56 protein-coding genes (2 of these 56 cut by a window edge) are annotated in these 54,937 nt (G+C 73.5%); 33 read left to right on the top strand and 23 right to left on the bottom strand.

Translation table 11 applies throughout. The annotated features are described in order from the left end of the window. A protein-coding gene (locus K7G60_RS12155; protein ID WP_225800859.1) for a dihydrodipicolinate reductase crosses the window boundary here: on the top strand, positions 1–642 show its 3' portion. It extends 438 nt beyond the left edge of the window; only the last 642 of its 1,080 coding nucleotides appear in the window; its start codon lies beyond the left edge, outside the window; the stop codon is at positions 640–642. Further along, a complete protein-coding gene (locus tag K7G60_RS12150; protein WP_225800858.1) occupies positions 639–1,127 on the top strand; it encodes a carboxymuconolactone decarboxylase family protein in 489 nt (162 codons plus the stop codon). Before K7G60_RS12155 ends, K7G60_RS12150 begins: the two co-directional genes overlap by 4 nt. 58 nt (positions 1,128–1,185) lie before the next feature. Here the strand turns inward: K7G60_RS12150 and K7G60_RS12145 are convergent, their stop codons facing one another. From K7G60_RS12145 to K7G60_RS12130, 4 genes are all read right to left on the bottom strand, one after another. Next, on the bottom strand, positions 1,186–2,835 hold the full coding sequence (locus K7G60_RS12145) for a GMC oxidoreductase (protein WP_225800857.1): 1,650 nt from the start codon (positions 2,833–2,835) through the stop codon (positions 1,186–1,188). 82 nt (positions 2,836–2,917) lie between these two features. Next, the gene (locus K7G60_RS12140) at positions 2,918–3,685 is read right to left on the bottom strand and encodes an aminoglycoside adenylyltransferase family protein (protein ID WP_225800856.1); all 768 of its coding nucleotides are present in this window, start codon (positions 3,683–3,685) and stop codon (positions 2,918–2,920) included. Between the two features lie 69 nt (positions 3,686–3,754). Further along, the gene (locus K7G60_RS12135; RefSeq protein ID WP_225800855.1) at positions 3,755–5,236 is read right to left on the bottom strand and encodes an aspartate ammonia-lyase; all 1,482 of its coding nucleotides are present in this window, start codon (positions 5,234–5,236) and stop codon (positions 3,755–3,757) included. A gap of 270 nt (positions 5,237–5,506) precedes the next feature. Next, positions 5,507–6,622, bottom strand: a complete 1,116-nt coding sequence (locus tag K7G60_RS12130) for an asparaginase (protein ID WP_225800854.1) — start codon at positions 6,620–6,622, stop codon at positions 5,507–5,509. 118 nt (positions 6,623–6,740) lie between these two features. Here K7G60_RS12130 and K7G60_RS12125 point away from each other — a divergent pair, with 118 nt between their 5' ends. From K7G60_RS12125 to K7G60_RS12095, 7 genes are all read left to right on the top strand, one after another. Next, positions 6,741–7,205 carry an Lrp/AsnC family transcriptional regulator gene (locus tag K7G60_RS12125; RefSeq protein ID WP_225800853.1) on the top strand — a complete coding sequence of 155 codons (465 nt, stop codon included), beginning with the start codon at positions 6,741–6,743 and terminating at the stop codon, positions 7,203–7,205. Between the two features lie 197 nt (positions 7,206–7,402). After that, the gene (locus tag K7G60_RS12120; RefSeq protein WP_225800852.1) at positions 7,403–8,206 is read left to right on the top strand and encodes an endonuclease I family protein; all 804 of its coding nucleotides are present in this window, start codon (positions 7,403–7,405) and stop codon (positions 8,204–8,206) included. A 330-nt stretch (positions 8,207–8,536) separates the two neighbouring features. Next, a complete protein-coding gene (ectA, locus tag K7G60_RS12115; protein ID WP_225800851.1) occupies positions 8,537–9,067 on the top strand; it encodes a diaminobutyrate acetyltransferase in 531 nt (176 codons plus the stop codon). 71 nt (positions 9,068–9,138) lie between these two features. Continuing rightward, positions 9,139–10,404 carry a diaminobutyrate--2-oxoglutarate transaminase gene (gene ectB / locus K7G60_RS12110; RefSeq protein WP_263985813.1) on the top strand — a complete coding sequence of 422 codons (1,266 nt, stop codon included), beginning with the start codon at positions 9,139–9,141 and terminating at the stop codon, positions 10,402–10,404. 37 nt (positions 10,405–10,441) lie between these two features. After that, complete coding sequence (locus K7G60_RS12105) at positions 10,442–10,858, top strand: ectoine synthase (RefSeq protein WP_225800849.1); 417 nt, start codon at positions 10,442–10,444, stop codon at positions 10,856–10,858. A gap of 52 nt (positions 10,859–10,910) precedes the next feature. After that, positions 10,911–11,807: an ectoine hydroxylase gene (thpD, locus tag K7G60_RS12100; RefSeq protein WP_225800848.1), complete on the top strand. Its 897-nt coding sequence runs from the start codon at positions 10,911–10,913 to the stop codon at positions 11,805–11,807. Between the two features lie 423 nt (positions 11,808–12,230). Next, entirely contained in the window at positions 12,231–12,461 is a 231-nt protein-coding gene (locus tag K7G60_RS12095) for a hypothetical protein (RefSeq protein WP_225800847.1), read from the top strand. A 293-nt stretch (positions 12,462–12,754) separates the two neighbouring features. Here K7G60_RS12095 and K7G60_RS12090 read toward each other — a convergent pair whose 3' ends face one another. The 3 genes from K7G60_RS12090 to K7G60_RS12080 form a co-directional block, all read right to left on the bottom strand. Continuing rightward, the gene (locus K7G60_RS12090) at positions 12,755–13,627 is read right to left on the bottom strand and encodes an RNA polymerase sigma factor SigF (protein ID WP_225800846.1); all 873 of its coding nucleotides are present in this window, start codon (positions 13,625–13,627) and stop codon (positions 12,755–12,757) included. A 274-nt stretch (positions 13,628–13,901) separates the two neighbouring features. Further along, on the bottom strand, positions 13,902–15,395 hold the full coding sequence (locus tag K7G60_RS12085; RefSeq protein WP_225800845.1) for a SulP family inorganic anion transporter: 1,494 nt from the start codon (positions 15,393–15,395) through the stop codon (positions 13,902–13,904). Positions 15,396–15,693: 298 nt separating this feature from the next. After that, positions 15,694–16,257 carry an HPP family protein gene (locus K7G60_RS12080; protein WP_225800844.1) on the bottom strand — a complete coding sequence of 188 codons (564 nt, stop codon included), beginning with the start codon at positions 16,255–16,257 and terminating at the stop codon, positions 15,694–15,696. Positions 16,258–16,447: 190 nt separating this feature from the next. Between K7G60_RS12080 and K7G60_RS12075 the strand changes: the two genes are divergently transcribed. The 3 genes from K7G60_RS12075 (at position 16,448) to K7G60_RS12065 (ending at position 18,607) form a co-directional block, all read left to right on the top strand. Continuing rightward, positions 16,448–17,287, top strand: a complete 840-nt coding sequence (locus tag K7G60_RS12075) for an N-formylglutamate amidohydrolase (RefSeq protein ID WP_225800843.1) — start codon at positions 16,448–16,450, stop codon at positions 17,285–17,287. 29 nt (positions 17,288–17,316) lie between these two features. Continuing rightward, on the top strand, positions 17,317–17,580 hold the full coding sequence (locus K7G60_RS12070) for a DUF6296 family protein (protein WP_225800842.1): 264 nt from the start codon (positions 17,317–17,319) through the stop codon (positions 17,578–17,580). A gap of 310 nt (positions 17,581–17,890) precedes the next feature. After that, a complete protein-coding gene (locus tag K7G60_RS12065) occupies positions 17,891–18,607 on the top strand; it encodes a flavodoxin family protein (RefSeq protein ID WP_225800841.1) in 717 nt (238 codons plus the stop codon). 56 nt (positions 18,608–18,663) lie between these two features. Here K7G60_RS12065 and K7G60_RS12060 read toward each other — a convergent pair whose 3' ends face one another. Then, positions 18,664–19,656, bottom strand: coding sequence for a YafY family protein (locus K7G60_RS12060; RefSeq protein ID WP_225800840.1), 993 nt, complete (start codon positions 19,654–19,656; stop codon positions 18,664–18,666). A gap of 62 nt (positions 19,657–19,718) precedes the next feature. Here K7G60_RS12060 and K7G60_RS12055 point away from each other — a divergent pair, with 62 nt between their 5' ends. Next, positions 19,719–20,333, top strand: coding sequence for a TIGR03086 family metal-binding protein (locus K7G60_RS12055; RefSeq protein WP_225800839.1), 615 nt, complete (start codon positions 19,719–19,721; stop codon positions 20,331–20,333). Positions 20,334–20,539: 206 nt separating this feature from the next. Here K7G60_RS12055 and K7G60_RS12050 read toward each other — a convergent pair whose 3' ends face one another. Continuing rightward, positions 20,540–21,487 (bottom strand): LysR family transcriptional regulator, encoded by a 948-nt coding sequence (locus K7G60_RS12050; protein ID WP_225800838.1) that lies wholly within the window; start codon positions 21,485–21,487, stop codon positions 20,540–20,542. Between the two features lie 50 nt (positions 21,488–21,537). On the opposite strand from K7G60_RS12050, the gene K7G60_RS12045 reads away from it, so the two are divergent. After that, positions 21,538–22,485 carry a nitrilase-related carbon-nitrogen hydrolase gene (locus K7G60_RS12045; RefSeq protein WP_225800837.1) on the top strand — a complete coding sequence of 316 codons (948 nt, stop codon included), beginning with the start codon at positions 21,538–21,540 and terminating at the stop codon, positions 22,483–22,485. A 33-nt stretch (positions 22,486–22,518) separates the two neighbouring features. On the opposite strand, the gene K7G60_RS12040 is transcribed toward K7G60_RS12045, so the two are convergent. Further along, on the bottom strand, positions 22,519–22,800 hold the full coding sequence (locus tag K7G60_RS12040; RefSeq protein WP_225800836.1) for a hypothetical protein: 282 nt from the start codon (positions 22,798–22,800) through the stop codon (positions 22,519–22,521). Positions 22,801–23,620: 820 nt separating this feature from the next. Between K7G60_RS12040 and K7G60_RS12035 the strand changes: the two genes are divergently transcribed. The 6 genes from K7G60_RS12035 to K7G60_RS12010 all read left to right on the top strand — a co-directional run bounded on the left by K7G60_RS12035 (position 23,621) and on the right by K7G60_RS12010 (position 28,825). Then, entirely contained in the window at positions 23,621–24,742 is a 1,122-nt protein-coding gene (locus K7G60_RS12035; RefSeq protein WP_225800835.1) for an NUDIX hydrolase, read from the top strand. Between the two features lie 151 nt (positions 24,743–24,893). Then, positions 24,894–25,277 (top strand): MazG nucleotide pyrophosphohydrolase domain-containing protein, encoded by a 384-nt coding sequence (locus tag K7G60_RS12030; protein WP_225800834.1) that lies wholly within the window; start codon positions 24,894–24,896, stop codon positions 25,275–25,277. Between the two features lie 6 nt (positions 25,278–25,283). Then, positions 25,284–25,799 carry an NUDIX domain-containing protein gene (locus K7G60_RS12025; protein ID WP_225800833.1) on the top strand — a complete coding sequence of 172 codons (516 nt, stop codon included), beginning with the start codon at positions 25,284–25,286 and terminating at the stop codon, positions 25,797–25,799. Between the two features lie 317 nt (positions 25,800–26,116). Further along, entirely contained in the window at positions 26,117–26,671 is a 555-nt protein-coding gene (locus tag K7G60_RS12020) for a hypothetical protein (protein ID WP_225800832.1), read from the top strand. A 52-nt stretch (positions 26,672–26,723) separates the two neighbouring features. Continuing rightward, positions 26,724–27,998, top strand: coding sequence for a VWA domain-containing protein (locus K7G60_RS12015; protein WP_225800831.1), 1,275 nt, complete (start codon positions 26,724–26,726; stop codon positions 27,996–27,998). Beyond that, positions 27,998–28,825 carry a hypothetical protein gene (locus K7G60_RS12010; protein ID WP_225800830.1) on the top strand — a complete coding sequence of 276 codons (828 nt, stop codon included), beginning with the start codon at positions 27,998–28,000 and terminating at the stop codon, positions 28,823–28,825. Before K7G60_RS12015 ends, K7G60_RS12010 begins: the two co-directional genes overlap by 1 nt. 79 nt (positions 28,826–28,904) lie before the next feature. On the opposite strand, the gene K7G60_RS12005 is transcribed toward K7G60_RS12010, so the two are convergent. Further along, complete coding sequence (locus K7G60_RS12005) at positions 28,905–30,125, bottom strand: MFS transporter (protein WP_225800829.1); 1,221 nt, start codon at positions 30,123–30,125, stop codon at positions 28,905–28,907. Positions 30,126–30,188: 63 nt separating this feature from the next. Between K7G60_RS12005 and K7G60_RS12000 the strand changes: the two genes are divergently transcribed. Both K7G60_RS12000 and K7G60_RS11995 read left to right on the top strand, forming a co-directional pair. Then, on the top strand, positions 30,189–30,569 hold the full coding sequence (locus K7G60_RS12000; RefSeq protein ID WP_225800828.1) for a MerR family transcriptional regulator: 381 nt from the start codon (positions 30,189–30,191) through the stop codon (positions 30,567–30,569). 201 nt (positions 30,570–30,770) lie between these two features. Next, positions 30,771–31,628 carry an MBL fold metallo-hydrolase gene (locus K7G60_RS11995; RefSeq protein WP_225800827.1) on the top strand — a complete coding sequence of 286 codons (858 nt, stop codon included), beginning with the start codon at positions 30,771–30,773 and terminating at the stop codon, positions 31,626–31,628. A gap of 181 nt (positions 31,629–31,809) precedes the next feature. On the opposite strand, the gene K7G60_RS11990 is transcribed toward K7G60_RS11995, so the two are convergent. Then, the gene (locus K7G60_RS11990) at positions 31,810–32,484 is read right to left on the bottom strand and encodes a TetR/AcrR family transcriptional regulator (protein ID WP_225800826.1); all 675 of its coding nucleotides are present in this window, start codon (positions 32,482–32,484) and stop codon (positions 31,810–31,812) included. Between the two features lie 184 nt (positions 32,485–32,668). On the opposite strand from K7G60_RS11990, the gene K7G60_RS11985 reads away from it, so the two are divergent. Together K7G60_RS11985 and K7G60_RS11980 are read left to right on the top strand one after the other, a co-directional pair. Continuing rightward, positions 32,669–33,799 carry a serine hydrolase gene (locus K7G60_RS11985; protein ID WP_225800825.1) on the top strand — a complete coding sequence of 377 codons (1,131 nt, stop codon included), beginning with the start codon at positions 32,669–32,671 and terminating at the stop codon, positions 33,797–33,799. A gap of 55 nt (positions 33,800–33,854) precedes the next feature. Continuing rightward, positions 33,855–34,244, top strand: coding sequence for a cupin domain-containing protein (locus K7G60_RS11980; protein ID WP_225800824.1), 390 nt, complete (start codon positions 33,855–33,857; stop codon positions 34,242–34,244). 141 nt (positions 34,245–34,385) lie between these two features. On the opposite strand, the gene K7G60_RS11975 is transcribed toward K7G60_RS11980, so the two are convergent. Genes K7G60_RS11975 through K7G60_RS11965 form a run of 3 tightly spaced genes read right to left on the bottom strand, consistent with a single transcriptional unit; the run spans position 34,386 to position 37,750 of the window. Next, positions 34,386–34,817 (bottom strand): MarR family winged helix-turn-helix transcriptional regulator, encoded by a 432-nt coding sequence (locus K7G60_RS11975; protein ID WP_225800864.1) that lies wholly within the window; start codon positions 34,815–34,817, stop codon positions 34,386–34,388. A gap of 57 nt (positions 34,818–34,874) precedes the next feature. Next, complete coding sequence (locus K7G60_RS11970; protein ID WP_093877632.1) at positions 34,875–35,354, bottom strand: (2Fe-2S)-binding protein; 480 nt, start codon at positions 35,352–35,354, stop codon at positions 34,875–34,877. 14 nt (positions 35,355–35,368) lie between these two features. Beyond that, positions 35,369–37,750: a molybdopterin cofactor-binding domain-containing protein gene (locus K7G60_RS11965; RefSeq protein ID WP_225800823.1), complete on the bottom strand. Its 2,382-nt coding sequence runs from the start codon at positions 37,748–37,750 to the stop codon at positions 35,369–35,371. Between the two features lie 165 nt (positions 37,751–37,915). On the opposite strand from K7G60_RS11965, the gene K7G60_RS11960 reads away from it, so the two are divergent. The 3 genes from K7G60_RS11960 to K7G60_RS11950 all read left to right on the top strand — a co-directional run bounded on the left by K7G60_RS11960 (position 37,916) and on the right by K7G60_RS11950 (position 40,379). Beyond that, positions 37,916–38,569, top strand: a complete 654-nt coding sequence (locus K7G60_RS11960; RefSeq protein ID WP_225800822.1) for a class I SAM-dependent methyltransferase — start codon at positions 37,916–37,918, stop codon at positions 38,567–38,569. A 519-nt stretch (positions 38,570–39,088) separates the two neighbouring features. After that, positions 39,089–39,922 (top strand): type 1 glutamine amidotransferase, encoded by an 834-nt coding sequence (locus tag K7G60_RS11955; RefSeq protein WP_308080819.1) that lies wholly within the window; start codon positions 39,089–39,091, stop codon positions 39,920–39,922. A 19-nt stretch (positions 39,923–39,941) separates the two neighbouring features. Then, entirely contained in the window at positions 39,942–40,379 is a 438-nt protein-coding gene (locus K7G60_RS11950; RefSeq protein WP_030689015.1) for an OsmC family protein, read from the top strand. A 16-nt stretch (positions 40,380–40,395) separates the two neighbouring features. Here K7G60_RS11950 and K7G60_RS11945 read toward each other — a convergent pair whose 3' ends face one another. Then, positions 40,396–41,088: an RraA family protein gene (locus K7G60_RS11945; RefSeq protein ID WP_225800821.1), complete on the bottom strand. Its 693-nt coding sequence runs from the start codon at positions 41,086–41,088 to the stop codon at positions 40,396–40,398. 792 nt (positions 41,089–41,880) lie between these two features. Beyond that, a complete protein-coding gene (locus tag K7G60_RS11935) occupies positions 41,881–43,347 on the bottom strand; it encodes a carboxylesterase/lipase family protein (protein WP_225800820.1) in 1,467 nt (488 codons plus the stop codon). Positions 43,348–43,600: 253 nt separating this feature from the next. Here K7G60_RS11935 and K7G60_RS11930 point away from each other — a divergent pair, with 253 nt between their 5' ends. Continuing rightward, positions 43,601–43,966, top strand: coding sequence for a hypothetical protein (locus K7G60_RS11930; protein ID WP_225800819.1), 366 nt, complete (start codon positions 43,601–43,603; stop codon positions 43,964–43,966). A gap of 612 nt (positions 43,967–44,578) precedes the next feature. Here K7G60_RS11930 and K7G60_RS11925 read toward each other — a convergent pair. Beyond that, positions 44,579–44,950 (bottom strand): cupin domain-containing protein, encoded by a 372-nt coding sequence (locus K7G60_RS11925; protein WP_225800818.1) that lies wholly within the window; start codon positions 44,948–44,950, stop codon positions 44,579–44,581. Between the two features lie 380 nt (positions 44,951–45,330). Between K7G60_RS11925 and K7G60_RS11920 the strand changes: the two genes are divergently transcribed. The 3 genes from K7G60_RS11920 to K7G60_RS11910 all read left to right on the top strand — a co-directional run bounded on the left by K7G60_RS11920 (position 45,331) and on the right by K7G60_RS11910 (position 47,735). After that, positions 45,331–45,690, top strand: coding sequence for an SPW repeat protein (locus K7G60_RS11920; protein WP_225800817.1), 360 nt, complete (start codon positions 45,331–45,333; stop codon positions 45,688–45,690). Positions 45,691–45,905: 215 nt separating this feature from the next. Then, positions 45,906–46,262, top strand: a complete 357-nt coding sequence (locus tag K7G60_RS11915; protein WP_225800816.1) for a DUF805 domain-containing protein — start codon at positions 45,906–45,908, stop codon at positions 46,260–46,262. A gap of 192 nt (positions 46,263–46,454) precedes the next feature. Then, complete coding sequence (locus K7G60_RS11910) at positions 46,455–47,735, top strand: ATP-binding protein (RefSeq protein WP_225800815.1); 1,281 nt, start codon at positions 46,455–46,457, stop codon at positions 47,733–47,735. On the opposite strand, the gene K7G60_RS11905 is transcribed toward K7G60_RS11910, so the two are convergent. After that, on the bottom strand, positions 47,713–48,651 hold the full coding sequence (locus K7G60_RS11905; protein WP_225800814.1) for a carbohydrate kinase: 939 nt from the start codon (positions 48,649–48,651) through the stop codon (positions 47,713–47,715). The genes K7G60_RS11910 and K7G60_RS11905 overlap by 23 nt on opposite strands. A gap of 110 nt (positions 48,652–48,761) precedes the next feature. Continuing rightward, positions 48,762–49,292 (bottom strand): GNAT family N-acetyltransferase, encoded by a 531-nt coding sequence (locus tag K7G60_RS11900; RefSeq protein ID WP_225800813.1) that lies wholly within the window; start codon positions 49,290–49,292, stop codon positions 48,762–48,764. Between the two features lie 173 nt (positions 49,293–49,465). Between K7G60_RS11900 and K7G60_RS11895 the strand changes: the two genes are divergently transcribed. Next, positions 49,466–50,134, top strand: a complete 669-nt coding sequence (locus K7G60_RS11895; RefSeq protein WP_225800812.1) for an NADPH-dependent F420 reductase — start codon at positions 49,466–49,468, stop codon at positions 50,132–50,134. A gap of 16 nt (positions 50,135–50,150) precedes the next feature. Here K7G60_RS11895 and K7G60_RS11890 read toward each other — a convergent pair whose 3' ends face one another. Beyond that, complete coding sequence (locus K7G60_RS11890) at positions 50,151–51,362, bottom strand: pyridoxal-phosphate dependent enzyme (RefSeq protein WP_225800811.1); 1,212 nt, start codon at positions 51,360–51,362, stop codon at positions 50,151–50,153. Positions 51,363–51,447: 85 nt separating this feature from the next. Then, positions 51,448–52,707 carry a hypothetical protein gene (locus tag K7G60_RS11885; RefSeq protein WP_225800863.1) on the bottom strand — a complete coding sequence of 420 codons (1,260 nt, stop codon included), beginning with the start codon at positions 52,705–52,707 and terminating at the stop codon, positions 51,448–51,450. 398 nt (positions 52,708–53,105) lie between these two features. Between K7G60_RS11885 and K7G60_RS11880 the strand changes: the two genes are divergently transcribed. After that, complete coding sequence (locus K7G60_RS11880; protein ID WP_225800810.1) at positions 53,106–54,593, top strand: PP2C family protein-serine/threonine phosphatase; 1,488 nt, start codon at positions 53,106–53,108, stop codon at positions 54,591–54,593. 280 nt (positions 54,594–54,873) lie between these two features. Here K7G60_RS11880 and K7G60_RS11875 read toward each other — a convergent pair whose 3' ends face one another. Next, positions 54,874–54,937 carry the final stretch of a hypothetical protein gene (locus K7G60_RS11875; protein ID WP_225800809.1) on the bottom strand. It continues 1,427 nt past the right edge of the window, so only the last 64 of its 1,491 coding nucleotides appear in the window; the start codon falls outside the window, past its right edge; it ends in the stop codon at positions 54,874–54,876.

Genomic DNA, 54,937 nt, shown 5'->3' with positions numbered 1-54,937 from the left:
CCGCTCCTGGTGAGCGGGCTCGCCGCCGCGGTGGACGTGATCCGCTGCCAGGAGATCTTCGACTACTCGACCTACGACCAGGAGGAGTCGGTCCGCGAGCTGGTGGGGATGGGCCGGCCGATGGAGTACGAGCCGCCCATGCTGTGGCCCTCGGTGCCCACCATGATCTGGGGCGGACAGGTGCGGCTGATGGCCCGCGCCCTCGGCGCCGAGCTGGACGGGATACGCGAGGCGACGGAGCGCCGCCCGCTGGAGTCCACCGTGAGGACGCGGACGATGGGCGTGTTCGAGGCCGGGACGCAGGGTGCGATCCGCTTCGAGGTGCAGGGGATCGTCGGCGGGGAGCCCCGCATCGTGATCGAGCACGTGACCCGGATCCACCCCTCGTGCGCGCCGGACTGGCCGGTGCCGCCGGACGGCGCCGGCGCGCACCGGGTGATCGTCGAGGGGAGTCCTCGGATCGAGGTGACGGTGGCGGCGACCGACGAGGGCGGGAACCGGTCGGCGGGCGGGAACGCCACGGCGGTGGGACGGCTCGTCGGGGCGATCGACTGGCTGGTGGCGGCGGAGCCGGGACTGTACGACGCGCTGGACGTGCCGCTGCGGCCGGCGGCCGGGAAGCTGGGAAGGAGACCACGGTGATCATCGACATTCCCGAGGGCCAGGAGCCGATCGGGTACGTGTGGGGCGACATGGTCCCGGAGATCGGGACGGCGGCGGCGAACTTCTCGCTTTCCGTGTACGCCCATACGACCCTGGGGCTGCGCGAGTTCGAGGCGGCGCGGCTGCGGATCGCGCAGATCAACGGCTGCGGCTTCTGTCTGGACTGGCGCACCGACCGGGACGGGGTGAAGGTCGAGGAGGGGTTCGACGGGCTCGTCGCGGCGTGGCGCGAGACGGAGGTCTCGGAGGCCTTCGACGAGCGGACGCGGCTCGCGGCCGAGTACGCGGAGCGGTACGCGCTCGACCACCACGGCCTCGACGAGGAGTTCTGGGCGCGGATGACGGCGCGGTACAGCCAGGCGGAGATCGTGGAGCTGACGATGAGCCTGGGTTCGTGGCTGGCTTTCGGGCGGCTCAACCGGGTGCTCGGGCTCGACACGGTGTGCGTGCTGCCGACGCGCTGAGGGCCGCGGGGAGGGGCCGGCCGGGGTTCCGGCCGGCCCCTCTCCCCCGTACCGGCGGTCAGAAGTCCTCGGCGACGATCCGTTCGATGTTGCGTTCGGCGAGGGCCGTGATGGTGACGAACGGGTTGACGCTGGTGTTGCCGGGGATCAGGGACCCGTCGATGGCGTAGAGGCCGGGGTGGCCGTGGAGCCGGCCGTAGTTGTCGGTCGCCCTGCCCAGGACCGCGCCGCCGAGCGGGTGGTACGTGAGGTGGTCGCCCCAGATCTTGTACGCGCCGAAGAGGTCGGTGCGGTAGATCGTGCCCTCCTTGCTGTTGATCCTGTCGAAGATGGACCTGGCCATGTCGATGGACGTCTGCTTCCAGGCCCGGTCCCAGCTCAGGTCGACCCTGCCGGTGGCCGGGTTCCAGGAGAACTCGGCGCGGCGCGGGGTGCGGGTGATGGAGAGGTAGAAGGAGGCGTAGGTCTCGATGCCGGTGGGCAGCGGGGCGACCTCGGCGAAGGCGCCGCCGGCGTCCCAGTTGTCGATGCCCGCGGTGGGCATGGAGGACTGGAGCTTCCCGGTGGGGTCCCACATGTGGTTGGCGCGGCCGCACATGACGTTGCCGTTGTCGCCCCAGCCCTTGCCGATGTGCTCGTTGAGCGACGGCAGGGCGCCGGTCGCCTTGAGGCGGGTGAGGAGCTTGCTGGTGCCGACGCTGCCGGCGGCGAAGAAGACCCGGTCGGCGCGGACGGTCTTGGTGGCGAGGGTCGCGCCGGTGGTGTCGGTCTGGTCGATGACGACGGTGTAGCCGCCGGCGGCGGCCGGGCTGACGGAGGTCACCCGGTGGAGCGGGGAGACGCTCACCCGGCCGGTGGCCGCGGCCTGGGCGAGGTACGTCTTCTGGAGGCTCTTCTTGCCGGCGTTGTTGCCGTAGATGACCTCGCCCACCAGGGCGGACTTCTGGACGGACCCGGCGGCCTCCTGCTTCATGTAGTCCCAGTCGTAGACGTTGGGGACGAAGACGAAGGGGAAGCCGGAGCGCTGGGCGTGTCTGCGGCCGACGCGGGCGTACTGGTAGCAGTCCGCGTTCTCCCACCAGTTCACGTCCACCGGGGTGACGCCCAGGCCCGCGTTGGCGCGCGGGTAGTAGGTGGCGTACATCTCGGCCGGGTCGACGGTCGGGAGGATCTCCGGGAAGCGCTCCCGGAGCGGGGTGACGGCCATGCCGCCGTTGACGAGGGAGCCTCCGCCGACGCCGCGCCCCTGGTAGACGGTGATACCGGCGAAGTCCTCGGCGTCGAGGATGCCGGTGTGGACGGGCACGTCCTTGTCGAGCGGGAAGCCGAGGAACTGGCTCAGCGGCTGCTTGGTGCGGGTGCGCAGCCAGAAGGAGCGATAGTCCGGGGTGGTGGTGTTGGCGAAGATCTTGCCGTCGGGGCCCGGGGTGTCCCAGGCCATGCCCATCTCGATCATGTGGACGTCCACACCCGCGCGGGCGAGCCGCAGGGCGGCGACGGAGCCGCCGTAGCCGGTGCCGATGACGAGGACGCGCACCTGGGAGCCGTCGGTGACGGGGGTGCAGTTCAGGCCGGGGACCTCGGCGCGGGCGGGGGCCGTGATCGTGCCGGCGAGGGCGGCGGCGCCGAGAACAGAACCTGTTCCCGCGAGAAATCCGCGGCGGCTTACGCGGTGATTTCCCTGGGCGGACAAGGCGTGTTCACTCATGTGATCTTCCTCACTCGCGAGTGAATGGGAACACGTTCTACGACCGGCGGCCGAGGAAGTCACGAGAAACTGCCGGGTAACTTCAGGCCGAGGACGCCCTCTTGATCTCCTCTGCTATGTACGCGGCGTGGGACCGCGCCTCGGGCAGCAGCTCCGCCCAGTCCCCGTACTCCCCCGCCAGGTACTGCTCCCGCGCGACCGCCAGCACCGGCCGGTGCTCCTCGGGCAACTCGCCGAGCACCCACGCCGCCGCCCCGTCCTTCGACCGGATCCGGCCGGTGCGCAGGGTGGTGAGGATCCGGGCCAGGGTCAGCAGCACGTTGCGGGTGTCGCCGTCGAGGTCGGCGAGCAGCTCGGGCACGCCCGCGACGATCGCGGCGCGCAGATCGCGCTCCGGGACCGGGTCGAAGACCTCCGCCGGGGGCGGGCCGAAGAGCGGAGCGTTCCCGGCGAGCGCCATGGTGATCAGGGGGGCGAGGTCGGGGCAGGGCGCGGGAGCGGGTGTCGTGCCCGCCTCGAACGCGTCCCGGAGCCACTCCCCGTAGAGGAACTCGCAGACGGGCGGGTACCGCCAGGGGCGGATGTCGGCGTGGACGACGAGGCTCAGCTCGACGGGCCGGGCGGGCCCTTCGTACGCCCGCTCCCCGGAGACGGCGAGCAACGCGTCGACGAGGGCGCGCCGTTCGGCCCCGGTCGTGCGGCGGCGCAGGGTCACGAGGACGTCGGTGTCGCTGCCCGGCCGCAGCCCGCCGAGGACGGCCGAGCCGTGCAGGCAGGCGGCGAGGACGTCGGCGCCGAACACCTCGCGGACGAGGTGGACGACCTGCCGGGCCTGGTCCGTGGACGTCATGGGTCTGCTCCTCCGGAGGGGACGGGCGCGGGACCCGTCACCGTACCGGAGGAGCGGTGGAGCGGGCGGTCAGGCGGGGGACGGGCCCGGGACGCCCGCGAGGGCCGGACCGGGGACCGCGGTCAGGGCCGGGCCCGGGGTGCCGGTGAGGCGCTCGGGGGTGAGGAGTTCGGCGAGGCGGTGGGCGGGCAGCAGGCCCTTCTCCACGGTGAGCTCGACGACCCCCCGGCCGGTGGCGAGCGCCTCCTGGGCGATGGCCGTGGCGGCGGTGTAGCCGAGGTGCGGGTTGAGCGCCGTGGCGAGGCCGATGGAGTTCTCCACGGCCGCCCGGAGCGCCTCGGTGTTGGCGGTGATGCCGGTGACGCAGCGGTCGGCGAGGGTGAGGCAGGCGGCGCGCAGCGAGAGCAGGCTCTTCGAGAGGGCGTGGAAGATCACCGGTTCGAAGGCGTTGAGCTGGAGCTGTCCCGCCTCGGCCGCCATGGTGATGGTGATGTCGTTGCCGATCACCTCGAAGGCGACCTGGTTGACGACCTCGGGGATCACCGGGTTGACCTTGCCGGGCATGATGCTGGAACCGGCCTGCACCGGCGGCAGGTTGATCTCGCCGAGGCCCGCGCGGGGCCCCGAGGAGAGCAGCCGCAGGTCGTTGCAGGTCTTGGAGAGCTTGACCGCGATCCGCTTGAGGACCCCGGAGAGCTGGACGAAGGCGCCGCAGTCCTGGGTGGCCTCGATGAGGTTGGCGGAGGTCACGAGCGGCAGGCCGGTCAGTCCGGCGAGGTTGCGCCGGGCGGTCTCGGCGTAGCCGGGGGCGGCGTTGAGGCCGGTGCCGATGGCGGTGGCGCCGAGGTTGATCTCGTGGATGAGCTCGATCGCCTCGGCGAGCCGGCCGCGGTCCTCCTCCAGCATCACGGCGTACGTGGAGAACTCCTGGCCCAGCGTCATGGGCACCGCGTCCTGGAGCTGGGTGCGGCCCATCTTCACGACCTCGCGGAACTCCAGGGCCTTGGCGGCGAAGGCGTCCTGGAGGACCGCCATCGCCTTCAGGAGCTCGCGGGCGGCGCCGATCGCCGCGATGCGGATCGCGGTCGGGTAGACGTCGTTGGTGGACTGGCCGAGGTTGACGTCCTCGTTGGGGTGGAGCCGGTCGTAGTCGCCCTTGGCGTGGCCGAGGAGTTCCAGGGCCCGGTTGGCGACGACCTCGTTGGCGTTCATGTTGGTGGAGGTGCCGGCACCGCCCTGGACGACGTCCACGACGAACTGGTCGTGCAGGTGTCCCGTACGGATCTCCCGGCAGGCCCCGGCGATGGCGTCGGCCTTGTCGGAGGGCAGCAGGCCGAGCTCCTCGTTGGCGCGGGCGGCGGCCTCCTTGACGGCGGCGAGCGCGTCGATCAGCAGCGGGTAGGCCGAGATGGGCGTGCCGGTGATGGCGAAGTTCTCGGTGGCGCGCAGCGTGTGGACGCCCCAGTAGGCGTCGGCGGGGACGTCCCGGTCGCCGAGCAGGTCGTGCTCGCGGCGGACGGGAACGTCGTGCGGGGCCGGTGCGGGAACCATGAGGGGCCGTCCTTGGGGAGGGGAGGGAGTGGGTGCGGGTGTGCGCGGCGCCGGAAGGGCGCGTCCGGTCTCCACGCGTGCGCGTACGGCCCCGGCGGCCGTTTCCGGGCACGGCGAAGCCGCCGGGCGGGCCCGGCGGGCGCGGTGCGCCGGTGGGGGAGGTTGATTCCGGCTCGCGGGCGGGCGGGGGGATGCGCCGTCCGCGAGCCGGGGCTCGTGGGGTGCGCCTGTCGGGCTCCGGTACGGAGGAGACAGGGCCCGGGGCAGGGCCTAGACGCGGGCGGCGACCGCCGAGGCGGAGCGGGAGCCGCCGGTGGCGAGGGCCGGCTCGGCGCGGACCGGTCCTTCGAGGAGGCGGCGCAGGAGCGCGGTGCTGCGGGCGGGGTCGCCCGCGCCGTGGGTGCCTTCGGCGAGGAGCGTGGAGAGGAGGGCGATCCGTGCCTGGCCGGCCCGGAGGGTGCCGGTGAGGAGGGCGCCGGCGGCGACGAGGTCGACCGCACCGCCGCCGGTGTATATCTCGGCCAGCGGTCCCGCGGGGACGCGGGTGGTCACGGCGACGAGGACGCCCCGGGCGACCGCGTCCGCGACGGCGGCGGCGATCTCGGGCGTGGCGTTGCCCGCGCCGGTGGCGACGAGGACGATGCCCCGGGCGCCGGCGGAGACCGCGGCGTTCAGGAGGAACGGGTCGCCGTCGGAGTGGTGCGTGACGATGTCGACGCGGGGCAGCGGGACGGCGTCGGCGGCCCCGGGCGCCGCGGTCCGCGCGGCGGCCGGCAGGGGCAGCGGGGCGGGGCGCTCCGGCTGCCGCTCGATGTCGACGCGGGAGAACCCGACCCGGCCGAGGCGCTCGGCGGAGGGGTCGGAGAAGGCGTCGGCGGCGAGGGTCTGGGTCTTCACGGTGCCGCGCGCCGCGTGGACGCGTCCGTCGAAGACGACGAGGACGCCGAGGTCGCGGACGGAGGCGGCGACCTGGAGCGCGTCGTAGAGGTTGCCGGGGCCGTCGCCGTCGCCGGTGCCGAAGGGGCGCTGGGCGCCGGTGAGGACGACCGGGCGGGAGTCGGCGTGGTGGAGGTCCAGGAGGAAGGCCGTCTCCTCCAGGGTGTCGGTGCCGTGGGTGACGACGATGCCGTCGACGCCGGGGTCGGCGAAGGTCTCGTGGACGGTGCGCAGGAGGGCGAGCTGGTGGGCCGAGGTCATGCGGGAGCTGTTCACGTTGAACAGGTCGACGACCTCGACGGTGACGCCCTCGGGGAGGGGCGCGGTGGCCAGGACGTCGTCGCCGGAGGCGTCGGCCGCGTAGCCGGTGCCCTGCCAGCGGCTGGCGATCGTGCCGCCGGTGCTGATGACGACGATCCGGCGTGCTCCTCCGTCGTTCGTCCGCTTCATGCCTGCCGTCCTTACTCCGTACCCAGATCTGCTGCGTCCGCAACGATAGGTCAGGCGGCGCGCAAGACGATTGCGAAATCATCCGCCTGTTCGTTTCATCGTGGTGGATAATTGCGCCATGGACCGGATTGATCTCCACATCTTGCGCGAGCTCCAGAACGACGGCCGACTGAGCAACCAGGAGCTGGCCCAGCGGGTCGGCCTCAGCCCCTCCCCCTGCCTGCGCCGGGTGCGCCAGCTGGAGCAGGACGGGGTGATCCAGGGCTACCGGGCGATCATCGACCCGGAGGCGGTGGGGCGCGGCTTCGAGGTCCTCGTCTCGGTGGAGGTGAAGCGCGACCGGCAGACGGTGGAGGCCTTCGAGGAGGCGCTCCAGGACGTGCCGGACGTGATCGAGGCGTACCGGCTCTTCGGGAGTCCCGGCTGTCTGCTGCGGATCGCGGTGGCGGACCTCGCGGCGTACGAGCGGCTGTGGATCGAGCGGCTGACGACGCTTGCCGGGGTCACCGAGGTCAACTCGCAGATCATCATGAAGCGGATCAAGGAGCCGAAGGGGATGCCGGTGGACGTACGGGGCGCCTGAGGCCCCTGTTACTCCTTAAGGGCGCGCACGGCCGCGCCATATGCGAGAACGTCACGGAACAGCCTCCTCCTCGTTACATGACAGGTACCTGACGTGTGCCACTCTCCCGGTGACACGAAGTCAACACGCGTAGACAACGACGGCGTTGAGCCGACGCCCGTCGTCCCGCGCGTGCCGTCCCCGGGAAAGGGCCCCCCATGTCCGTTGTGCGGACCGGCAGCTGGAAGGTGTGGGCGACCGCCGTCGCCGCCACCCTCGTCGGCGTCACGCTCCCCACGGTCACCGCGACTCCCGCGAGCGCCACGACCACCGCGTACGACACCACGTACTACAAGAACGCGATCGGCAAGACCGGCACGAGCCTCAAGTCCTCGCTGCACACCATCATCAGCAGCCAGAGCAAGATCTCGTACGACGCCGTCTGGAACGCGCTGAAGACGACCGACCAGGACCCGAACAACACCGCCAACGTGATCCTGCTCTACAGCGGCGCCTCGCGCAGCAAGTCCCTCAGCGGGGGCGACGTCGGCGACTGGAACCGGGAGCACACCTGGGCCCAGTCCCACGGGAGCTTCGGCACCTCGGCCGGCCCCGGCACCGACCTGCACCACCTGCGCGCCTGTGACGTGCAGGTCAACAGCACCCGCGGCAACAAGGACTGGGACAACGGCGGCAGCGCGGTCAGCGGCGCGCCCGGAAGCTACACGGACGGCGACTCCTTCGAGCCGCGCGACGCCGACAAGGGCGACGTGGCCCGCATGATCCTCTACATGGCCGTGCGCTACGAGGGCGACGACGGCTGGCCGAACCTGGAGCCGAACGAGTCCTCCACGAACGGCAGCATCCCCTTCCACGGCCGCCTCTCGGTGCTGAAGCAGTGGAACGAGCAGGACCCGCCGAGCGCCTTCGAGGAGCGCCGCAACGACGTCATCTACAACACCTACCAGCACAACCGGAACCCGTTCATCGACCACCCCGAGTGGGTCGAGGCGATCTGGTAGCCCGAGCGCCACGGAAGTACGGAGCCGGGCCGGACGTGACGCGTCCGGCCCGGCTCCCCCCATGTCGACCCCTAAGCCTGACCGCTCCCGGTGCCTTCAAACGCGAAATCGCGGATCGTCTCACGTTTTCGAAGGAGCGACTCAGACAATCCGAAGGCGTTATCCAGCCGTTATAAACGGTGAGTTTGACCGTTTTTGATCGAATTTGCCATGCGCTCGGGAGTGGGTTCCCGGCACGGAGAGCGCCGGCGCACCTATCACGCCGACACCATCTCGAACAAGACCTCCGACCCAGGAAGTTCCGCGGTCCGCTCGGTAGCTTCGGCGCCCATGACCACTGCCCCCCTGACATCCCCGGTCGGCGGCCTCTCCGTCGGCCCGGCCGAGATCGCGGACGGCGCCGAACTCTGGCGGATCGCCCGCGGCTCGGGAGAACTCGACCTCAACTCGCCGTACAGCTACCTGCTGTGGTGCCGCGACTTCGCCGACACGACCGCCGTCGCCCGTGACGCCTCCGGACGACCGGTCGGCTTCGTCACCGGATACCTGCGGCCCGACGCACCCGGAACGCTCTTCGTCTGGCAGGTCGCCGTGGAGGGTTCGCACCGCGGAAGCGGGGTAGCCGGGACCCTGCTCGACGCTCTGTCCGCCCGAGTGGCGGCCGAGCACGGACTCGACCGGGTGGAGGCGACCGTCACACCGGGAAACCTGGCGTCCGACCGGCTCTTCCGGTCCTACGCCCGCCGGCACGGGGCGGACCTCACGCGCGAGGTCCTCTTCCCGTCCGCCTCCTTCCCCGTGGCGGGACACGAGGCCGAAGTGCTGTACCGCATCGGCCCCCTCGCGCCCCCGGCGCCCTGAGCCGACCCCGCGTCCCCGGCCGACTCCGCACCACATCCCGCACCACACCCTGGAGAAGAGACTCCGTGACCCTGACCGACATCGCCGCCCCCTCCGTCTTCGAGACCGTCGAATCGGAGGTCCGCAGCTACTGCCGTGCCTGGCCCGTCGTCTTCGAACGCGCCAGCGGGAGCCGGCTGTACGACGAGGACGGCCGTCCGTACCTCGACTTCTTCGCCGGAGCGGGCTCGCTCAACTACGGCCACAACAACCCGGTGCTCAAGCGCGCCCTCCTCGACTACCTCGCCGACGACGGCATCACCCACGGCCTCGACATGTCGACGACCGCCAAACGCACCTTCCTGGAGACCTTCCGCACGACGGTCCTCGAACCCCGCGCCCTGCCCTACAAGGTGATGTTCCCCGGCCCCACCGGCACCAACGCCGTGGAGGCCGCCCTCAAACTCGCCCGCAAGGTCACGGGACGCCAGACGGTCGTCTCCTTCACCAACGCCTTCCACGGCATGTCGCTCGGCTCGCTGGCCGTCACCGGCAACGCCGCCAAGCGCGCCGGCGCGGGCGTCCCGCTGCACCACGCCGCCCGGATGCCCTTCGACGACTACCTCGACGGGCAGGTCACCGACTTCCTCTGGTTCGAGCGGCTCCTGGACGACTCCGGCTCCGGCCTCGACCACCCGGCGGCCGTGATCGTCGAGACCGTCCAGGGCGAGGGCGGCATCAACGTCGCACGGGCCGAGTGGCTGCGCGGGCTGGCGGAGCTCTGCCGCCGGCACGAGATGCTCCTCATCGTCGACGACATCCAGATGGGCTGCGGACGCACCGGCGACTTCTTCTCCTTCGAGGAGGCGGGCATCACGCCCGACATCGTCACCCTGTCCAAGTCCATCAGCGGCTACGGCCTGCCCATGTCCCTCTGCCTCTTCCGGCCGGAGCTCGACCTGTGGGAGCCGGGCGAGCACAACGGCACCTTCCGCGGCAACAACCCCGCCTTCGTCACCGCCACGGCCGCCCTCGACGCCTACTGGCGCGACGGCACCCTGCGCGAGCGCACCCTGGCCCGGGCCGACCGGGTCGAGCGCGCCCTGCTCGACCTGTGCGGCGACGACGGCCGCGCGGGCCTGGCGGTGCGCGGGCGCGGCCTCGTGTGGGGCCTGGAGTTCGCCGACGGGGAGCGCGCCGCGGCCGTCTGCCGGCGGGCCTTCGAGATCGGTCTGCTCCTGGAGACGTCGGGGCCGCGCGGCGAGGTGGTCAAGCTGCTGCCGCCGCTGACCGCGACGGACGACGAACTCGACGAGGGCCTCGGCATGCTGGCCCGCTCCGTACGGCACTGCGCCTGAGACCGCCCCGACAGATCCACCCGAAAGGCCACCACCCATGATCGTCCGCACCTTCGACGAGCTGGAGAACACCGAGCGGCACGTCCGGGCCGCGTCCGGGACCTGGGAGAGCAAGCGCATCGTGCTGGCCCGCGAACGGGTCGGCTTCTCCCTCCACGAGACCGTGCTGTACGCCGGCACCGAGACCTCCATGTGGTACGCCCACCACGTCGAGGCCGTCGTCTGCACCGCCGGCGAGGCCGAGCTCACCGACCACGAGTCCGGGCGCACGTACACGATCCTGCCCGGAACGATGTACCTGCTCGACGGGCACGAGCGCCACACCCTCAAGGTCAAGCGGGACTTCCGCTGCCTGTGCGTCTTCAACCCGCCCGTCACCGGGCGCGAGGACCACGACGAGAACGGCGTCTACCCGCTCCTCACCGAACCGGAACCCGACCACGGCCAGGCCTGAGGCCGGCTCGTACCCCCGACGATCCCGCACGCGAAAGGAAGCATCCCGCCCCATGGCCTCCGCACCCACCCGTCCCGTCGACCTCTACCCCACCCGCGGCTCCCGGGAGGAGCTCATCGGCCGCAAGGACCCCGTCGTGTGGTCCGAGCCCGGCACGCCCGGCCCCTTCTGGGCCCGGGAGCTGGAGGAGTACGACCGCGACGGCTTCGTCACGGTGGAGGAGCTCGTCACCCCGGCCGAGGTCGAGGAGCTCCGCGCCGAGCTCGACCGGCTCGTCGCCGACCCCGCCCTCCGGGCGGACGAGCGGGCGATCGTCGAGCCCCGCTCCCAGGAGATCCGCTCCGTCTTCGAGGTGCACCGGATCAGCGAGGTCTTCCGCCGGCTGGCCGAGGACCCCCGGATCGTGGGGCGGGCCCGCCAGATCCTCGGCTCCGACGTGTACGTCCACCAGTCGCGGGTCAACGTCAAGCCCGGCTTCGGCGCCAGCGGCTTCTACTGGCACTCCGACTTCGAGACCTGGCACGCCGAGGACGGTCTGCCCCGGATGCGGACCGTCTCGGTCTCGATCGCGCTCACCCCGAACCACACCACCAACGGCAGCCTGATGATCATGCCGGGCTCACACCGCACCTTCCTCGGCTGCGCGGGCGAGACGCCCAAGGACAACTACAAGCAGTCGCTGCGGATGCAGGACGCCGGCACGCCGTCCCACGAGGCGCTCACCACCTTCGCCGACGCCTGCGGCATCCGGCACTTCACGGGCCCGGCGGGATCGGCCACCTGGTTCGACTGCAACGCCCTGCACGGCTCGGGCGACAACATCACCCCGTACCCCCGCAGCAATGTGTTCCTCGTCTTCAACAGCGTCGAGAACGCGCCCGAGGCCCCCTTCGCAGCCCCGGTCCGGCGCCCCTCCTTCATCGCCGCGCGTCCGGAGGAGCCGGCATGAGCGGAGCCGCGCCGCTCGGCCGCCGACGCTTCCTCACCACGGCGTCGCTCCTCGGCTGACTCGCCCTGACGGCCGGGCCGCTCACCGCGCGCCCCCGCACCCGGGCGGGGACGGGAGCACCCGCGGACGACGGGGAGCTCCTGGCGAAGCCGCGGGAACAGGGCTTCGTCCGGGTCGGGTTCGCCGGTGAGGCGCCGTACGGCTTCCAGGACGGCGACGCACTCGCCGGGGAGGCCCCGACGCTCCACCGGGAGGTATTCGGGGCCCTCGGCGTGTGCGAACCGCGGCCCGCGCTCACGGAGTTCGTCGCGCCGATCCCCGGACTGCCGGCCGGCCGGTTCGACGTGGTGAGCCCGGATCGACGCCTTCGCGCTGACCGCCGTCTTCCCTGCGCCGGCTCGCCCGGACGAACCGGGGGCGCCGGTGGAGGTGGGCGAGGCGTTCGTCCCGGTGGTCGGCGGGGTACGGCAGCTCGGCGCCGGCGGGGCCGTGTTCCGGCCCGGGGCGACCGGGCTGCGGGACGCCTTCGACCGGGAGTTCCTGAAGACCACCGGCTCCCCCGGCCGGTTCGTCGGGCTCGTGGGGCGGTACGGCTTCACGGCCCGCGAGGTGCCGCCCCGTTCGCTGCGGACCGCCGACCTGTGCGCGGGGTGAGGGGCGCCCGGCGTGACTGCCTTCCCTGCCGAGCTCCGGCGCGCGCTGCCCCGGCTCGCCGAGGGGCTCCTGGTGACGGCGGAGGCCACGGTGCTCGGCGCCGCGCCCGCCCTGCTCCTCGCCTACGTCCTCGGTCTCCTCTCCCGGTCGGCGCGGCTGCCGGTGCGGGGCGCGGTGGCGGCGGTCCCCCGCTCCCAGACCGAGGCGGGGATCGCGCTCGGCATGGGGGCGGGTCTGCGGCCGCGGCGGGCCGGCCGGCGGTGTGCCCCGGTACGCCGGGCGTGCCCTCCCGGTCAGCCGCCGGCCGCCGTCCCGGCCATGCCCTCCCGCAGCCGGGCCAGGCTCCGCGACAGGAGGCGCGAGACGTGCATCTGGGAGACGCCGAGGCGTTCGCCGATCTGCGTCTGGGTCAGCTCCTCGACGAAACGCAGGTGCAGCAGCAGCCGGTCGCGCTCGTCGAGGGCCTCCACGAGCGGGGCGAGGACGTGGAAGTCCTCGACGAGTTCGAGCGCCGGGTCCTCCTCGCCGATGAGGTCGGCCAGGGCCGCGTCGTCGTTCTCGTCGTCGCCGCTGCCGATCGCCGCGTCCAGGGACGCCGACCGGTAGCCGTTCGCGGCCAGCTGGACCTCGACCACCTGCTCCTCGGACAGGTCCATGACGGGAGCCAGTTCCGCGACCCGGGGCGCGCGGCCGAGCCGCGAGCTCAGCTCGTCGGTCGCCTTCGCCAGTTCCACCCGCGCCTCCTGGAGCCGGCGCGGGACGTGGACCGCCCAGGTGGTGTCGCGAAAGAACCGCTTGATCTCGCCCACGATGTAGGGGAGGGCGAAGGTGGTGAACTCCACCTCGCGGGACAGGTCGAAGCGGTCGATGGCCTTGATCAGGCCGATCATGCCGACCTGGACGATGTCCTCCCGCTCCTCGACCCGCGCGCGGAAGCGGCCCGCCGCGTACCGCACGAGCGTCATGTTCATCTCGATCAGGGTGTTCCGGACGTACTGGTGCTCCGCCGTCCCCTCCCCCCGTTCCGCGAGTTCGCGGAGGAACACCCGCGACAGGGCGCGCGCGTCCCGGGGCGCCACCTCGTGGGGCGCTTCGAGGACGGGAAGGTCCCCCCGCCCGCCGCTCGTCTCGTACGTCGTCGTCGCCTCGGCCACTTCGGTCCGCACGGGGACGCCCTCCTCCTGCTCGTCCTGCTCGCTGTCCGTTCGGCGGTCCCGGTCCGCGTACCCCCTCCGTGTGGACCCACTCCTCCCGATCGCACGAAACTCCCCGGATCGGGAGGGTTCGAACCAGTCCGACATGTCCGGGCAGGCGTTTCCCCTCGCCCTTCGACGCACCGGGAAGAGGGACCCGTGATGAACAGCCGGAGCGAAGCCCGGTTCCGTACGACCGCCGGGGCTTCTGCGGGACCGGTCCGGTCCGGAGGACAGGCCCCGGCCCTCAGGCGTCCGCGGGGCGGGCGGGATGCCGCTCGGGCGGCCCGTGGAGGTGCACGGAGGCGGGGCCGCCGGTCGTGCGGTGGCGGTCGGCCCAGGATTCGAGCGCGGCCCGGCAGGCGTGGTCGAGGTGGTGGAGCCCGGAGAGGTCCAGGACGACCGGGCGGTCGCGCGGGAGCGCTTCGAGGGTGTCGAGGATGGTGGGCAGCCGCAGGAAGGTCACGGTGCCCGAGAGGCCGACGCGCACCGGTCCCTCGCCTTCGTCGGTGTGGTCGACGCGGAGGTGGGAGGCGTCCCAGGCCGCTTTGGCGACGGAGACGGCGAGTCCGACGAGGACGCCTTCGAGCATGTTGACGGTGACGATCGCGAGGGCCGTCACGACGAGGACGAGCGCCTCGCCGCGGTGGCCGCGCCAGAGGGTGACCAGGCCCCTGAAGGGGATCAGCTTCCAGCCCGCGTGGACGAGGACGCCGGCGAGCGCCGCGAGCGGCACGTACTCCAGGGTGCCGGGCAGCAGGGCGGCGAAGACCAGCAGCCACACGCCGTGGAGCACGCGGGAGGCCTTGGTCCTGGCGCCCGCCTGGACGTTGGCCGAGCTGCGGACGATCACGGCGGTCATGGGCAGCGCGCCGAGCAGTCCGCAGAGCGTGTTGCCGAAGCCCTGGGCGAGCAGCTCCTTGTCGTAGTCGGTGGGCGGGCCGTCGTGCAGCCGGTCCACGGCCGCCGCGCTGAACAGGGACTCCGCGGAGGCGATCAGCGCGAAGGCGAGGACGGTGCCGAGCAGGGCGAGGTCGGTCAGGGCGGAGAGGCCGTCCGCTTCCGGCGGCCGCACCGCGTCCAGGACCCCGCTCACCCGTACCGTCGCGACCGGCAGGTCGAACAGGGCGGTCGCGAGCGCCGCGAGGAGGACGGCGACGAGCGCGCCGGGGACGGTCCGCGCCCGGCGGGGCAGGTGCCGCCAGGCGACGATGACGAGGACGGTGGCGGCGGCGACGGCGAGCGGGACGAGGGCGGCCCCGGCGGTCACCGCGCCCCCGAGGGCGGCCGGCAGTCCGGCGAGCCTGGCCGGGCCGGAGGCGGGGGCGTCGAGTCCGGCCGCGGCGTAGAGCTGGCCGGCCACGATGACGAGGCCGATCCCGGCGAGCATGCCCTCGACGACGGAGAGGGAGATGGCCCGGAACCAGCGGCCCCAGCGCAGCAGGCCCATGACGACCTGGAGCAGACCGGCGAGGAGCACGACGAGGCCGAGCGCGGCGAGGCCCAGCGTGCGGACCGCGTCGAGGACGAGGACGGTGAGTCCGGCGGCGGGGCCGGAGACCTGGATGCTGCTGCCGCGCATGAGGCCGGTGACGGTGCCGCCGACGATGCCGGTGACGAGGCCCAGTTCGGCGGGGACGCCGGAGGCGACGGCCACGCCTATGCAGAGCGGCAGCGCGACGAGGAAGACGACGAGGGAGGCGGCGAAGTCCTGCCGGAGGTACGGAAAGGAGGAGGCCATACAGGGGGTCATACGCCCTGAAGGGGCCCGTTCCGGACGGTCCCGGCGCCCGGCGGCGGTTTCCGGCCGGAACCGGCCGGAAGGTGACGCGATCACCGCGGAGGAAGGCGCCCGGTGGTGCGGATCACCGGGGCGCACCGGACCGCAGGCGCCCGCGCACGTGATCAGGCGGAGGGCGTACGGGCGCCGTGCCGGGGGCCAGGGGGCTCGCCGACCGGGCCGGATCGGGGCGCGGCCCGGTCGGCGGGACGCCTCCTGGGGCGGAATCGCCCCGTCCGACGCGGGGCGGGCCCCGGGCTCACCACCAGTAGGCGGGGTACCTCGGGGCGGCTCGGCGGATGCGGGAGGCGGCGAACGCGGTCAGCACGAGCAGCACGGTGGCGCCGAAGAGCAGGGGGACGAACCGGCCGGGCGCGGGGGCCTGGAGCACGATGACGACGGCGGTCGCGCAGGCCGGCGAGTGCGGGGTGCGGGCCAGTGTGGTCAGCGCCAGGGTGATTCCGGCGGCGAGGGCGGCGGCCCAGGCGTTGCCGTGCGCGGCGACGGCCGCCACGGCGTATCCGGCGGCGGCGCCGAGGAGGTGGCCGACGATCACGCTGCGGGGCTGGGCCAGGGGCAGCGCGGGGGCGCAGTGGACGAGCGCGGCGCTGGCGGCCAGCGGGGGTATCAGCACGGGCTCGTGGATGAGGGCACCGATGGCGACGAGGCCGAGGAGGGCGGCGGTCGCGGCGCTGACGCTGTGGAAGGCGGCGCCGGGCGCGGGCCGGGCCGGGGCCCGGCCGGCGATCCACGGCAGGCGCGGTTCCCGGGGGGCGGGGGCGGCGGAGGCGGTGTCGGGACGCAGAGCGGCGTCGGTGCTCATGGGATGCGAGGTTTCCGGGGCAGGCGGCCGTGGCCGGGCGGGTCGGGGACGGGGTGGGGCGGTCGTACGGGTCCCTGTGGTCGACAGTCGGCCCGGTCTCACGCCTGGCCTGGTGCGGCGGCGCGGCCTCGCACCACTCTAACCAGCGGTTTCGCCACGGCGCGGGCGGGGTCGGAGGCAGGATCTCCTCATGAACGACTCTTCCTCCGTCCCGTTCCGCGCCACGCCCGCCGCCGTCCCGCCCTCCTTCCGCCTCCTGCCGGGGGCGGCGGACTCCCCCGTCCTCCTCCACGTGCCGCACTCCTCCCGCGAGGTGCCCGCGGAGGTGCGCGCCGGGATCCTGCTCGGCGACGGGGAGCTGGAGCATGAGCTGGACCACATCACGGACTCCCACACGGCGGAGATCGCCGCCGTGGCCGCGGCGACGGCCCGTGCGACGCCCTGGCGGTTCGTGAACGGGCTCTCGCGGCTCGTCGTCGACCCGGAGCGCTTCCCGGACGAGCGCGAGGAGATGCTGTCCGTCGGGATGGGCGCGGTCTACACCCGGACCACCCACCGCGCGACGCTGCGGCCGGCCGGCTTCGACCCGGGGCCGCTGCTCGACCGGTACTTCGTCCCGTACGCCCGGGCGATGACGCGGGCCGTGGCGGAGCGCCTGGCCGTGGCGGGGCGGGTGGTGATCGTCGACGTCCACTCGTACCCGACCGAGCGGCTGCCGTACGAGCTGCACGGCGACGGTCCGCGTCCGCCGGTCTGTCTGGGCACGGACGCCTTCCACACGCCGCCCGCGCTGCTCGACGCGGCGCGGGAGGCGTTCGGCGGGTTCGGCGGGGTGGGGACGGACAGCCCGTTCGCCGGGACGTACGTGCCGTTGGAGTACTACGGCCGGGATCCGCGGGTGAGCGCCCTGATGGTCGAGATCCGGCGCGACCTGTACATGAGCGAGCCGGGCGGACCGGCGGGTCCGGGCGTCGAGGCCCTCGGGACGGCCCTGGCCGCCCTGGTCGACGCGGTGGTCCCCGGCGGGTGAGCTCGCCCGATCGGCGTAAAATCGGACAGATGAGCCCACTCCGATACGAGCTGGTGTTCTCCGACGACGTGGGGGCGACCGAGGACGTCGTGATCGTGGAGCGCACGCCCCTCACGGGGTCCGGCGGCCATCCGGTCTACGCCGATCCCACCGGCATCATCCGCGCCGAGATCAGCGACCGGGACGAGGTGCGCATCCTCGCGACGGGGGCGCATCAGGAGATCTCCCGGCAGGTCCGGGCCCGTGCGCTGCCCGACCCCGATCCGGAGGATCCGCCCTCCGCGGCCGCCTGAGGCCGGGCGCCCGGCCCCTCCTGCGTTCGGTCGCACCGGACCGGCCTCCGGCCCGCCCGGTGCGCAGGTCGCGGACATCCTGGTGCCGTGCGGGCCGATCTGATTCGGGGACGCATGTCACCGGTGCGGGCCGTGCGGGTGATCGGGCGGCCGACTCCGCGACCGATGGCGCGGCGACCGGTCCTTCCCCCCGACGAGGCGAGACAGTGGACCGGATCTTCGGCCGGACCGAGCGGGGGCGTTGTCGACGTCGGCAGCCGGGCGTGCTCGACCGGCTGACCACCCAGCTCGTCCGCAAGGGGACACATCGATGACCGACTCCGGCACTTCCTACACGGACCTTCGCGCCCTGGTGATCAACTGCACGCTCAAGCGCTCTCCGGAGCGGAGCCACACGCAGGGGCTGATCGACATCAGCACCGGGATCATGGAGCGCCAGGGCGTGCAGGTCGAGGTACTCAGGGCGGTGGACATCGACATCGCGACCGGTGTCTGGCCGGACATGACGGAGCACGGGTGGGAGACGGACGAGTGGCCGGTGATCTACTCGCAGGTGATGGCCGCCGACATCCTGACCCTGGCGGGGCCCGTGTGGCTGGGAGACAACTCCTCCGTCATGAAGAAGATCATCGAACGGTTGTACGCGTGCTCCTCGATCCTCAACGAACGTGGTCAGTACGCCTACTACGGACGCGTGGGCGGCTGTCTGATCACGGGGAACGAGGACGGGGCGAAGCACTGCGCGATGAACGTGCTCTACAGCCTCCAGCACCTCGGATACGTCGTCCCGCCACAGGCGGACGCGGGCTGGGTCGGCGAGGCCGGCCCGGGCCCGTCGTACCTCGACCCCGGCTCCGGCGGGCCGGACAACGACTTCACGAACCGCAACACGACCTTCATGACCTGGAACCAGCTGCACCTGGCGAGGATGCTCAAGGACACCGGTGGCATCCCCGCCCACGGAAACCAGCGCTCCGAGTGGGACGCCGGCTGCCGGTTCGACTTCGAGAACCCCGAGCACCGCTGAGTGCGGTCCGGGGGCGGAGGTACGGACGTCCCGCCCGCCGAACACGAGACCGCCTCCTACCTCACAGCCTCAGACCCCGGGTCGAAACCACAACCTGAAAGGGCCGGCGGTCCGTACACACCGGCCAGCTCGACCGCCAGACGCGCGAGCCGCTCCCTCGCCTCCGGCGGGTCCAGCACCTCGATGCGCGCCCCCAGCCCGGCCAGCTGTGTCGCGACGACCTCCGGCGTCGGCCCGTCGACCCGTATCTCCGTCCACCCGTCGGGGAGCGTCGGACCGACGTGCAGGCGCCCGTCGAACAGCCGCTCCAGGATCGCCATGGCACCCGGCTCGGCCCGGGCACGAACCGTCGCCGCGTACAGCCGCTCCTCCAAGCGCGCGGCGAACGAACGCCAGACCGTGGCAAGGTCGAAGCCGGGCGGCCGTACGACGGGCTCGCCGGTCGCCTGGACCGAGACGACCCGGCTGAGCCGGAAGGTCCGCAAGCCCCGCTCGGTCTCGGCGACGAGGTAGTCGTGACCGGCCTTGGCCACGAGCCCGAGCGGATGGACGGTTCGCACGCCGACGGGCTTGCCGGGCCCGGCGTACCCGAGCCGCACCTGGATCCCGTCCACCACGGCCCGCCGGAGCGCGTCGAGGTGCGACCCGGTGGCCGTGACGTCGGCGCGCGACCAGTCCGTGCCGTCGGTGAGGCCGGCCCGCGACGCGGCCTCGGCGCCCGCACGCAGGGGTGCGGGCAGCGCACGTACCAACTTGCGCAGTGCCGTGCGGAGTTCGGGCGTGGTCGCCGAAGGGCCCGCGAGCAGGAACAGTGCCCGGATCTCCTCGGCGGTCAGCCCGGTGAGGTCCGTACGGGCGCCGCCGACCAGCGACCAGCCGCCGCCGCGGCCACGCTGCGAGTAGACGGGGATGCCCGCGGTGGACAGGGCCTCCAGGTCGCGGCGTGCGGTCCGTGGCGACACTTCGAGTTCGGCGGCGACCTCGGCCACGGTCACACGGGCGCGTGTTTGGAGGAACAGCAGGGTTGCCACCAGGCGATCGGCTCTCATAGCGGCCATTCTTTTCCGGAAAGCGGCCAGGAGACGACCTATTCGGGTTCCAGGATGAGGTCATGACACAGATGGAGAACACCCCACGGCCCACTGTCACCCACGATGCCACCGCCGACCCTCGCCAGGGCCTTCTGAAGGCGATCGCACTGGCCGGACGTACCGTCGCCGCGGTCCGGCCCGAGCAGTTCGACGGGCCCACGCCCTGCGCCGAGTTCACCGTCCGAGGGCTGACCGGGCACCTCGTCGCCGTCCTGCGCCGGATCGCCCTCGCCGGGCGCGGCGGCGACGTGACGACTCTCCCCACGGTCGCCGACGACCTCGCGGACACCGAATGGCGAGAGGCGTGGGACGCCGCGGTGCGTGAGGTCGAGGCGGCGTGGGCGGATCCCGCGGTCCTGGGCCGGATGCTGACCCTGCCGTTCGGCAGCCTTCCGGGTGCTGCCGCCGCGGCCGTCTGGACCTCGGAATTCACCGTGCACACCTGGGACATGGCCACGGCGACCGGACAGTTCCCGGACTGGGACCCCGACCTCGTGGCGATCTCGTACGCCGCCATGAGGCGCGGGCTGCCCGCAGGGCCGCGTGACGGTGCGCCGTTCGGGGCCGCGGTGGACGTCGACGCGGACGCGCCGGCCATCGACCGCCTCGTGGCGTGGTGCGGACGCAAGCCGTAACCAGCACCCGAAACAGGGAGGGCGGCCCCCTGGCCGGGGTCGCCCTCCCCGCACGTTCGGGCAGGACGGCGCCACGACCCGGCGCCCGGCGGCGACGTTGAACCCGGCGGCGCGGTCGCGCCCGAGGGCTCCTGCTCCGACGTCGTCACCGCCGGCACTGGTCGGGGGCGTGGATCCGGCCGAACCACGGCCTCGCCGGGGCGCGTTCAGCCGGGCGGCCCGCTCCGATCGTCCGGTGTCCCGCCGCGAGCCGGCGCGCCGACGAGCCCTCGGAGCCATGCGTGGGCGGGGTCGTCGCCGACACTGCCGTGCCAGATGGCGCTGACGGTGTACGCGGGCATCGGGATGGGGGGCGGGGTCTCGGTGAGGTCGAGCAGGTCGGCGTAGACGGTGGCCGCGTGGGCGGGGACGGTGGCGAGGGCGGGCAGGGTCGCGAGCTGGAGGGCCGCTCCGGCGAAGTGGGTGGTGGAGGCGACCACTCGGCGGGTGAGGCCGCGTGCTTCCAGGACGTCGTCGACGATGCCGCGCCGGCCGTCGTAGGAGATCAGCAGGTGGGGGTGGGCGAGGTAGTCGTCGAGGGTGAGCGGGGTCCGGAGCGGCAGGAGGCGGGGGTTGAACAGGCAGGTGTAACCGGAGGGGAACAGCTCCTGGCTGCGGTGGTCGGGGCCGTGCGCGGGGGCGGCGGCCACGCCGAGGTCGATCTCACCGCGGTCGACCATGTCGGCGACGGTGTTGCGGCTGGCCTGCCGCACGGCGAGCCGGATGCCCGGCAGGCCGGCCGCGGCGTTCAGCAGGCGGGGCAGCAGGACCGCCTCCAGGTCGTCCGACATGCCCAGGGTGAAGGTGCGCCGGGCGGTCGCCGGATCGAAGCGGTCGCGGTCGGTCACGGCGCCGTGGATCAGGCCGAGGGCCGGCTCGATGCGGCGGGCCAGTGCGACGGCGCGCGGCGTCGGCTCGACACCGGTGCGCGTGCGGGTGAACAGCTCGTCGTCGAAGAGCCCGCGCAGGCGTCCGAGGGCCGCGCTGGTGGCGCCCTGGCTCAGGTGCAGCGCGGCGGCGGCCCGGGTGACGCTGCGCTCGCGCATCAGGGCGGCGAAGACCACCAGAAGGTTGAGGTCGGCCTTCCTGAATTCGGTTTCATAGATGTCGATCATCAGGAAGATTAGTTTGCCGGATGTGCGAAGGGGTTTCTAGCGTGAAGGGCATGAATACGACTGCCTCAGAGCCCCGCCGCACCGTGACCGCCGCCGTCGTCCAGGCGGCCGCCCCGCTCTTCGACACACCGGCCGCGGTGGGCTGGGCCGAGGAACTCGTCCGCGAGGCCGCCTCCCGGGGCGCCGAGGTCGTCGTCCTCCCCGAGGCGTTCATCGGCGGCTACCCCAAGGGCTTGGACTTCGGCATCACGGTCGGCAGCCGCACCCCCGCGGGCCGTGACCTCTTCCGCCGCTACCACGCCGCCGCCATCGAGATCCCCGGCCCGGAGACCGAGACGCTCGCCGCCGTCACCCGGGAACTCGGCGTCCACGCCGTGATCGGCGCGGTCGAACGCCAGGGCGGCACCCTGTACTGCGTCGCGCTCTTCTTCGGCCCCGACGGCTATCTGGGCCTGCACCGCAAGCTCATGCCCACCGCCGCCGAGCGCTACCTCTGGGGTCAGGGCGACGGCTCCACCCTGCCGGTCGTCGACACTGGTGCCGCTCGCCTCGGCGCGGCCATCTGCTGGGAGAACTACATGCCGCTCCTGCGCACCGCGATGTACGCCAAGGGCGTGGACCTGTGGTGTGCGCCGACCGTCGACGACCGCGACGCCTGGCAGGCCACCATGCGCCACATCGCCCTGGAAGGCCGCTGCTTCGTCCTCTCCGCCAACCAGTACCTGCGCCGCGACGGCCTGCCGGACGACCTCCACCCCGTCCAGGGCGACGCGCCCGACACCGTACTGATCGACGGCGGCTCCGTCATCGTCTCCCCGCTCGGTGAGGTCCTCGCCGGCCCGCTGCGCGGCGGCGAGGGCGTCCTGACCGCCGAGCTGGACCTCGACGACCTCGCCCGCGCGCGCTTCGACCTCGACACCACCGGCCACTACGCCCGCCCCGACGTCTTCACCCTCCACGTCGACGAGACCGCCCGTGACACCGTCACCAGTAACTGACCGGTGACATCCGGACGAAAGCCCCGGAGCGCCTCACACACGTGGTGGCCACGCTGTCACCGAGGAGGGGAGCAGCGCTTCCCTCAGATCGCTGGGACCCCGGGCCGCCCGGGAAGCGGAAGCGAACGGCCGAGGCGCCGCAGGGTCGCGGTCATCAGCCAAGATGATCTCCGACTCACGGCTCAGGAAGGCCAGTTCCCTGAAGCGCTCGGTCAGCGTGTCGAACGAGAACTTCAGCGTCTCGAAGATCTCGGCGTCGGGCCGGAAGGTGATCACGGTCCCGCTGCCGTCGGCCGGTCCGGTGCGGGCGGGCACCCCGACAGGTACGCCTTGCCCGTACTCCAGCACCCGGTGGGCGCCGTCACGCCGTACCTCTGCGATCAGGCGGGCGCAACGCGCGTACGCGGGGAGCGCGCCCCTGCCTTTCTCGCCAACTTCGCTCCACCGGGCAGAGTGCTGCGACCAGGGGTTTCTCCGGCTGCGGTGTGGGGCCCGAACGGTGCGGACTCGACCGGGACGGCGATCGGTTCTCCGTGGCCAGCTGGCCGTTCACCTCATGTTCGACCGCCAGGGGGAGGTCGTTGACGGGGATGGCCGGTTTGGAGTGATCGCGGTGCGGTTCTCCCGGGTCAGTGTCGGTGGCCGCTGCTACATCCATGTCAGGAGGGTTCGCGTCGGCGCGGCCCTCATTTCGGGAGGGGAGAGTTCATGCCGCCTGAGGGTTGTCACCGGGTGCGGGGCCACATCCGCCGGAATCCGACCCGTCGGCCTGCGAAGAAAACGAGCCCGTGGCCGATCGGCGGCATCGCCGCCGTGGTGGTGCTGTGGGCGCAGTTCTTCGGATGCGAGGGGCGGCGCCGGCACAGTCCCCCGCGCCCGGGGTGACGGCGACGCCGTCGGCGGGCCACTGGTGGGGCGGCGGCGGTCAGCGATCCGTCGGCCGCGCGGCGCGGTCGACTTCGCCTCCCGCCACCGTCTGATCACCGTCGGCCGCGAGGACCTGTAGAGATGGGCACACGGCGCCCACCTCTACGACGTCATCCGCGCCCGCACCACCCTGTAGGGCGGCGCCAGGACGCAACCGGTCGATCCACTGCTCCGTCGTCAACCCGATTCGCACTGCAGGAGGAGCACCTTGGACGTCCGCCGCGCCGGCCGCCATGACGCGGCCGAGTTCACCTGCCTGCGCCGCACCATGCTCGACACCGGGCGGCCCACACCGGACGGCGAACGGGTCAGGGCGTGCGAGGCGGCTTTCGCCGATCCCCTCGAAGGCCCCTGCGTCGTCGCGGCAACCATGCAGTGGCTCGCCGACCAGGGCTGCTCCTCCGTCCGCCTCAACGCCTCCCCCGACGGACTCCTCCTCTGCACCGAGCTCGGCTTCCGTCCCATTCCCGCACCAGCCATGACCTGGAGCTGCCGAGAGGAAGCGATCCAACGTCTCCGAACCAGAGCAGCCGGTGCGGGGGCCGCACTCGCCACATTCGATCGATCCGAGCGCCCCGACGGGCGGGAAGGACCTCCGATGCAGCCGGGACATCTCCCTGTCGAGTTCCTCGACGCGCAACAGATCGACTTCGTCGAGCACCCTCCACCGGCCCTGTCACCGCAGGAGCGAGGTGACGTCGACCGTCTCTGGGAAGAGACGAAGGCACACAACCCCACCACCTTCGACGGCCCGCTCGTCGCGAGCCTGGGCATCGACCCGCCCGGGCCCGGCCCGTCGGTGGTGCGATGGGCAAGGACGACGTACCGGCATCGAGCCCTGCGGAAACTGCGGCCGGCCGAAGAGGTCCCCGGGTCCGTCTTCGTCACCGTCCTGTTGCCGACGGAGTCCGGACTCGCGGTCGGACGCGGGTCCCCCACCACCGCGGCGCCCGGCCGCTGGAGCCTCCCCGGCGGCTCGGCGGAACCCCCTGCGGCCGGCCACCCCCTGGACATGGCGTCACTCCGTCGGCATGCCGCCCGTGAACTGGCCGAGGAGCTCGGCGTACCCGCCTCCGACGAGGAGTTGCGGCTGTGGGGCCTCACGCGGGGAACCCGGTTCGGCAGCCTCGGCTTCCACTTCCTCGCCCCGCCCGTGCCCAGCGCACTCGTACGGAGCCGGCATGCGGAGCTCGCGGTGTCGGAGACGGAGCGGAGGGTGGTACCCGAGCTCGACGAGATCGCGTTCGTCCCCTCGGCCGAACGGGCTGCCCGCCTCGGCCCGGGCGCGAACTACCTGCACCAGGTCCTGGGCCGATACTTCTCCACCTGAACCCGCAACCCCGTCCGACGCTCCTTCCCCGTCGTCACACGCCTCCCGCTCGTTCCGGCACGACGGGCCCGGCCTCCAGGACTCCTCGTCACGCAAGAACCGGCAAACGGGCAGCGCTCGTCAGCCCACCCACCCCGAAGGGACGGACTCCGTGGACTTCGACGAACTGAAGCAGCAGGCGATCCGCATCCATGACCGCTACGACGAGCTGAACCGTCGTGAGCGCGGCCGGGTCTGGACACGCACCGAATTCGTGCTCGGCTTCATGGGCGACGTCGGCGACCTGGCCAAACTCGTCATGGCGGAGGAGGGTGCGAGAGAGCACCCGGGGGGTCGGCCCGCGCTGGAACACGAGCTCGCCGACTGCCTGTGGTCGGTACTCATCCTGGCTCACCGCTACAACGTGGACCTCGAACGCGTCTTCCACCAGACCATGACGGAGCTCGACAGAAGGATCAGTACACGGCTGTCTCAGGGTGAGACCCCCGCACGTGAGTCTCGGGCACCTGGCGACATCGACCACGGCGACAGGTAGACCACCATGCCCGAGAAGGCCGCCCGATCCGGCGCGACGTACGCCGCCCACTACGCCGACGTCCACGTACTCGTCCGCTTCGACGGCCAGTTGCTCATGGGCCGACGCCGCCACCCGACCGTGTTCCCCCGGATGTTCCAGATCCCCGCCGGCCTCCTCGAGGAACACGAATCCGCCCGACACGGAGCTGCCCGCGAGCTCCGCGAGGAGACAGGCATCCTCGTCTCCCCGGAGAATCTCCGGTTCGTGCACGTGATGCACCACGTCTCCACCCACGCCGGCGACGAGCGAATCGCCTTCTTCTTCGAGACCGACCACCCACACGAAGAAGTCGACAACCCCGAGCCTCACCGGTGCGACGGCTGGTTCTGGCACAAGATGACCGATCTGCCGCAGCCGATGCCGCCATACCTGAACCAGGCCCTGAAGCACATCGCCCTCGGCATCCAGTACAGCGAATACGCCTGGCCGCTCGCCGATCGGAGCAGTCCGAGCAGAGCACGTTCCGCAAGGCCACGGTGAGCGGAGAATTCGCTCCGGCGCTTCGCCCCACCGGGAGCGGTTCGCTCCCCCGCCGTCGGCCGGTGCGGCTCAACGGCCCGAGCAGCACACCCGTCCCCGAGCCTTCGACCGGGCCGCCTGGACCTCCGGGGCGTCCAGGCGGTCACCGTCGGAGCCCGTCACCTCGCCGAAGCAGTCGCCGGTCCATGACCCGGAGCCCCGCTGACCGGCGCTTCCGAGGGCTGGGACGTGCACCACACGGGCTTGACGTGCACACTAGCGACACTTAGCTTCGCCTTACCTTAGTTACACCGTCCTTACATCCGGAAGATCAACGCATGTCCAGAACCGCGCAGGAGCTCAGACCCGCGCAGGAGCTCACCCCTTCCTGGCTCCTCACCGCCCTCGGGCTCGTCGCAACCGCCGGCATCGCGGCGGCCTGCTGGACCGCCGGACACGTCCACGCGGACGCCTCGCTGCTGACTGTGGCCCGCTTCTTCCACGTCGCCTTCCTCGTCGTCGGGCTCGGTTCGGTCCTCGCCGTCGACTGGCTCGCCCTGCTCTGGGTGACCGGGAAGCGACCGCTCGCCACCGTCCTCGACACGGCCGTCTCCCTCCAGACGCCGATCTGGGCCGGGCTCGGCGGACTCGTCGTCTCCGGCCTCTTCCTCCGCCCCGACCTCCACTCCCCGCTGACCCTGGTCAAGCTGGGCCTCGTCGTCGCCGTCACCCTCAACGGCCTGTGGGCGCACCGGCTCGGCCAGCTCCTCGACGCGCACCGCGCCGGAACCGCCCCCCGCGGGCTGCTCGTCCGCTCGGGCCTCGCCGCGGCCGTCAGCCAGACCGGCTGGTGGGGCGCCTGCCTCATCGGCTTCCTCAACAGCCAGGGATGACAGGACCCATCCCCGTTTTGGTTTGTCGGACGATCATCAATACGATCCGGCGATGATCACGAGAAAACGGCTGGCGACCGGGGCCTGCGCGCTGCTCGCCGCCCTGAGCGTCGCGCTCCTGCCGACGGGCGCGGCCGCCGACGAGCCGGTGGCGAAGGAATCCCCCAAGGTCGAGCTGGTCCTCGACGTCAGCGGCTCCATGCGGGCCAAGGACATCGACGGCAAGTCCCGCATGAGCGCCGCCAAGCAGGCCTTCAACGAGGTCCTCGACGCGGTGCCCGAGGAGGTGCGGCTCGGCATCCGCACGCTCGGCGCCGACTACCCCGGCAACGACCGCAAGCGCGGCTGCAAGGACACCCGCTCGCTGTACCCGGTCGGGCCGCTCGACCGGACCGAGGCCAAGACCGCGGTGGCCACCCTCGCCCCGACCGGCTGGACGCCGATCGGCCCGGCGCTGCTCGGCGCGGCCGACGACCTCGGCGAGGACGGGGCGACCAAGCGGATCGTCCTCATCACCGACGGCGAGGACACCTGCGCCCCGCTCGACCCGTGCCAGGTGGCCCGCGAGATCGCGGCGAAGGGCATCCACCTCGTCATCGACACCCTGGGCCTCGTGCCGGACGCCAAGACCCGGCAGCAGCTCACCTGCATCGCGGAGGCCACCGGAGGCACGTACACCTCGGTTCACCGCACCGAGGAACTCTCCCGGCGCGTCAAGCAGTTGGTCGACCGAGCGGCCGACCCCGTCGTCACCCCCGTGGCCACCGAGGGCGCGGCGCGGTGCGAGAAGGCGCCGCGGCTGCAGCCCGGCCTCTACACGGACCGCGAGTCCTTCGGCGAGCACCGCTGGTACCGGGTGGACCTGCTGCCCGGCCAGGAACTCCGGGCCTCCGTCAGCGTGTCGGCCGACCGGGCCGTCAACAACGACTACGGGGTGCTGCTGCGCGCCGTCACGCTCCACGGCCGGGAGATCGTCCGCGGCTCCGAGGCGGGCGACGGGCGCACGGACGTGATCTCGACCGGGCTGCGCTACCCGAAGCCGGAGCTCGACGGCGGCCCCGGGGACGCCAAGCCGGCGGCCGAGACGGTCTGCCTCCAGGTCAGCAACTCCTTCTCCGCTCCCCCGTCGGTCAAGACGACGCCGGGCATGCCGGTCGAGCTGACGGTGGACGTCGTCGACGGCCCGTCGAGCGCGTCGGACGTCGCCTCGTTCGGTCTCGGCCGCGGCTGGTGGCTGCTCGGCGTGCTGGTCCTCGCCGGCTTCCTGGCCGGTCTGCTCTGGGGCTGGCTGTCCCGCTGGCGCGTCGCTGTCTGGAGGACCAACTGATGCGTACCGTACGCATGCTCGCCACGGCCGCGCTCGCGGGCGCCGCCCTGCTCGGCCTCGCGGCCCCGGCCGCCCTGGCCGACGCTCCCAGCCCCTCGGCGTCCTCCTCCGAGGAGGCCGGCCCCACCGAGGCCGGCACCACCTTCCGCACCGCCGCCCGGTTCCTGCCGGGTCAGCAGGCCACGGCGCAGGCCGCCACGGGCGACTACCTGTACTGGGTGTTCCCGGCGGACACCGGGGAGCGGCCGACCGTGAAGGCCACGGTCACGCTGCCCGACGCGGCGCTGCGGCACGGGCCCGCCACCTGGCGGGTCGACGTGTACGACGGGCTGCGGCGGCGTCAGCCGTGCATGTACGGGATGCAGTCCCGCACGGCGGCGAAGGAGGCCGCGACCGTGGAGCTGGCCTGTGTGCTGCGCCCGGTCCGCGCCTCGGCCGACGCCTGGGCGAACGACCCGCTGCCCGGCAGCTACTACGTCCGGCTGACCGTCACCGGCGGCCCGGACGAGGACCTCGGCCAGCCCTTCACCGCGCGGATCGGAGCCGACGTCCTCGACGAGGGCGGCGCCTACGCCACGGACGGTTCGCTCGCCGCGCCGCTCGTCCCGGGGGCGACCACCGCCGACCGGGCGAAGGCGGACGAGGACGCCGGCCGGAAGACCGCCGTCGAGGCGGCGGCCCCGGAGGACGGCTGGTCCTCCGGCTGGTGGTCCGACCGCTGGATCTGGACCCTCGCGGGCGGCGTCCTGGCAGCGCTCGCGGGCATCGGCGGCTACGTCCTGACGCGCGGCTCGGGCCGCCCGTCCCGGGTGCCGCCGACGGTCTGACCCCCGGGTCCGAGACGGACGGAGGCCCCCACCGCGCGCGGTGGGGGCCTCCGTGTTCTCACGGGGGGACAGGACCCGGTCACCCGCGGGCCGGGAAGCCGTGGGCGCGGGCGCCGGCCACCACGGCGACCACCGGGACGAGCAGCACGAGGACGCTCCAGGGCAGGGCGCCGGCGCCGAGCCCGTCGAGGAGGAGGCCGCCCGCGACGCCGCCCGCCGCCATGGCCGCGTTCCAGAGGCTGACCAGCATCGTCTGTGCGGTGTCGGCGTCGTCCCCGCCCGCCTCGGCGACGGCCGTCTGCAGGAGGGTGGGCGCGCCGCCCCAGCCGAGGCCCCAGAGCGCGGCGGTCACGAGGACCAGGGCGGTGCTCGCCGCGGGGACGGCGAACGCGGCCGCGGCGACGGCGAAGAGGATCGTTCCGGCGAGGGTCAGGGCCCGGAGCCGGCGGTCGATGTGACGGCCCGTGAACCAGATCCCGGCGAGCGAGGCGGCGCCGAAGACCAGCAGGACGAGGCCGGTGGAGCCGGCGAGGCCGAGGTGGTCGAGGTAGGCCGCGACGTAGGTGTAGAGGACGGTGTGGGCCAGGACGAGGGTGAAGGTGACGGCGAGGACGGGCAGGACGCCGGGGACCCTCAGGGTGCGGGCGACCGGGGCCCGCCCGCCGCGCGGCTCGCCCGGCAGGTCGGGGACGGCGAGGGCGATCCAGCCGAGGAGCACGACGGCGATCACGGTCATGGCGGTGAAGGCGGCCCGCCAGCCGACGGCCTCGCCGAGGAAGGTGCCGGCCGGGACGCCGAGGGAGAGCGCGAGCGGGATGCCGGTCATCGCGACGGCGACCGCCCGGCCCTGGAGGTGCGCCGGGGCGAGACGACGGGCGTATCCGGCGAGCAGGGCCCAGGCGACGCCCGCGGCGACCCCGGCGAGGAACCGGGCGCCCATGGTGAGGGCGTACCAGGAGGAGACGGCCGTGACCGTGTTGGCGGCGGCGAAGCCGGCCGTCGAGGTGAGCAGCAGGCGCTTGCGGCGCAGGCCGGCGGTGCGGGCGGCCAGGGGGACGGCGGTGAGGGCCGTGCCGAGGGCGTAGCCGGTGACCGACTGGCCCATGGCGGCCTCGCCGACGCCGAGGTCGGCGCTCATGCCGGGCAGGACCCCGGCCGGGAGGGTCTCGGTGAGGCTGGTGACGAAGACGGCGGTGGCGAGGGCGAGGAGGGCAGGGAGGGGCAACCGGCCCGATCGGGGGCGGAGTTGCTCGGACGTGGAGGTGGCGGGACCGGCCGCCGCTGTCGTGTCGTGGGTCATGTCCGTATGCTCGAACCCTCACATCGATGTGAAGGTCAAGCGATTCCCTGGAGGGGGCTTCCCATGCGGATCGGCGAGTTGTCCGAGCGCACCGGAACACCGCGCAGGCTGCTGCGGTACTACGAGGAGCAGGGCCTCATCGTCGCGGACCGGCTGCCGAACGGCTACCGCGTCTACGACGAGTCGAACGTCGACCGGGTGATGCAGATCCGGGGCCTGCTGGACGCCGGACTGCCCACCCGGATCATCAAGCAGATCCTCCCGTGCCTGAACAAGCCGAGGGTCATCCACTTCTCCGACGCGACCCCGGAGATGCTGGAGACCCTGGAGAACGAACGGGACCGGATGACCGCCCGGATCCGCTGCCTGACCCGGAACCGGGACGCGGTGGCGGAGTACCTCTCCGTGGTGCGGGAGAAGTTGGCGACGGGTTCGCCGACGTAGCCCGACCCGCTCCGGGCCACGGCAGCGACCTGCCACAGGACGCTCCCGCCGCAGGACGGCCCCGCCACAGGACGACCAGGAGTCCGGGCAGCTCGTCACGGCTCGCCGGCCGCGTCACCGGGAGACCGTCTCCCCGCCGGGATCGTCATCACGGCACGGGCGGGTCACCGCCCGCGTGAAGGGCATGACAGGATCGCGGCCATGTCCCTCGACGTTCCCCGGCTCCGCGTCGGCCCGACCGAGATCATCGCCCTCGCCGACGCCGAGGGTCCGTTCTTCTCCCCGCGCGCCGACGCCTTCCCCGGCGCCACGGCCGCCCAGTGGGCCGAGGCCGACCGCTTCGACCCGGGCGCGGTCGACGCCGAGGGCCGCTGGCGGCTCCAGTTCCGCGCGTACGCGATCCGCGGCGACAAGGGCCTCACCGTCGTGGACGCCGGGATCGGTCCGGCGGACAGCCCGGCCTGCTCGTGGGCGCCCGTGCCCGGTGTGCTCCCCGCGTCGCTCGCCGCCGCGGGCATCGACCCTGCCGAAGTCGACACCGTGGTGCTCACCCATCTGCACACCGACCACGTCGGGTGGGCGGTCGTGAGCGAGGCGGCCGTCCCGTCGACGGGCGGCCCGGCGGAAGGCGACGCTTCGGCCGGCGGCCGCCGCCCCTATTTCCCGAACGCCGAATACCTGCTCCAGCGGGCCGAGTTCGACGCCCTCGACACCCTCAACCCGCAGCTTCGCGAGACCCTCACCGACCCGCTCGCGGCCGCCGGCCGGCTCCGGCTCCTCGACGGGGACACCCCGCTGCGCGCCGGGCGCGCGGTCGCCACTCCCGGTCACACGCCCGGACACCAGAGCGTGCTGGTCACCGACGGACGCGAGTCGGCGCTCGTCACCGGCGACCTCCTGGTGCACGCCCTCCAGCTGCTCCACCCCGGGCTCGCCTACGCGCACGAGGCCGACCCCGAGGCGGCCAGGCACTCGAGGGAGCGCATGCTCGGCCGCGGAACCGCCGGCGCGCTGCACCTGGCGACGCCGCATCTGACGGAGCCGTTCCTCTCGGCGTGACCGCGGCTCGGCATGATCACGGCTCGGCGTGACCAAGGCCCGGCGTGACCGCGGCCGTTCGGGGCCTGTCAGACCGTGGGGGAACGCAGGCGTTCCGATTCCTCGGCGGTCTCCCCGACGGGACCAGGACCAGGACCGCGAGGCCGCAGCCGCCTCCGGACCGGCGCCGCATCAGGTCCGCTCACGAGCCGGTGGGCCTGCTCGGGCGGATCGCGGCCTCGATGTGGGCGAGGTGGGCGGCGAGGATCTCCTCGAACGCGGCGCGGCGGTCCGCCCCGAGGGGGCGGACGTCGCGGGCGAAGTGGGCCAGGGCGGGGAAGCGTTCGGGGTCGGCGCCGAGCACCGCGACGCGGAACAGCTCCATGCCCTGTTCGTACTCCTCCGGGGTGATGGTGCTGACTCCGGCCTCGGAGGCGATCAACGCGGCGATGAGGACCGCGAGCCGGTGATAGCGCGCCGGGATCTCCTCGTCGGGCAGTCCCGAGGCGCGCAGGGCCTGCAGCACCTCTTCCATGACCAGTCGGGAACCGGCGCCGCCCGAGGCGTACCGTCCCCAGACCGCGGCGAGCTGGGGCTGCTGCCCGAACGCCTCTCTCAAGCGCAGGGCCAGGGCGGTGATGCGCTGCTTCCAGTCGCCCTCGGCGCGGTAGCCGTCCATGGAGGCCAGGAGGATCCGGTCGGCGACCGCGCGCAGCAGTTCCGTCTTGCTGCGGAAGTGCCGGTAGAGGCTGGAGGAGTCGGTGCCGAGCGTCGCGGCGAGCTTGCGCACGCTGAACGACTCCGCGTCGCTCGTGCGCAGCAACTCCGCTGCCGCGTCCAGGATCTCATCGGTCGACCAGCGCCTTCGACCTGCCATTTCGCCCCTCTCGTCGAACTCAGTCTAACCCATGCACTTGGTGTTGCACGCACCGCGTGCATAATGAGGACATGAGCGTGCCGAGCGGTCCGGCGGCAGCCGGGCCGACGTGTCACGCGCCCTGTCGCCCGGGGCGAGCGACCGACGTGGAGCTCGATCCGGGCAATCCGAAAGGACGAATGTCGTGAGGAACCCGCTGGATTTACCGGCGCTGGAAGCCGCCGTCGAGAACGTCCACCGCGCCGGGGTACCGGGCCTGTTCGCCGAGGTACGGGCGGGCGACCGGGTCTGGCGCGGCGCCGCCGGAGTCGCCGACGTCGCCACCGGCCGCCCCGTCACCGCCGACATGCGGCATCGCGTCGGCAGCATCACCAAGACCTTCACCGCCGCCGCGGTCCTGCAGCTGGCCGAGGCCGGCCGGATCGGGCTCGACGCACCGATCGGCCGGTACCTTCCGAAGCTGGTCCCCGGAGAACGCGGCGACGCGATCACGGTGCGGATGCTGATCAACCACACCAGCGGCCTCGCCGAGTACCTCCCGTACGCCTACCCGTCCTTGAAGGCGTTCCCCGTCGTCGCGGACACCCGGCCCGACAGCCTGGACGACCTCCGCTTCACGCGCTTCGACCCCGTCGAGCTCGTCGGACTGGGGGTCGCCGCACCCTCCGTCGGCGTCCCGGGCGGTGCGCCGGGCGTGTACTCCAACACCAACTACCTGCTCCTCGGCCTGCTGCTGGAACAGGTGACCGGCACCACGGCCGAGCAGTACATCACCCGGAACGTCATCGAGCGCGCCGGGCTCCGGGACACCGAACTCCCCACCGGACCGTACGTCGACGGGCCGCACTCGCAGATGTACGAGGCGTGGTTCGGCATGATCGACCCGCCGCGTGACTACAGCGTCTACGACATGTCATGGACGGGCCTGGCGGGCTCGCTGATATCGACCGTCGCGGACCTCAACCGCTTCTACCGCCTGCTGCTGGCCGGTGAGATCGTCAGCCCGTCGTCGCTGGCGCAGATGCGGCACACCGGCCCGGTCGTCTCCCACGCGGGAACGACGATCGACTACGGCCTCGGCCTGTACCCGATGGAGGAGCCCGGCCAGGTCACCTTCTGGGGAAACGGCGGCACGGTCTGGGGCGCCGGGACGCTGGCGATGATCCGCGCCGACGGCGAGCGGCAGATGGCCGTCGCGGTGAACACGCAGAGGTGGAACAGGCTCGACTCCTCCGGCAAGCCGCAGCCCCACCCCATCGACGAAGCGCTCGCGGACCTGTACCGCGTGGCGATGTACGGCCGACCGGCCCGATGACCACGCTCCCCGATCCCACCGGACGAACTTCACCGAACAGAACGGATGTCCCGGCATGACCACCGCACCGATCGATCTCTTCTCCTCCTTCATTCACCTGGACCAGGGTGGCCGGGTGCGCGCCGAGCGGCCCGTCTTCGACTCCGAACGGGACGGCTGGCAGTTGATGACCTTCCACGTGGAGACCGACGCCGACGTCCACGGCGACCACTGGGAAGTCCACCCCACCGCGGACGAACTCGTGTCCTGCCTCACCGGCGGGATACGCCTCTGCTTCCGTCCGGAACAGCCGGGAGGGAAGGAGGAGGAGATCAGGCTGGCGGCCGGAACGGCGGTCGTCGTCCCGCGCGGGCGATGGCACCGCATCGCGCTGGACGGCCCCAGCGACATCATGTCCGTCACCCTGCCGCGTGGCAGCCGCCTGCAGAAGCGCGCCGGAGCCTAGCCGGGCCTCGCGCGCGTTCCTCGTCCACGGGGCCCCGAGAGGGGGCCGCGCGCCTGACGCGGAAGGAACCGGGGTGCACGCTCGCGCCGCTCCGGTCGGCGCCCTGACGCCGGGAGCCTCCGGCACGGACGCCCGTACGGCTCAGGCCGGGTCGACGAAGACGACCGGGACCTCGTTGTCCTGGACGACCCGGCCGAGCAGTTCGGCCAGCCGCTCGCGGTCGGGGCCTTCGAGGCCGGCGGGGAGCTCCTCGATGCGCCGGCAGGTCTCCGTGTAGAAGTCCTCGGCGACGCGCGCGCCGTCCTCGGTGAGCGTCACCCGCACGGCCCGCCGGTCCCCCGGGTCCGGTTCGCGGCGGACGAAGCCGAGGCGGGAGGTCCGGTCGACGAGCCCGGTCAGGCTGGACTTGGCGAGCCCCAGTTTGGCGCCGAGCTCACCCATCCCGGACGGGCCCGGCATCAGGACGCAGAGCAGCTGGCCCTGCTGCGGCGTCAGCCCGTACTCCCTGCCCGACTCCGCGTAGACCGCGTTCACGAGGAACGCGCCGCGCACCAGCGCGGTGACCACGCTCATCTTCCCGCCGTCGTCTCTCGCCATGCGGCAAGAATACCTTCGTGGTGCGAACCGATCTCATTCCATCCGGCGGGCGCCCTCCAGGACTGCCTGCCGGATCCGGTGGTAGGTGCCGCACCGGCAGATGTTGCGGATGGTGTCGAGGTCGGCCTCGGTGACCTCGCGTCCGGCCTCGCGCGCCCGGCGGACGGTGGCCACCGCGGCCATGATCTGGCCCGGCTGGCAGAAGCCGCACTGGGCGACGTCGAGGTCGAGCCAGGCCTCCTGCATGGGGTGGAGTTCGGCGCCGACGGTGTCAGGGAGGCCCTCGATGGTGGTGATCTCGTCGGTCGGGGCCACGTCGTCGACGCGCACGGCGCAGGGAGTGAACGCCTTGCCGTTGAGGTGGCTCGTACAGGCCCGGCAGACGCCGACCCCGCAGCCGTACTTGGGACCGGTGACGCCGAGGACGTCCCGGAGGACCCAGAGGAGCCGGACGTCGCCCTCGACGTCGGCGGTGACGGCCTTGCCGTTCAGGATGAAGGTGTGCTGCGGCACGGGGGCTCCAGGTCTCAGATGGTGCGGTCGCGGCCGTCGGTGGGCGAGGCCGGGACGGGCGGGACGGTCGGCAGGGGCGTGAAGGCGAGCGGCTCGGCGTGGTTGACGGGGAAGACCGTCGGCATCGTGCCGGTGGCCCGGCCGTAGGCGCAGGCGACGGCGGCCATGGCGCCGGCGACCGCCAGCTCTCCCGCGCCGCCCGGCTCGTCGCCGCTCGGCGGCATCACGATGATCTCCAGCTCGGGCGGGGTGTTCCACTGCCGGGTGTAGAAGTACTGGTCCCAGCTGCCTTCGAGGAAGTGCCCGTCGCTCAGGTGGAGTCCGGACGTCAGGGTGATGGCGATGCCGTCGGCGATGCCGCCCATCATCTGGGCCTCCAGACCGCGCGGGTTGACCGCGAGGCCGACGTCCACGGCGCAGACGACCTTGGTCACGCGCGGCCCGGTGTACGCGCCCGGGATCTTGCGTCCGGTGGTCTCGGGCCGGCAGTCGATCTCGGCGAGGATCGCGACGGCGGAGTGGTACTCGGTGTGGACGGCGATGCCCTGGCCCGTGCCGGCGGGCATGCTCCGGCCCCACTCCCCCGCCTCGGCGACCTTGTCGAGGACCGCGCGGGCCCGCGCGTCCTTGAGGAGCCGGCGCCGCATCGCGTACCCGTCCTGGCCCGTCCTCTTGGCCAGTTCGTCCATGACGAGCTCCTGGGCGCATCGGACGTTGGGCGAGTAGATGTTCCGCATGGACCCGGTGTTGAAGCCCTTGTCGGTCTCGGCGAGGAGCTGGGTGGTGACGCCGAGGTGGTAGGGGCTGATCTGGGTGAGCTGGAACATCGTCTCGGAGAAGGTGGCGTCGGCGACGGGCAGCCGGGCCGCCTCCGCCGTGAGGACCTCGCCGACGCCGTGCCCGAAGTCGGTGGCCACGGAGGTGTGGCGCTGCTCGTACGTGAGGACCTCGCCGAGCGAGTACGTGGCCCGGACCCGGGAGGTGGACATCGGGTGCGTACGGCCCTGGCGGAAGTCGTCGGTGCGGTGCCACATCAGCTTCACCGGTTTGCCGAGGGCCCGGGAGATCTCGGCGGCCTCGTGGGCGGCGTCGGAGAACAGCTTGCGGCCGAAGGAGCCGCCGCCCTCGGTGACGTGGACGCGGACGGCGGCGGGCGGCAGGCCGAGCTTGAGGGCGATCTGCTCCTGGGCGACGATCGGCGCCTTGAGCGAGGCCCAGATCTCGGCGGAGTCCTTCCGTACGTCGGCGATCGCGCAGTTGGTCTCCAGGGCGGCGTTGCTGGCGAAGTGGAAGGTGAAGCGGGCGTCGACCGCCTTGGTGAGGAGCGGCAGCGGCGGTACCACCAGCGGGAGTTCGGCCCGGCGGAGCTCCGCCAGGACCGTGGCGTCGGAGGCGCCCTCGGCCGTGCCCGGCCCCCAGTCGACCCTGAGGGCGCGGACGGCGTCGACGCACTGGCCGAAGGTGCGGCCGCGGACGGCGACGCCGGTGGAGACGGTGACGACGTCGGTGATGCCGGGCATGGCCCGGACCTCGGCGAGGTTGGCCACGGAGCGGACCGTGCCGTTGATGGTCGGCGGGCGGCAGACCATGGTGGGCAGCGCGTCCGGAACCTGGAGGTCCATGGCGAACTTCTTGCGTCCGGTGACCGCTTCGAGGGCGTCCACCCGGCGCTGTCCGGTGCCGATGACGCGGAAGCGGTCCGGGTCCTTGAGCGTGACCTCCACCGCCGCGTCGGTGAGGGCGGCGGCCTTGACGGCCAGTTCGCCGTAGCCGAGGAGCGCGCCGGCCGGGGAGACGACGGCGCCGGCCTTCGTCGTGAGGGTCTCGACGGCCTCGCCGAGGACGAGGGAGGCCGCGCGCAGGAGCCGTCCGCGGGCGAGGGCGGCGGCGACCCGGATGGGGGTGTAGGTGGAGTAGGTGGTGTTGGAGCCGCCGGTGAGCTGGTTGAAGAGCAGCTCGGGGCGGGCGTCGGCGAGGGTGACCTTCACCTTGTCCAGGGGCAGGTCGAGTTCCTCCGCGACGATCATCGCGCTGGAGGTGGTGACGCCCTGGCCGACCTCGGCGCGGGGCAGGGCGAAGTGGGCGGTGCCGTCGGCGTCGACGCGGATGGTGATGAGGTTGCTGGTGGGCAGGGCCGCGAGCGTGAGCAGCTCGTTGAGGTCGAGGAGTTCGGCCGGGCCCGGCAGCGAGGGGACGAGAGCCGGTGTCGCCGCGGCCGCCCGGCGCGGGGCGAGGGCCTCGGCGCCGAGCTGGGCGGCGACGGTCAGGGTGGGCGCCGCCAGGACGTATCCGAGGAAGCGGCGCCGTCCGACGCCGGGTTCGCTCCGGCCGGCCGGGCGCGCGTCCCCGGTGCCGCTCGTGTGGTCGTCGTCCCGCTCGGGGTGCCGCCTCGCCATTCGTTGCGCCTTTCGCCATGAACCCGGCGGGTTACTCCCGGGTATCCTCAGAGGTGACGATCATCGCTCATGTGCGGGGCCTACGGGAGCCGTTCGGAAGTGGACGTCTTGTGGGGACGCCCTGCGCGGACGCCGTGGGGGAGGCGCTGCCATAGGGTCCCGTTCATGACCGAAGCCGCGCACGTCACCGCCACCCGCCGCTCGTACGACACCGTCGCCGCCGACTACGAGCGGCTGCTCGCCGGCCAGTTGGCGACGATGCCGCTGGACCGGGCGATGATCGCCGGCTTCGTGGAGAAGGCGGAGGCGGCGGACGGGCCGCGCGCGATCGGCGATCTGGGCTGCGGGACGGGCCGGGTGACCTCCCATCTGCGGGACCTGGGCGCCGACGCCTTCGGTGTGGACCTGTCGCCCGGGATGATCGCGGTCGCCCGGGAGACCTATCCGGGGCTGCGCTTCGAGGTGGGTTCCATGACGGCGCTCGACCTGGCGGACGCCTCGCTCGGCGGGGTCCTCTCCTGGTACTCGACGGTCCACATGCCCGAGGACGAGCTCGTCGCCTCCTTCGCCGAGTTCCACCGGGTCCTCGCGCCGGGCGGGCACGCGCTGGTCGCATTCAAGGTGGGCGACGAGCGGGTGCGTCTGGAGCGGGCGTACGGGCACGAGGTCGCCCTCGACGTGTACCGCCGGTCACCCGACCGTCTGGCGGGCCTGCTGTCGGCGGCGGGACTGACCGAGTCGGCCCGTCTGGTACGGGAGCCGGACCCCGAGGAGAAGACGCCCCAGGCCTTCCTCCTGGCGCGCAAGCCGCGCGACTGAGCCGAATCGCGCGACCGAGCCGGGCCGCACGACCGAGCCGGGCCGCACGACCGAGCCGGGCCGCACGACGGCCCCACGGCTCCGCGGGCGCGTACCGGGGCGCGTCCGGGCCCCCGGGCGCAGTCGGACGCCGGACCGCAGCTGGGCGCGGGAGATCCGGGCGCGCTGGCCGCCGCCCGCGATCAGGGCGTTGACGGAGACCATCGGGTCCCCTCCGACCGACTTGGCGAACAGCGCGCCGAGGACCAGCGGACCGAGGGCCACCGCGAGGGCCGTGCCGGTGGCGGTGACGTGCTGGAGGCGGCGGTCGCGCCGGGCGTCGAAGGTCATGACCCCAGTCCATCAGCGGGCGGCGGTCCGCCGTATCGGTCGGCGTACTCAGCCGCCCGTACCGCGCTACTCAGACGTGCTCGCGCGCAGGTCCTCAAGGGGCTCCCGCACCGGCGTTCCTTCGGCGATCCTCGGGTGAGCGAACGCGCCTGGGCGTTCCGGGGCAGAGGACGTGGAGGCGGGGCGACCGTGACGACGGAGACGAGGGAGACCGGTGCGGCCGGAACGGGCGCGGCGGAGCACGGCGGGCCGGCCGTGCTCGTCGTGCAGCACGAGGAGGACGCCGGTCCCGGCCTGGTCGGCGAGCAGCTCGTGCGGACCGGGCTCCGCCTGGACGTGATACGCGCCTGGCGGGGCGAGGAGCTCCCGGGGACGCTGGGCGGCCACGCGGGGCTGATCGTCCTCGGCGGGGCCGTCAACTGCGAGGACGACGGGGCCGCGCCCTGGCTGCCCGGGGTCCGTGCGCTCGTCCGCGAGGCCGTGGCCGGGGAGGTGCCGCTGCTCGGGATATGCCTGGGCGGTCAGATCGTCGCCCACGCCCTGGGCGGTTCGGTGTCGCGCCGGGCCCAGGGGCCCGAGGTGGGTGCCGTACCGCTGCGCAGGCTGCCCGCCGCCGCGGGCGACCCGGTGTTCGGCGGGGTGCCGGAGGGCGCTCCGGCGGCGCAGTGGCACTGGGACGAGGTGGACCGCCTGCCGGCCGGGGCCGTGCCGCTGCTGACGGGTGACGACTGCCCGTACCAGGCGTTCCGGGTGGGCGGTGCGGGCTGGGCGGTGCAGTTCCATCCGGAGGCGGGCGCGGAGACGGTGGCGGCGTGGGCGGCGGCCGACGGGGAGCAGCTTCGCTCGGCGGGCGGCGAGCCGGGGGCGGCGGTGGCGTCGGTGCGGGCGGCGGAGCCGGAACTCCGGGCGGTCTGGGGCGCGGTGTCGGAGGCGTGGGGCGCGGTCGTCCGCGCCCGCGCGGACGCGCGGGGCGTCCGAGGTCCCGCCGTCCCCGGCGCGTACCGTACGGGAACACGCACGTGAACGAAGGAGCCTCACCGCCATGGCCGACTACCGGATCGAGACCGTCCGCACCGGGTACCGGAACTGGACCGCCCGCAACGACCGGGGCGCGGAGGTCCGGATGGCCGCCGCCGACGACGCGGACGCGCAGCCGTCGTTCACGCCGGTCGAGTTGCTGCTCGCGGCGATGGGCGGCTGCGGCGGCCTCGTCGTGGACCGGACGGCCCGGGCGGTGGACCACGACGACCTGCGGATCGTGGTGGAGTCGGTCTCGGGGCCGGAGGACGACGGCAGGGTGGGCCGGATCCGGGTGAGCTACGAGTTCGACCTGCCGGACAACAACCCGAAGGCGGCCGAGGTGTTCGCCCGCGGGGTGCGGCTGACGCACGAGAAGTTCTGCACGGTGAGCCGGACCGTGGAGCACGGGGCGCGCGTGGAGGCGATCCTGCCGGACGGCACGGTCGGCTTCGAGGGCTGAGCCGCGGGCGTCGCGGTCACTCCTCGATAGCGCCGCCGATCCGGCGCAGGTGGCGGCGGAAGGTGTACGAGGGGTCCTCGGCGCGGCCGGCGAGGTACTCGTCGAAGCGGGTCTGGGTGCGCAGGGTCTCCCCCGTCCGGATCCGGCGGGCCTGTTCCCGCTCGGTGCGGAAGAGGGCCCGGGCGGTTTCCAGGACGGCGTCCGCGCGGTCGGCCGTCACGAAGAGCACCCCGTCGTCGTCGGCGAACACCACGTCGGCGGCGGTCACCTCGTGGTCGCCGAACCGCGCGGTGGTCAGCGCGTCCGGGTCCTGGTCGTCGAGGCGGACGGGGCCGGGGGCGTGGCGTCCGTACGAGAAGACGGGCAGTGCGATCTCGATCAGGTCCGGGGTGTCCCGGTGCAGGCCCCAGACGACGACCCCGGCGGCGCCCGCCGCTTCCGCCTCCAGGACGGCGAGGTCGCCGATGCAGGCCTCGTCGCGGCGGCCGGCGTTGTCGATGACGAGGACGTCCCCGGGTGCGGCGTGCGTGAGGGCCTCCAGGAAGACGTCGACGCTTCCGTAGTGCCGGGCGGGCAGCACCCGGCCGGCGACGCGCTGCCCGGCCACGACGGGCAGGATCCCGGCGGGCGCGGCCCGCAGCGGTTCCCCGAGCCGTACGCAGGCGTCGGCGATCAGCGGCGTGGAGAGGTCGGCGAAGTCCTCGAGCATCTGGCGTTCCGATCCGTCCGTGGGCGGGTGCGGTGGACTGAGCCCGATGGTAAGGGGACGGGGCGGTCGCCGATCGCCTCGACATCGGTCGCGGCGACCGGGGACGCTCCGAGCGATGACCGGAACCGACGGCGCGCCGCCCGCGCGGGACGAGCGCACCCAGCTCACCACGCTCCTCGACCGCACCCGTGACGCGGCCCGCGCCAAGTGCGACGGCGTCTCCCCGGAGAACGCGCGCAAGGCCTCCTGCCGGGCCGGTGCCGACCGGCGAGCTCCGGAAGCGACGGCCCGGCTTCCGGTGCCGGGGCCACTGCGCGCCAGGGTCGGTGTTGATCACGTGACGCGGAGTCACATCGCCACAGCAGCGGCCCTTCTGTCTTCTCTCACGCTTTCCGCCTGCTCTGCGGACACGGTGTCGGAGGGGTCGGCACCACCCGCCGGAGCGCCGTCCGCGAGCGGATCGCGCGAGGTGCGGCCTTTCAAGGACGACACCGATGTACCGCTGACCAAGCAGCTCACCCGGGGAGAGCTCACCCAGGCGATCCCCGATGCCGAGGACGTGGTGCCCGGCCACTGCCCGGGGAGCCTGCACAGGAGCATGCCGGGGGGCCGGCGGCTGCACCCCTCCGAAGGGCCCGGCGCCGTCGGGTCGGCGGGCCACGGCGACGGCGGCGGAGATCGCCGCGATCGACCACGCCCAGCAGTGAGGGGGCGCACCGGCTCCCGACCGCCGGCCGGATCTCCGTCGCCAGTCCGCCGCGGGGCGCACGAGGGCGTGGTCGGCCGGCTCCTTCAGCCGGCCGCCCCTGAACCCCTTCGGTCGAGCCAGAGTTCACGGAGCCGCCGGAAGGGGTCCACGGTGATCCGGGGCTCCTCGTCCCAGATCTTCGTGGCGCGCTCCGCGGCGGTGTAGCGCGGCCAGTCGGCGCCCGGGTCCTGGTCGGTGACGAACGCGACCCACGCCCGGTGCAGGGCGTCGGCGAGCGCCTGCGGCGGGCCGTCCCCGGCGGCGGTCGCGACGCCCTCGGCGTCGAGGAGGTCGAAGGCGAAGGGCAGGTCCAGGCAGTGGAGGGCGAGCCCGGCGGCCGGCGAGCGCCAGCGGAACTCGTAGAACCAGGTGGGGCTTTCGCGGACGGCGCGGGCGTCCGCGACGGCGAGGTTCGGGGCGCGGAAGAGCGTGTCCGTCAGCGCCTGCCCGAAGTACCGCTCCGGGCCGCCCGCCGCGTACGCCTCGGTGAAGGCGCCGACCCTGGCGGGGTCCAGACCGAGCCCGCCGAGGAGGACGGGCAGCGGCGGGGCGCCGGGACCGGGCGCGGGGATCATCGTGAACTCGTCCTCGGTGAAGCCGAGCATCAGCGGCACGTCCGCGCCGGCCCCGCCCGTCGTCAGGGCGTCCAGGACGGGCACGGGGAGCAGCTCGCCGTCCGCGAAGGGGGCGAGGGCCAGCATCGGCGGCAGGCCCTCGCGGTCCGGGCCCGCCGCGGACATGCGGTCCTGGAGGTCGAGGAGTTCGTCATCGGCCAGGTCCCGCAGGGCGGCGGCGGTCGCCGGGACGCCGGTGCGGGACGTGAACAGCCGGGCCGCGGCGCGGGCGGCCTCGGGGCCGTCGGGCCGCACGACCGCGCCCGAGACGGAGAGCGCGCCCCGGAACAGGCCCCGCGCCGACGGGACCGCGAGCAGCGTCTGCACGGCGCCGCCGCCCGCCGACTGGCCGGCGATCGTGACCTTCGCGGGGTCGCCGCCGAAGGCCGCGATGTTGTCCCGCACCCACTCCAGGGCCGCGATCCAGTCCCGTACGCCCCGGTTGTCCGGCGCGCCCTCCAGGTGCAGGAAGCCCTCGATCCCGAGGCGGTAGCCGACCGAGACGAGCACGACTCCGTCCCGGTTGAACGCGGCCCCGTCGTACCAGGGGCTCGCCGCCGAACCCGCCACGTACCCGCCGCCGTGGATCCAGACCAGCACCGGCAGACCGGCCTCCGGATCCGCCGCCGGCGTGAACACGTTCAGGTTCAGCACCCCGGCACCCGGGACCGACGGCTCCGGGATCGTCGTGACCTCCGCGAACGGACGGCGCTGGGCCGTCGGTCCGTACGCGGTCGCGTCCAGCGGCTCCGACCAGGGCTCCGGCGGCACGGGAGCCGCGAAGCGGAGGTCGCCGACGGGCGGCTGTGCGTACGGGATGCCCAGGAAACGCAGGCTTCCGTCCGCACGGCGCTCGCCGCGCACGGGTCCTCGGGCGGTGGTGACGGTGGTGCTCATGGGGCGCTGCTCCTTCTGTGCGGGCACGTGCGGGCACATGGGGCCGGAGAGAGGAGCGTGTCACCGCATACTTACACGTGTCAATTCCCTGCTTCCGGCGCCCCGTCCCCGGCCTCCCCCCTGGACGCGGCACGGACGCGGCGCCGGGACGGCGCGGGCGCGGCACGGGAACGGCGCACGGACGGCGCCCCTAGACTCGGAGCCTCGGAGCCTCGGAGAAGGGGCCCGCAGGGCCGGGGGGAAGGCGGCGGCGATGAAGTGGGACGCCGGAGCCGTGGGGTGGACGCTCTGGTTCCTGTCCGGGGCCGGCCTCATGGCCGCCGGGGTGGTCTGGAAGGGGCGGGCCGTGCGGCCGTTCGCGGCCTCGCGGGCGCGGTCCGTCGCCCGGCGGGAGTACGCCCGTGACCTCCGGCGAGCGGCCGACCAGGTGATCGCGGAGGCCCGCCGGTCCGCCGGCGAGGGCGAGCCCGCGATCGTCAGTGTCGGGGCGGTGGTGCGGATGGCCGAGGAGCGGTACGGCCACGCGGAGGTGGAGCGGCGGCACGCGGCGGCGGCGCTCCGTCAGCGGTTCGAACACCGGCGCTGCGCCGCCGACTGCGTCACCGACGCCTACGGATAGGGCTCCGCGGGCGCCTCGAGGCCGTCTCGGGCGCGGTCCGGGATGAGGCCGAGGCGGGCGACGGCCAGGATCCGGCCGGTGACGACCACGTCGGTGCCGGTGGAGCGCACCGATCCGAGACGGTCCCGGACGGGGCCGCGGAGGCCGGGCGTCGAGGTCGTCGAGGACGGCCCGCGGGATCTCGACGGCGTCGTGGAAGCGGCGGGGCCCGGCGGTGAGGCCGACGGCTCGGACGCTCCGGCGGAGGCCGTCGACCGCGCGCGGCGTGATCCCGGGCTCCCGGCCCCCGCCCGGAGCGGCAGGGCCGCGCCCTCGACCGCGATGTCGGATCCGTCCACGCGGGCGATCACCTCTTCCCGCGTGCCCACGTGCCCGCGCGGTCGTAGGGCGAGGGCGGCGCGTGGGTGCCCGTCGAGCGGTCGCGGGGGCGCTCCGGAGGAGGCGGCCCCACAGGGGCCGCCCCGTCACCGTGAAGGTCCGCCCGGGTGCGGCCGCGCCTTGCGCCAGTGGCCGGTGAGGCAGTGGTCCCGCCCTCGACGCGCAGTTCGCGGGCCTCCGCCACCGGCCGCACCCCGGAGGACTTCCGGGGTGCGGCCGGGAGCGGACGGGCCGTCAGGAGGACGGCGGCAGGGCGTAGTCGGTGAAGCCCGTCCAGTCGAGGGCCACGCAGGGCTCTTCGCCGAGGACCCACGCGTCGTGTCCGGGCTTGACCTCCATGTAGTCTCCCGCGCCGAACTCCGTCGTCTCACCGTCGTCCATGACGACCTTCATCCGGCCGCTGACCACGTACCCGACGTGCGACGCCTGGCAACTGTCGGTGCCCGCGATGGGCTTGACGTGCTTGGACCACTGCCAGCCCGGCTCGAAGACGGCCCGGCCCACCGAGCCGCCGTCACCCTTGACCAGGTCCAGCCTGCCCTTGCCGTCCTCGAAGGGACGCGTCTCGTCCGCTGAGTCGAAGCTCTTTCGTACGATGCCGGCCATCGCGCACTCCCGGCGGTGGAAAAGGTCCGATCCCCGAGTCCACTTCCAGGCTACGCCGGGGCGGCACGGGACACCGGGCGAGAGCGACGCCCCGTCGACACGGGGGACGGTCCGGCTTCGCATCGAATTTTTGTTGAACGGAAATGTCCTTGGCGGGTTCCTTCATGTCGATCACCCCTTTTCTGTGCACATCCCTTATCGGACAGACCTACACATAAAGGCCAGATAAGCGCACAATGAAGCAGCGGCACGATTGCCGCAGCGCGGCCGGACATGCATGACGCCATAAGGAGGCGAGTCACATGGCCGACGTCTCTCACCGTCACGGCGATATCGCGGGACACCCCGACGCGCCGGAAATGCGGGACCGATATGCCCGTATGCTCCAGACCAGAGGTGTCGCGGCCGTCGAGGAGCTCGTGATCCTCGCCGGCGTGTACGCCGCGATCTCCGCGTGGACGGTCCACTTCTCCGCCGCCCGACCGGAACTCGCCATCAGCAACCTGATCGTCGGCATCTCGCTCGCGGTGCTCGGCCTGTGCATGTCGATGGTCCCCGAGCGGTCGCAGGACCTGAACTTCGTCGTTCTGCTCATGGGCGCGTGGCTGATCGTCTCCCCGTGGGTGGTCTCGCGGAACCCCGACACGGGCGCGGTCCTCAGCAACGTGATCACCGGCGCGTGCGTCTGCCTGTTCGCCCTCGTGGCCGGCGGACTGCTCATGTCCAAGCGAAGGACGTGACGCCCTGATCCCCCACCCCTGACCCTTCGTCGATCCTCTCCCGGAACGGCGGCATCCCCTCTCCCGGAGGTGCCGCCGTTCACCGCGTTCTGTGTGGGAACGGCAACCGCCAAGTAACGGATTGACCCACACGGTTTCAGCCACATAAGTTCTGCGTAAAGCTTGCTCCACAGGGACAGGCTCCCGCTCGCATACCCAGTCCTTGGGGGGACAAAGTGAACTGGTACCTCGACGTTCTCAAGAAGTACGCGGTGTTCAGCGGCCGTGCGCGCCGCAAGGAATTCTGGATGTTCGCGCTGTTCAACACGATCGCGGCGATCATCCTGATCATCGTCGACATGGCGATCGGCACGTACCCGCTGATCTACGGCATCTACGTGCTGGCCGTCTTCCTGCCGAGCCTGGGCGTGACCGTCCGGCGTCTGCACGACACCGGCCGCTCCGGCTGGTGGATCCTCATCGACCTCGTGCCGCTCGTCGGCTTCATCATCCTGATCGTGTTCCTCGCCTCCGAGGGCGAGCAGCACCAGAACGCGCACGGCCCGAACCCGAAGCTGGCCCCGGCCTACTGACGGTCCGCGCTCCTTCGCCGAAACCCCCGGAAGGTCTGCTTCCGGGGGTTTCGCGCGTGCATAGAGCCGGTGCGCGCATAGAGCCGGTACGGAGTGATGGACCGCGCCGCCTTGTGCACGGTGGCGCAGGCCCCGGCCCCGCCGCCCCGCCTAGCCTCGCCGCAACAGCACGAACGAGGGGCGGTACCACCGGTGAACTGGCACATCCACGACTACCGCGAGAGCGATCTCGCCGCCGTCGTCCATCTGATCGACACCACCGCCGAGCTCGGGCAGGAGTCCGTCTTCTCGCTCGCCGAGTGCATCGGCGCCCTCACCACCCGTCAGCCGGCCGTGGTCGCCGTGCACCAGGGCGTCCCCATCGGGGCGGCGCTCGCCTGCGTCTCCGGCGAGCGGGCCTGGGTCATGCGGATCGCGATCTCCTCCGCGTGGCGCGGCCGCGGCCTCGCCAGCGCCCTGCTCGTGGAGCTGGAGCGGAGGCTCGTCGCGGCGCGCGTCGGACGCATCGCGTACGTCCTGCCGGAGGAGGAGCTCCTCGGCGAGGGCCTGTTGAACGCCGGCTACACGCGCCAGCCGGCCGTCGCGTACTTCGAGAAGGTGGAGCCGCTGCACGGCCCCGCCGCCGGACTCCTCGACGACCTGGGCGGCCGGCTGCTGCCGGGCGACCTGTGGGCGAAGGTCGCCGGCATGGAGCGGGAGAAGGACCTGATCGAGCGCCGGGTGGTGCTGCCGCTCGCCGAGCCGGAGCGGGCCACCCGGCACGGCGTGCGGCCGCCGCGCGCGGTCTGCCTGTTCGGCCCGCCCGGCACCGGGAAGACCACGTTCGCGCGGGGCATCGCCTCCCGGCTCGGCTGGCCCTTCGTGGAGATCCTGCCGTCCCGCCTCGCCGACGAGGGGAACCTCGCCGCCGCCCTGCGGTCCGCGTTCGCGCGGATCGCCGAGCTGGAGCGGGTCCTGGTGTTCATCGACGAGGTCGAGGAGATCGCCCCGGTCCGCTCGGAGCCCGCCCAGCCGGGCGGCATGCACGGGGTGACGAACGAACTCCTGAAGCTGATACCGGGCTTCCGGGAGCGCGACGAGCGGCTGCTCGTCTGCGCGACCAACTCGATCCGCTCCCTCGACCCGGCCTTCCTGCGGCCCGGCCGGTTCGACTACCTCATCCCGATCGGCACGCCGGACAAGGCGGCGCGGGCGGCGATCTGGTCCCGCTACACCGACGGGCGGACGGACGTCGACATCGACGAACTGGTGCTCGCGAGCGAGCTGTTCACCCCCGCCGACATCGAGCACGCGGCGCGGATCGCCGCCCAGGCCTCCTTCGAGCGGGACCTGGTCGCGGTCGGCGGGGACGACCCGGCACCCGGCGCGAGCACCGCGGACTACCTGGAGGCCATCGCCGAGTGCCGGCCGACGGTCACGCCGCAGATGGTCGAGCAGTTCGCCTCGGACATCACGACGCACGCCCGGACCTGATGGCGAACCGCTCCCCGGCCGCGTCCAGTTCGGTCCGGTCGGGCGGCTGGGCGCCGGCCCGGGAGACGGTGACGGCCGCCGCCGCGCCCGCCCTCCGCAGCAGCCTCGCGAGGTACTCGGCGCCGAGCCCGGCGAGAGCCTCCCGCTCCCGTCCGGCGAGGGTGTCGAGGACGGCCGACATGAACGAGTCGCCCGCGCCGACCGTGTCGACGACGGTGACCGGCGGCGCGTCGGCGGCGACCGTCTCCCGCCGGGTGAGGGCGAGCGAGCCGGCCGCGCCCCGGGTGACCAGGACGACGGCCGGTCCGAGGGCCAGCCAGCGGGCGGCCACCGTCCGCGGGTCCTCGCCGGGGTACAGCCAGGCAAGGTCCTCGTCGCTCGCCTTCACCAGGTCGCTGAGCGCGACGCAGCGCTCGACGCGGGCGACGGCGACGCCGTGCTCCCCCATCAGCGCGGGCCGCACGTTCGGGTCGTAGCTGACCGTGGCCCGGTCGCGGAGCCGCTCGACCTCGGCGAGGACGGTGGCCGCGCCGGGAGCGGTGACGGCGGCGATCGAGCCGATGTGCACGTGGGCGGGCGTCTCGGCCCGCGGCGCGCCGGTCTCCAGGGTCCAGGCGATGTCGAAGGCGTACGTGGCCCGGCCGTGCGCGTCGAGCCCGACGACCGCCGACGGGGTGCGCACGGGAGCGCCGCCGATCTCCACCCGTACTCCCGCGCCCTTCAGGTGGTCCGCGATCAGCCGTCCCCCGGCGTCGTCCGCGAGCTGGGTGAGCAGGGTGACGTCCCGGCCGAGGCGCGCGAGGCCGTAGGCGACGTTGGCGGGGCTGCCGCCGGGGTGGACGCGGTCGGCGGCACCGGAGCCGGCGGGGGCGCGGACGATGTCGGCGACGCACTCGCCGATCACCAGGAAGGACATGGGTCGGAGCTCCTTCGGGGAAGCCTGGGTACGGGTGCCCTGGTGGACGACCCGCAGATCGTACGGGGCGCCGGCGACGGGTGAGCGGCTCCGGTGAGGACCGGCGGCCCTCAGGCGCGCCGCCGGTAGAGCACCTGGCGGGCCTCCCACTCCACGAAGGACTCCGCGTGCTCGAACCCGACGGCCTCCAGGAGCCGCCGCGAGGGCCCGTTCGACTCCTGCGTGAGCGCGACCACGCTCGGCGCGTCCTCCAGGACCCGGCCGACGACCGCGTCGACCGCCTCGCGCGCGTACCCCCGCCCCCAGTGCTCGGGCAGGAACTGGTAGGAGACCTCCGTCTCCCCGTTCCGCGCACCGTCCTCCACCGTGACGAGGCCGACGAGGACGCCGTCCTCGACCCTGATGACGGCGTGGAAACCGGGCGCCCCCACGATCCGCCGCTGCCGGATCCGGACGACCGGGTCGATGACGGGACCACCGAGGTGGCGCCGCACCCGGGGGTCGGTCCACAGGCGCGTCACGGCCGGCACGTCGCCGCTCCGGACGCGGCGCAGGAGCAGACGCCCGGTGACGAGCGGCGGCCGCTCCGCCGGCACCGGGGAAGGGGCCGGGGACGACGCGGGCGACGGAACGGTGGGCATGCCCCCATCATCGCAGCCGCTCTCACCGGATGAGCCTGCTCCTCCCGCCCTCCAGTACGGGCCGGGGGCGGATGAGCCGGTTCCTCCCGCCTCCGCCCTAGGTCCAGTGACCGACGGCGGTACGGTCCCCGGGCCGAGGTGCGTGCGGGGGCGTCGGCGACAGGATGATCCGCATGCGTATCGGAATCCTCGGAACAGGACATGTGGGACGGGCACTCGCGTCGGCGTGGGAGCGGGCCGGGCATGACGTGGCCATCGGGTCGCGGCGGCCCGGGGACCCGGACCTCCTGGCGGAACTGGAGGAACTCGTCGCCGCGGGCGTACGGGTGGAGGGCTCGGCGGCGGCCGCCGCGCACGCCGAGGTGCTGGTGAACGCCACCCCCGGTACGGCGTCGGTGGCCCTGCTCGGCACGATCGGGGCCCCCGCGCTCGCCGGGAAGGTCCTGCTGGACGTCGCCGTCGGCTTCCTCGCGGACGGCACGCCCTCCCATCCGGTCGTCAGCCTCGGGGAGGAGATCCAGCAGGCGTTCCCGGACACGCGGGTGGTGAAGACCTTCTCCACGATCGACCGGGGCGTGATGGTCGCGCCGGGCTCCCTGGAGGGCCCGAGCACCGTGTTCCTCTCGGGCGAGGACGCGGGGGCCAAGCAGGCGGTGCGGGGCCTGCTCACCGACCTGGGCTGGTCCGGCGACTCCGTCCTCGACCTGGGCGGCATCGCCACGGCGCGCGGCCAGGAGCACTTCGCCGACCTCTTCGTCGCCGTCGCCCGGGCGACGGGTACGTACGAGTTCGGCATCCGGATCGTGCTCCCGGCGGCGAGCCCGGTCGGAACCGGCGGGTGAGCCCCTGTCGGGCCGGTCAGCGCGGCTCGCCGTCCGCGGCGGCCGTCAGGGCGGCCTTGACGGGCTCCCAGTCCGGCGCCGTCGGCGCGAAGGACTCCTTCGCCGTGGCGATGTCCTTGTAGCCGCTGGAGGTCACGACGCACACCACGGGGCCGTCGGTCTCCCCTCCCCCGTGGGCGCGGAGGCCGGCGAGCCCGGCGGCGGAGGACGTCTCGCACCAGATGCCCTGCGCCGCCAACTCCGCGCGCGCAGCGGCCATCTGCTCGTCCGTCACCGTACGGGCGGCGCCCTCGGTCGCCCGTACGGCGAGGACGCCCCGGTAGCTGTTGACCTCGCAGTCGATGGCGTACGCGGCGGTCGGCCGGACGGGGACGCGGGCGACGGGCCGGCCGGTGCGCAGGGCCTCGGTGAGGGCGCCGGCCGCGGCGGGCTCCGCGGCGTACAGGCGGGGGACGGAGTCGGTGACGCCGAGCCGCGCGAGCTCCTGGAAGCCCTTGGCCACACCGAAGAGCAACTCGCCGTACCCGGTGGGGAGATGGACCTCCGCCGGTGCGCGGCCGAGGTCGAGCGCGAGTTCGTACGCGAGGGTCTTGTAGCCCTCGGGGCCGAAGGGGTGTCCGGTGTGGGCGGTGTCCGTGACGCTGCTGACGCTCTGGAAGCCGAGTTCGTCGACGATGCGGCGCATCAGTGGCCGTACGGACTCGTACGGGACGGTCAGCACCGTCGCCCCGTAGGCGCGGAGGTGGGAGGCGACGGCGGGCGGGGCCGACGGGGAGGTGAAGACGGCGCACGGCAGTCCCGCCCGGGCGGCGTAGGCGGCGGCCGCGGCACCGTGGTTCCCGGACGAGGCGACGACGACGCCCCGCGCCCCCGAGGCGACGGCGGCGCTGACGGCGACCCGGTTGAGCCGGTCCTTGTGGCTCCAGGTGGGGTTGCGGGACTCGTCCTTGATCCAGACGCCGTCGGGGAGTTCGACCAGGGGCGTGTTGCCCTCGCCGAGTCCGGGCGCGGCGAGGGGCGGGAGCAGCGGGGCCCACCGTTCCAGGCCGTGGGCGGCCGGGCGGGCGAACAGGTCGGCGGGGACCCGGTCGTAGGCGTAGTCGATGTCGAGGGGGTACGCGACCTCCTCGGTCGAGGTGACGGGGCAGCCCCGGGTGAGCGGCGGCCAGAGCGGGTGGCGCACGGACGGATCGGCGAGCGAGCGCTGGGCGGTGGCGAGCGAGGTCACGGGCCGGGCCTTTCGGGGACGGGGATCTCGGGCGGTCGTACGGACGCGCCAGGGGGTCGGCCGCCGATCGCGCCTGTCGGGCCGGTCAGCCCATGCGGCGGACGAGGGCGGCCAGTGCGCCGGGCCGGCGGCCCGGGACCCGTCGGCGGAGGGCGACCAGGGTGGGGCCGAGGGCGCGGGCCCGGTCGGGATCGCCGATCTGCTCCCACTGGTGGTGGGCCCGGTCGACGGCCCCTTCGACGTCGGGATCGTCCGGTCGGTGGCCCAGTCCGAGCCGGGCCTCGGCGGCGGCGAGCCAGAGTTCGCAACTGCGGGCCGGTTCCCCGGCGAGGCGGGCGAGGTCGGCCCGCACCTCCGTCCAGTGCACGGCCTCCGCCGACCGGGGTCCGTGGCGGCGCAGGGCGTCGTGCTCCCAGGCGGCCGCCACCGCCGCGGCCTCCCCGTGCCGCCCGGCCATGGCGGCGGCGAGGATCGCGGGGTGCGGGTCCTCCACGGCCACCGGCCCGTCCACACCGGCGGGCACGGGCGCCGGAGGAACGGCGGGCGGGGGGGCGGGACGAGCCGCGGGAACGGGGCGGGACGCGGGCGCCGGGCGGCCCGTGGGCGCGGGCGCGGGGCGAGACGCGGGCGCGGGGCGGCTCGCGGGTGCGGGAGGGGTCGTGGGCAGGGGTGCCGGTGGCTGTACGGGCACGGGTGCCACGGAGGGGGGCGTGAGGAAGACCGGTGCCGGTGCGGGTGCCACCGTCACCGCCCGCGCGGCCGCCTCCGCGTGTGCCGCGGCCGACGTCAACCGGGCTCCGGAGCGCCAGAGTTCGGCCCAGGCCCGCAGGTACTCGGGGGTCGTGGGCTCGCCCCTGCGCGGGGCGGGCACCACGCGCGCGTAGAGGAGGGGGCCGGGCCCCGGGTGCAGCAGTCCGGGCGCGGCGGCGAGGCGCTGCCAGACGGCCGGGTCGGCCGCGAGGTCCGCGACGACGGTCGTGGTGCCGGGCGGCCGCGCGCCGAGTTCGCCGGCGAGCCAGTGCCAGGGCAGCGCGGTGTAGCGGAGGGTCGCCGGCGTGGTGCGGGCGAGGGCGAGATGGGGCAGCTGCTGGCGGCGGTCGAGGTGGAGCTGGCCCGCGAGGCAGACGACCAGGGGGCCGGGGCTCGCGGCCGCCGCGCGGAGGCGGGTGAGGACGGTCTGCGGGTCGAGCGGGTCGGCGAGTTCGACGACCGTGGCGGCCGTGGTGCCGGTGAGGATCCCGGGCGGTACGGCGGCGAGCGCCGGCAGCACCGAAGCGGCGTCCATCGCACGGCCCCGGCCGGCGGGCGCCGCCGCGAGCAGGACGGCGGTGCCGACCGCGCTCATGACCGCCGCGCCCGTTTCCGTACGCACGCCCGGACCGTCCACCGCCGTGCCCCGCCCGCTCGCCGGGGCACCGGCGTCCGCGCCCGGGGCCCGCGCGCCGGGGGCAGGGCCCTCCGGTACTCCCGCGTCCGCCTCCGTACGCACGTCCGAACCGGCCGCGGCCACCCCGCCCGTGACCGTCGCACCCGCGCCCACCGTGCCGTTTCCGTCGTCGTTCACCACCCCAGCACCGTAACGGGTCGCGCCCTGTCCGATAATCGCCGGGCCTTTGGCATATGACAGAAGCACCACCGGATCGAGTGTTGCCAAATCCCTTACGGGCCGTCCCGGGCTGTGCGACAGTCGTCTACGGGCCACCTTCCACACTTGGCCGCGCCGCGCCTGTATCGGAGTACGACATGCCGTCCCATCTGTTCGCGGACCGCCCCGCCCAGCCGCCGGAGCCGGGCGCGGTGGACGCGCTGATCTCACAGACCCGTCGCCTGCGCGGCGAGGTGGATGCCGTCCGCCGGGACGCCGCGGTGGACGAGGACGACCCCCAGCAGCGGTGGCAGCGGGCCCTGTGCGACCTGGCAGTGCATCAACTCGACGACCTGGGCGCCCACTTGGGCCAGCTCCGGGCCGGGGTCCCGGCGAGCGCGGTCCCCGAGGACGGGACCGGGGACCTCGACTCCGTCGTCGACACCTCGCTCACGGCCGCTCCCGGCACGGCGTACGGCGTGGCCGCCCGGCCCCGGACCGGCTCGCTGCTCTCCCGGGTCGGCAGCGCCGAGTGGAACCTGCTCACCGACGAGGTCAGCTGGTCCGAGGAGCTGTTCCAGATCTTCGGACGGCTCCCCGAGAGCGGCCCCATGTCGCTCGACGAGATGCCCACGATGGTCTTCGCCGAGGACCAGCCCCTCCTGCAGAGCATGGTGACGGGCTGTCTGATCGACGGGAAGCCGATCGACGGCGAGTTCCGGATCGTACGGACGGACGGCCGGGTGCGCACGGTGCACATGACCGGCGAGCCCGTGCTCGACGCCGACGGCTGCACCGCCTCCATGTGGGCCGTCCTGCGCGACGTGAGCGAACTGCGGCGCAGTGAGCGCGCGGTCCGCGAGAGCCGGGACAGCCTGGAGCGCAGCCGCCACATCGAGCGCACCGAGCGGCGGGTCGCCGTCGAGCTGCAGGAGGCCGTCCTCCCGCCGTGGCGCGGCTCGCTCCGCTTCGCCCACGACGGTCCCGCCCCGCTGGACGTGGCCGCGCACTACCTGCCGGCCGCCAGCACCGGCCTGATCGGCGGCGACTGGTACGACGCGCTCGCCCTGCCCGACGGGGACGCACTGCTGACCGTCGGCGACCTGACGGGCCACGGGGTCACCGCGACCTCCTCCATGGCCATGCTCCTCGGCGCGCTGCGCGGCATGGCCGTCGCCGGCATCCGGCCCGCCGCGCTGATGGGCCACCTCAACCAGCTCCTGGAGACCTCCGTACAGCCCGCCCTCGGCAGCGCGATGTGCTGCCGCTACGACCCGGTGGCCCAGACCCTGGCGTGGGCGCAGGCCGGCCACCCCGCCCCGCTGCTCTTCCGCGACGGGACGGGGCACGCGCTCCGGCGGCCCGAGGGCGTCCTGCTCGGGGCGACCACCGGCGCCGTGTACGGCGAGGCCGAGACCCGGCTGCTCCCGGGCGACCTGCTGGTCCTGCACACCGACGGGCTGACCCGCGGCGGCGGCACGGACGACGACGACACGGGCACGCGACGGCTGCTCGCCCTCGGCCCCCGGCTCGCGGAGGCGCGGGACGCGCAGGACGGCGTGCGCGCGGTGGTGGAGGAGTTCGGCGAGGAGTCGCGCGAGGACGACGCCTGCGTGATGGTGGTCCGGGTCACCCGCCGGAACTGAGGCCACCCGCGGACGATCCCGAACCGGGGTCTGCCCGGGGACGGTCCCGCACCGACACCGGCCGGCGAAGGCCCGAACCTGGGTTTGCCCGTGGCGATCCCGAACCGAGGCCTGCCCGGGGACGATCCCGCACCGACACCGGCCGGCGAAGGCCCGAACCGAGGCCTGCCCATGGCGATCCCCGACCGGGGCCGCCCGGTGACGGGCCCTTCCCGGTCCTCTCCGTCCCGTCCGGTGACGGGCTTCTCCTGAGCCTTCCCGTCCCGCGGGACGGGGAGGCTCAGGCCTGCCCGGCCCTGGGGCGGTTGACGGGCGACCTGGGGAGGGCCAGTTCGATCTCCTCG

Origin of the sequence: Streptomyces sp. NK15101, assembly GCF_020400725.1 — a bacterium.
Taxonomy (GTDB): Bacteria; Actinomycetota; Actinomycetes; order Streptomycetales; family Streptomycetaceae; genus Streptomyces.
The sequence above is the reverse complement of the archived record's forward strand: the minus strand, read 5'-3'. Positions and strand labels throughout refer to the sequence as shown.

Excerpts from the sequence above, each read along its gene's own strand:
- K7G60_RS12145 (WP_225800857.1), bottom strand. The coding sequence starts at position 2,835 with ATGAGTGAACACGCCTTGTCCGCCCAGGGAAATCACCGCGTAAGCCGC.
- K7G60_RS12140 (WP_225800856.1), bottom strand. The coding sequence starts at position 3,685 with ATGACGTCCACGGACCAGGCCCGGCAGGTCGTCCACCTCGTCCGCGAG.
- K7G60_RS12135 (WP_225800855.1), bottom strand. The coding sequence starts at position 5,236 with ATGGTTCCCGCACCGGCCCCGCACGACGTTCCCGTCCGCCGCGAGCAC.
- K7G60_RS12130 (WP_225800854.1), bottom strand. The coding sequence starts at position 6,622 with ATGAAGCGGACGAACGACGGAGGAGCACGCCGGATCGTCGTCATCAGC.
- K7G60_RS12125 (WP_225800853.1), top strand. The coding sequence starts at position 6,741 with ATGGACCGGATTGATCTCCACATCTTGCGCGAGCTCCAGAACGACGGC.
- K7G60_RS12120 (WP_225800852.1), top strand. The coding sequence starts at position 7,403 with ATGTCCGTTGTGCGGACCGGCAGCTGGAAGGTGTGGGCGACCGCCGTC.
- ectA (WP_225800851.1), top strand. The coding sequence starts at position 8,537 with ATGACCACTGCCCCCCTGACATCCCCGGTCGGCGGCCTCTCCGTCGGC.
- K7G60_RS12105 (WP_225800849.1), top strand. The coding sequence starts at position 10,442 with ATGATCGTCCGCACCTTCGACGAGCTGGAGAACACCGAGCGGCACGTC.
- thpD (WP_225800848.1), top strand. The coding sequence starts at position 10,911 with ATGGCCTCCGCACCCACCCGTCCCGTCGACCTCTACCCCACCCGCGGC.
- K7G60_RS12085 (WP_225800845.1), bottom strand. The coding sequence starts at position 15,395 with ATGGCCTCCTCCTTTCCGTACCTCCGGCAGGACTTCGCCGCCTCCCTC.
- K7G60_RS12080 (WP_225800844.1), bottom strand. The coding sequence starts at position 16,257 with ATGAGCACCGACGCCGCTCTGCGTCCCGACACCGCCTCCGCCGCCCCC.
- K7G60_RS12075 (WP_225800843.1), top strand. The coding sequence starts at position 16,448 with ATGAACGACTCTTCCTCCGTCCCGTTCCGCGCCACGCCCGCCGCCGTC.
- K7G60_RS12070 (WP_225800842.1), top strand. The coding sequence starts at position 17,317 with ATGAGCCCACTCCGATACGAGCTGGTGTTCTCCGACGACGTGGGGGCG.
- K7G60_RS12065 (WP_225800841.1), top strand. The coding sequence starts at position 17,891 with ATGACCGACTCCGGCACTTCCTACACGGACCTTCGCGCCCTGGTGATC.
- K7G60_RS12060 (WP_225800840.1), bottom strand. The coding sequence starts at position 19,656 with ATGAGAGCCGATCGCCTGGTGGCAACCCTGCTGTTCCTCCAAACACGC.
- K7G60_RS12055 (WP_225800839.1), top strand. The coding sequence starts at position 19,719 with ATGACACAGATGGAGAACACCCCACGGCCCACTGTCACCCACGATGCC.
- K7G60_RS12050 (WP_225800838.1), bottom strand. The coding sequence starts at position 21,487 with ATGATCGACATCTATGAAACCGAATTCAGGAAGGCCGACCTCAACCTT.
- K7G60_RS12045 (WP_225800837.1), top strand. The coding sequence starts at position 21,538 with ATGAATACGACTGCCTCAGAGCCCCGCCGCACCGTGACCGCCGCCGTC.
- K7G60_RS12025 (WP_225800833.1), top strand. The coding sequence starts at position 25,284 with ATGCCCGAGAAGGCCGCCCGATCCGGCGCGACGTACGCCGCCCACTAC.
- K7G60_RS12020 (WP_225800832.1), top strand. The coding sequence starts at position 26,117 with ATGTCCAGAACCGCGCAGGAGCTCAGACCCGCGCAGGAGCTCACCCCT.
- K7G60_RS12015 (WP_225800831.1), top strand. The coding sequence starts at position 26,724 with ATGATCACGAGAAAACGGCTGGCGACCGGGGCCTGCGCGCTGCTCGCC.
- K7G60_RS12010 (WP_225800830.1), top strand. The coding sequence starts at position 27,998 with ATGCGTACCGTACGCATGCTCGCCACGGCCGCGCTCGCGGGCGCCGCC.
- K7G60_RS12005 (WP_225800829.1), bottom strand. The coding sequence starts at position 30,125 with ATGACCCACGACACGACAGCGGCGGCCGGTCCCGCCACCTCCACGTCC.
- K7G60_RS12000 (WP_225800828.1), top strand. The coding sequence starts at position 30,189 with ATGCGGATCGGCGAGTTGTCCGAGCGCACCGGAACACCGCGCAGGCTG.
- K7G60_RS11995 (WP_225800827.1), top strand. The coding sequence starts at position 30,771 with ATGTCCCTCGACGTTCCCCGGCTCCGCGTCGGCCCGACCGAGATCATC.
- K7G60_RS11990 (WP_225800826.1), bottom strand. The coding sequence starts at position 32,484 with ATGGCAGGTCGAAGGCGCTGGTCGACCGATGAGATCCTGGACGCGGCA.
- K7G60_RS11980 (WP_225800824.1), top strand. The coding sequence starts at position 33,855 with ATGACCACCGCACCGATCGATCTCTTCTCCTCCTTCATTCACCTGGAC.
- K7G60_RS11975 (WP_225800864.1), bottom strand. The coding sequence starts at position 34,817 with ATGAGCGTGGTCACCGCGCTGGTGCGCGGCGCGTTCCTCGTGAACGCG.
- K7G60_RS11965 (WP_225800823.1), bottom strand. The coding sequence starts at position 37,750 with ATGGCGAGGCGGCACCCCGAGCGGGACGACGACCACACGAGCGGCACC.
- K7G60_RS11960 (WP_225800822.1), top strand. The coding sequence starts at position 37,916 with ATGACCGAAGCCGCGCACGTCACCGCCACCCGCCGCTCGTACGACACC.
- K7G60_RS11950 (WP_030689015.1), top strand. The coding sequence starts at position 39,942 with ATGGCCGACTACCGGATCGAGACCGTCCGCACCGGGTACCGGAACTGG.
- K7G60_RS11945 (WP_225800821.1), bottom strand. The coding sequence starts at position 41,088 with ATGCTCGAGGACTTCGCCGACCTCTCCACGCCGCTGATCGCCGACGCC.
- K7G60_RS11935 (WP_225800820.1), bottom strand. The coding sequence starts at position 43,347 with ATGAGCACCACCGTCACCACCGCCCGAGGACCCGTGCGCGGCGAGCGC.
- K7G60_RS11930 (WP_225800819.1), top strand. The coding sequence starts at position 43,601 with ATGAAGTGGGACGCCGGAGCCGTGGGGTGGACGCTCTGGTTCCTGTCC.
- K7G60_RS11925 (WP_225800818.1), bottom strand. The coding sequence starts at position 44,950 with ATGGCCGGCATCGTACGAAAGAGCTTCGACTCAGCGGACGAGACGCGT.
- K7G60_RS11920 (WP_225800817.1), top strand. The coding sequence starts at position 45,331 with ATGCTCCAGACCAGAGGTGTCGCGGCCGTCGAGGAGCTCGTGATCCTC.
- K7G60_RS11905 (WP_225800814.1), bottom strand. The coding sequence starts at position 48,651 with ATGTCCTTCCTGGTGATCGGCGAGTGCGTCGCCGACATCGTCCGCGCC.
- K7G60_RS11900 (WP_225800813.1), bottom strand. The coding sequence starts at position 49,292 with ATGCCCACCGTTCCGTCGCCCGCGTCGTCCCCGGCCCCTTCCCCGGTG.
- K7G60_RS11895 (WP_225800812.1), top strand. The coding sequence starts at position 49,466 with ATGCGTATCGGAATCCTCGGAACAGGACATGTGGGACGGGCACTCGCG.
- K7G60_RS11885 (WP_225800863.1), bottom strand. The coding sequence starts at position 52,707 with ATGAGCGCGGTCGGCACCGCCGTCCTGCTCGCGGCGGCGCCCGCCGGC.
- K7G60_RS11880 (WP_225800810.1), top strand. The coding sequence starts at position 53,106 with ATGCCGTCCCATCTGTTCGCGGACCGCCCCGCCCAGCCGCCGGAGCCG.